Source organism: Allorhizobium ampelinum S4, from assembly GCF_000016285.1.
Taxonomy (GTDB): Bacteria; Pseudomonadota; Alphaproteobacteria; order Rhizobiales; family Rhizobiaceae; genus Allorhizobium; species Allorhizobium ampelinum.
On sequence record NC_011988.1, the window covers coordinates 56,760 to 114,430 of the forward strand.

At 55.7% G+C, this 57,671-nt stretch carries 50 protein-coding genes, 2 pseudogenes and 1 other annotated feature (1 of these 53 only partly in view); of the genes and pseudogenes, 37 read left to right on the forward strand and 15 right to left on the reverse strand.

Going from position 1 to position 57,671, the window contains the following annotated elements; translation table 11 throughout:
• Positions 1-121 precede the first annotated feature (121 nt).
• The 6 genes from AVI_RS17660 (at position 122) to AVI_RS17685 (ending at position 6,782) form a co-directional block, all read left to right on the forward strand.
• Positions 122-721: a nitroreductase family protein gene (locus AVI_RS17660; RefSeq protein ID WP_012653497.1), complete on the forward strand. Its 600-nt coding sequence runs from the start codon at positions 122-124 to the stop codon at positions 719-721.
• Positions 722-836: 115 nt separating this feature from the next.
• Positions 837-1,232, forward strand: coding sequence for a nuclear transport factor 2 family protein (locus AVI_RS17665; protein ID WP_012653498.1), 396 nt, complete (start codon positions 837-839; stop codon positions 1,230-1,232).
• Positions 1,233-1,497: 265 nt separating this feature from the next.
• Positions 1,498-1,550, forward strand: a sequence feature (sul1 is cis-regulatory element that is thought to sense ions involved in sulfur or methionine metabolism; They are found in Alphaproteobacteria).
• A gap of 215 nt (positions 1,551-1,765) precedes the next feature.
• Positions 1,766-3,022: an SAM-dependent methyltransferase gene (locus tag AVI_RS17670; RefSeq protein ID WP_041698414.1), complete on the forward strand. Its 1,257-nt coding sequence runs from the start codon at positions 1,766-1,768 to the stop codon at positions 3,020-3,022.
• Positions 3,023-3,116: 94 nt separating this feature from the next.
• Positions 3,117-4,607 (forward strand): SulP family inorganic anion transporter, encoded by a 1,491-nt coding sequence (locus AVI_RS17675; protein WP_012653500.1) that lies wholly within the window; start codon positions 3,117-3,119, stop codon positions 4,605-4,607.
• An 11-nt stretch (positions 4,608-4,618) separates the two neighbouring features.
• Entirely contained in the window at positions 4,619-5,473 is an 855-nt protein-coding gene (locus tag AVI_RS17680; RefSeq protein ID WP_012653501.1) for a universal stress protein, read from the forward strand.
• A 106-nt stretch (positions 5,474-5,579) separates the two neighbouring features.
• Positions 5,580-6,782 (forward strand): MFS transporter, encoded by a 1,203-nt coding sequence (locus AVI_RS17685; protein WP_012653502.1) that lies wholly within the window; start codon positions 5,580-5,582, stop codon positions 6,780-6,782.
• 161 nt (positions 6,783-6,943) lie between these two features.
• Here AVI_RS17685 and AVI_RS17690 read toward each other — a convergent pair whose 3' ends face one another.
• Together AVI_RS17690 and AVI_RS17695 are read right to left on the reverse strand one after the other, a co-directional pair.
• Entirely contained in the window at positions 6,944-8,068 is a 1,125-nt protein-coding gene (locus tag AVI_RS17690) for a tetratricopeptide repeat protein (RefSeq protein ID WP_187152396.1), read from the reverse strand.
• Between the two features lie 1,061 nt (positions 8,069-9,129).
• A complete protein-coding gene (locus AVI_RS17695; protein ID WP_139191577.1) occupies positions 9,130-9,765 on the reverse strand; it encodes a TetR/AcrR family transcriptional regulator in 636 nt (211 codons plus the stop codon).
• A gap of 438 nt (positions 9,766-10,203) precedes the next feature.
• On the opposite strand from AVI_RS17695, the gene AVI_RS17700 reads away from it, so the two are divergent.
• The 11 genes from AVI_RS17700 to AVI_RS17750 all read left to right on the forward strand — a co-directional run bounded on the left by AVI_RS17700 (position 10,204) and on the right by AVI_RS17750 (position 20,565).
• Entirely contained in the window at positions 10,204-11,448 is a 1,245-nt protein-coding gene (locus AVI_RS17700; protein WP_197522873.1) for an acyl-CoA dehydrogenase family protein, read from the forward strand.
• Positions 11,449-11,452: 4 nt separating this feature from the next.
• Positions 11,453-11,980: a nuclear transport factor 2 family protein gene (locus AVI_RS17705; protein ID WP_012653506.1), complete on the forward strand. Its 528-nt coding sequence runs from the start codon at positions 11,453-11,455 to the stop codon at positions 11,978-11,980.
• A gap of 494 nt (positions 11,981-12,474) precedes the next feature.
• Positions 12,475-13,845, forward strand: coding sequence for an MFS transporter (locus AVI_RS17710; RefSeq protein WP_041698415.1), 1,371 nt, complete (start codon positions 12,475-12,477; stop codon positions 13,843-13,845).
• A 114-nt stretch (positions 13,846-13,959) separates the two neighbouring features.
• Positions 13,960-14,478: a flavin reductase family protein gene (locus AVI_RS17715; protein ID WP_041698416.1), complete on the forward strand. Its 519-nt coding sequence runs from the start codon at positions 13,960-13,962 to the stop codon at positions 14,476-14,478.
• 42 nt (positions 14,479-14,520) lie between these two features.
• On the forward strand, positions 14,521-15,420 hold the full coding sequence (locus AVI_RS17720) for a VOC family protein (RefSeq protein WP_012653509.1): 900 nt from the start codon (positions 14,521-14,523) through the stop codon (positions 15,418-15,420).
• 328 nt (positions 15,421-15,748) lie between these two features.
• Positions 15,749-15,928 carry a hypothetical protein gene (locus AVI_RS30625; protein WP_139191576.1) on the forward strand — a complete coding sequence of 60 codons (180 nt, stop codon included), beginning with the start codon at positions 15,749-15,751 and terminating at the stop codon, positions 15,926-15,928.
• 309 nt (positions 15,929-16,237) lie between these two features.
• Entirely contained in the window at positions 16,238-17,587 is a 1,350-nt protein-coding gene (locus AVI_RS17730; RefSeq protein WP_012653510.1) for a carbohydrate porin, read from the forward strand.
• 246 nt (positions 17,588-17,833) lie between these two features.
• Positions 17,834-18,730: an acetoacetate decarboxylase family protein gene (locus AVI_RS17735; RefSeq protein ID WP_012653511.1), complete on the forward strand. Its 897-nt coding sequence runs from the start codon at positions 17,834-17,836 to the stop codon at positions 18,728-18,730.
• 10 nt (positions 18,731-18,740) lie between these two features.
• A complete protein-coding gene (locus AVI_RS17740) occupies positions 18,741-19,595 on the forward strand; it encodes a fumarylacetoacetate hydrolase family protein (protein ID WP_012653512.1) in 855 nt (284 codons plus the stop codon).
• 206 nt (positions 19,596-19,801) lie between these two features.
• The gene (locus tag AVI_RS17745) at positions 19,802-20,071 is read left to right on the forward strand and encodes a hypothetical protein (RefSeq protein WP_041698419.1); all 270 of its coding nucleotides are present in this window, start codon (positions 19,802-19,804) and stop codon (positions 20,069-20,071) included.
• A 2-nt stretch (positions 20,072-20,073) separates the two neighbouring features.
• A complete protein-coding gene (locus AVI_RS17750; RefSeq protein ID WP_012653513.1) occupies positions 20,074-20,565 on the forward strand; it encodes a nucleoside deaminase in 492 nt (163 codons plus the stop codon).
• Positions 20,566-20,586: 21 nt separating this feature from the next.
• On the opposite strand, the gene AVI_RS29705 is transcribed toward AVI_RS17750, so the two are convergent.
• Positions 20,587-21,327, reverse strand: a complete 741-nt coding sequence (locus AVI_RS29705; protein ID WP_012653514.1) for a GntR family transcriptional regulator — start codon at positions 21,325-21,327, stop codon at positions 20,587-20,589.
• 378 nt (positions 21,328-21,705) lie between these two features.
• Between AVI_RS29705 and AVI_RS17760 the strand changes: the two genes are divergently transcribed.
• From AVI_RS17760 to AVI_RS17785, 6 genes are read left to right on the forward strand one after another with little or no spacing between them, the layout of a single operon-like run.
• A complete protein-coding gene (locus AVI_RS17760; protein WP_417883887.1) occupies positions 21,706-23,229 on the forward strand; it encodes an ABC transporter substrate-binding protein in 1,524 nt (507 codons plus the stop codon).
• Between the two features lie 34 nt (positions 23,230-23,263).
• Positions 23,264-24,592, forward strand: coding sequence for a GH1 family beta-glucosidase (locus tag AVI_RS17765; RefSeq protein WP_041698424.1), 1,329 nt, complete (start codon positions 23,264-23,266; stop codon positions 24,590-24,592).
• 24 nt (positions 24,593-24,616) lie between these two features.
• Positions 24,617-25,558, forward strand: coding sequence for an ABC transporter permease (locus tag AVI_RS17770; RefSeq protein ID WP_012653517.1), 942 nt, complete (start codon positions 24,617-24,619; stop codon positions 25,556-25,558).
• Positions 25,558-26,439 (forward strand): ABC transporter permease, encoded by an 882-nt coding sequence (locus tag AVI_RS17775; protein ID WP_012653518.1) that lies wholly within the window; start codon positions 25,558-25,560, stop codon positions 26,437-26,439. Before AVI_RS17770 ends, AVI_RS17775 begins: the two co-directional genes overlap by 1 nt.
• A 2-nt stretch (positions 26,440-26,441) precedes the next feature.
• Complete coding sequence (locus tag AVI_RS17780; protein ID WP_012653519.1) at positions 26,442-27,653, forward strand: amidohydrolase/deacetylase family metallohydrolase; 1,212 nt, start codon at positions 26,442-26,444, stop codon at positions 27,651-27,653.
• Between the two features lie 39 nt (positions 27,654-27,692).
• On the forward strand, positions 27,693-28,184 hold the full coding sequence (locus AVI_RS17785; RefSeq protein ID WP_012653520.1) for a RidA family protein: 492 nt from the start codon (positions 27,693-27,695) through the stop codon (positions 28,182-28,184).
• 11 nt (positions 28,185-28,195) lie between these two features.
• Here AVI_RS17785 and AVI_RS17790 read toward each other — a convergent pair whose 3' ends face one another.
• Positions 28,196-29,020: an IclR family transcriptional regulator gene (locus AVI_RS17790; protein WP_187152401.1), complete on the reverse strand. Its 825-nt coding sequence runs from the start codon at positions 29,018-29,020 to the stop codon at positions 28,196-28,198.
• Positions 29,021-29,119: 99 nt separating this feature from the next.
• Here AVI_RS17790 and AVI_RS17795 point away from each other — a divergent pair, with 99 nt between their 5' ends.
• The 10 genes from AVI_RS17795 (at position 29,120) to AVI_RS17840 (ending at position 42,405) form a co-directional block, all read left to right on the forward strand.
• On the forward strand, positions 29,120-30,316 hold the full coding sequence (locus tag AVI_RS17795; RefSeq protein WP_012653522.1) for an aminotransferase class V-fold PLP-dependent enzyme: 1,197 nt from the start codon (positions 29,120-29,122) through the stop codon (positions 30,314-30,316).
• A gap of 424 nt (positions 30,317-30,740) precedes the next feature.
• A complete protein-coding gene (locus tag AVI_RS17800; protein WP_012653523.1) occupies positions 30,741-32,279 on the forward strand; it encodes a diguanylate cyclase in 1,539 nt (512 codons plus the stop codon).
• Positions 32,280-32,545: 266 nt separating this feature from the next.
• On the forward strand, positions 32,546-33,439 hold the full coding sequence (locus AVI_RS17805) for a transglutaminase family protein (RefSeq protein ID WP_012653524.1): 894 nt from the start codon (positions 32,546-32,548) through the stop codon (positions 33,437-33,439).
• 95 nt (positions 33,440-33,534) lie between these two features.
• Positions 33,535-34,338 (forward strand): transglutaminase-like domain-containing protein, encoded by an 804-nt coding sequence (locus tag AVI_RS17810; RefSeq protein WP_012653525.1) that lies wholly within the window; start codon positions 33,535-33,537, stop codon positions 34,336-34,338.
• Positions 34,339-34,636: 298 nt separating this feature from the next.
• Positions 34,637-35,317 (forward strand): hypothetical protein, encoded by a 681-nt coding sequence (locus AVI_RS17815; RefSeq protein WP_041698766.1) that lies wholly within the window; start codon positions 34,637-34,639, stop codon positions 35,315-35,317.
• Between the two features lie 284 nt (positions 35,318-35,601).
• Positions 35,602-36,240 carry an aldehyde dehydrogenase iron-sulfur subunit PaoA gene (gene paoA, locus AVI_RS17820; protein WP_012653527.1) on the forward strand — a complete coding sequence of 213 codons (639 nt, stop codon included), beginning with the start codon at positions 35,602-35,604 and terminating at the stop codon, positions 36,238-36,240.
• Positions 36,237-37,187 (forward strand): FAD binding domain-containing protein, encoded by a 951-nt coding sequence (locus AVI_RS17825; RefSeq protein ID WP_012653528.1) that lies wholly within the window; start codon positions 36,237-36,239, stop codon positions 37,185-37,187. The genes paoA and AVI_RS17825 overlap by 4 nt, the downstream gene beginning before the upstream one ends.
• 3 nt (positions 37,188-37,190) lie before the next feature.
• Positions 37,191-39,389, forward strand: a complete 2,199-nt coding sequence (paoC, locus tag AVI_RS17830) for an aldehyde oxidoreductase molybdenum-binding subunit PaoC (protein WP_012653529.1) — start codon at positions 37,191-37,193, stop codon at positions 39,387-39,389.
• A 321-nt stretch (positions 39,390-39,710) separates the two neighbouring features.
• Complete coding sequence (locus tag AVI_RS17835; RefSeq protein ID WP_012653530.1) at positions 39,711-41,405, forward strand: ATP-binding response regulator; 1,695 nt, start codon at positions 39,711-39,713, stop codon at positions 41,403-41,405.
• A 100-nt stretch (positions 41,406-41,505) separates the two neighbouring features.
• The gene (locus tag AVI_RS17840; protein ID WP_012653531.1) at positions 41,506-42,405 is read left to right on the forward strand and encodes a LysR family transcriptional regulator; all 900 of its coding nucleotides are present in this window, start codon (positions 41,506-41,508) and stop codon (positions 42,403-42,405) included.
• Between the two features lie 55 nt (positions 42,406-42,460).
• Here the strand turns inward: AVI_RS17840 and AVI_RS17845 are convergent, their stop codons facing one another.
• The 3 genes and pseudogenes from AVI_RS17845 to AVI_RS17855 form a co-directional block, all read right to left on the reverse strand.
• On the reverse strand, positions 42,461-43,147 hold the full coding sequence (locus tag AVI_RS17845; protein WP_012653532.1) for a gamma-glutamylcyclotransferase: 687 nt from the start codon (positions 43,145-43,147) through the stop codon (positions 42,461-42,463).
• Between the two features lie 134 nt (positions 43,148-43,281).
• A complete protein-coding gene (locus AVI_RS17850; protein ID WP_417883890.1) occupies positions 43,282-44,118 on the reverse strand; it encodes an alpha/beta fold hydrolase in 837 nt (278 codons plus the stop codon).
• Between the two features lie 412 nt (positions 44,119-44,530).
• Positions 44,531-45,031: pseudogene (locus tag AVI_RS17855) on the reverse strand (SDR family NAD(P)-dependent oxidoreductase); the annotation flags it as partial.
• Between AVI_RS17855 and AVI_RS29710 the strand changes: the two are divergent.
• Positions 45,023-45,232 (forward strand): annotated as a pseudogene (locus tag AVI_RS29710) (LysR family transcriptional regulator); the annotation flags it as partial. The pseudogenes AVI_RS17855 and AVI_RS29710 overlap by 9 nt on opposite strands.
• A gap of 256 nt (positions 45,233-45,488) precedes the next feature.
• Positions 45,489-45,974, forward strand: coding sequence for a transcription elongation factor GreA (greA, locus tag AVI_RS17860; protein ID WP_012653535.1), 486 nt, complete (start codon positions 45,489-45,491; stop codon positions 45,972-45,974).
• A gap of 145 nt (positions 45,975-46,119) precedes the next feature.
• Here greA and melA (AVI_RS17865) read toward each other — a convergent pair whose 3' ends face one another.
• The 6 genes from melA (AVI_RS17865) to melA (AVI_RS17890) form a co-directional block, all read right to left on the reverse strand.
• Positions 46,120-47,481 (reverse strand): alpha-glucosidase/alpha-galactosidase, encoded by a 1,362-nt coding sequence (gene melA, locus AVI_RS17865; protein ID WP_012653536.1) that lies wholly within the window; start codon positions 47,479-47,481, stop codon positions 46,120-46,122.
• A gap of 25 nt (positions 47,482-47,506) precedes the next feature.
• Positions 47,507-49,174 carry an ABC transporter ATP-binding protein gene (locus AVI_RS17870; RefSeq protein WP_012653537.1) on the reverse strand — a complete coding sequence of 556 codons (1,668 nt, stop codon included), beginning with the start codon at positions 49,172-49,174 and terminating at the stop codon, positions 47,507-47,509.
• Between the two features lie 12 nt (positions 49,175-49,186).
• Positions 49,187-50,308, reverse strand: coding sequence for an ABC transporter permease (locus AVI_RS17875; protein ID WP_012653538.1), 1,122 nt, complete (start codon positions 50,306-50,308; stop codon positions 49,187-49,189).
• Complete coding sequence (locus AVI_RS17880) at positions 50,305-51,318, reverse strand: ABC transporter permease (RefSeq protein WP_012653539.1); 1,014 nt, start codon at positions 51,316-51,318, stop codon at positions 50,305-50,307. The genes AVI_RS17875 and AVI_RS17880 overlap by 4 nt, the downstream gene beginning before the upstream one ends.
• 73 nt (positions 51,319-51,391) lie before the next feature.
• Complete coding sequence (locus AVI_RS17885) at positions 51,392-53,479, reverse strand: ABC transporter substrate-binding protein (RefSeq protein ID WP_012653540.1); 2,088 nt, start codon at positions 53,477-53,479, stop codon at positions 51,392-51,394.
• A 114-nt stretch (positions 53,480-53,593) separates the two neighbouring features.
• Positions 53,594-55,066, reverse strand: a complete 1,473-nt coding sequence (gene melA / locus AVI_RS17890; RefSeq protein WP_012653541.1) for an alpha-glucosidase/alpha-galactosidase — start codon at positions 55,064-55,066, stop codon at positions 53,594-53,596.
• Positions 55,067-55,256: 190 nt separating this feature from the next.
• Here melA (AVI_RS17890) and AVI_RS17895 point away from each other — a divergent pair, with 190 nt between their 5' ends.
• Entirely contained in the window at positions 55,257-56,201 is a 945-nt protein-coding gene (locus tag AVI_RS17895) for an AraC family transcriptional regulator (RefSeq protein WP_012653542.1), read from the forward strand.
• A gap of 105 nt (positions 56,202-56,306) precedes the next feature.
• Here the strand turns inward: AVI_RS17895 and AVI_RS17900 are convergent, their stop codons facing one another.
• The gene (locus AVI_RS17900) at positions 56,307-56,702 is read right to left on the reverse strand and encodes a hypothetical protein (RefSeq protein ID WP_012653543.1); all 396 of its coding nucleotides are present in this window, start codon (positions 56,700-56,702) and stop codon (positions 56,307-56,309) included.
• Positions 56,703-56,771: 69 nt separating this feature from the next.
• A complete protein-coding gene (locus AVI_RS17905; RefSeq protein ID WP_012653544.1) occupies positions 56,772-57,269 on the reverse strand; it encodes a hypothetical protein in 498 nt (165 codons plus the stop codon).
• A 245-nt stretch (positions 57,270-57,514) separates the two neighbouring features.
• Here AVI_RS17905 and AVI_RS17915 point away from each other — a divergent pair, with 245 nt between their 5' ends.
• Positions 57,515-57,671 carry the 5' portion of a response regulator transcription factor gene (locus AVI_RS17915; protein ID WP_012653545.1) on the forward strand. The gene runs 512 nt beyond the window's last position, so 157 of the gene's 669 nt are visible here — the first part of the coding sequence; it begins with the start codon at positions 57,515-57,517; its stop codon lies beyond the right edge, outside the window.

A 57,671-nucleotide genomic window follows, 5' to 3' on the forward strand; every position in this document is an offset into this window, starting at 1 on the left:
GTTGTTTTCATTTGTCTTTCGGGAAAACGGCTTTCCAATTTCCGAAGGCAAAATCTAGAAACGCTGCGCATCGGCTGATCGTGGCGCAGTGCTGTGTCAACAGTCCAAGGAGAATACTCAGTTGTCCATTTCTTCAAATAATCGCTCTTCGGATTACGATATCGATCCGATTTTCCTGGATCGCTGGTCTCCTCGGGCGCTTGATCCCCAGGCAATGTCAGAGGAAGATCTGATGACGATTTTGGAGGCGGCTCGTTGGGCGCCGTCTTCATTCAATGCCCAGCCCTGGAGATTCATTTACGCGCAGCGCGATACGCCGGAATGGCAGAATATTTTCGGTCTGCTCGCGCCGATGAACCAGGCGTGGGCATCGCGTGCTTCGGTATTGGTGGTGATTATTTCCGCAAATACAGCCATCATGCCGATGCAGACCGAGCCAGTTCCCTCTTACAGCCATTCCTTCGACGCCGGCGCTGCCTGGGCCTATCTTGCACTGCAAGCAACGCGCCTCGGCTGGTATGCGCATGGCATGGCTGGGTTCGACGTTCCACGCAGCTACGAAGTGCTTGGGGTCCCGGAGAGCTTTCGGGTTGAAGCCGTCATCGCGATCGGGAGGATCGGGGACAAGAGCTTGTTGCCGCCGCCCCTGCAGGAGCGCGAGCAGCCAAACGGGCGCCGTCCGCTCCAGGAGTCGGCTATGAAAGGACGTTTCATCGGCTGAAAGGTTTGCCTCTCTGTCGAGTGACATATGCGCAGCAGCACCAAGCATTGGTGAGCTGCTGCGCATTTAAATTTTTTACCAATCCACCCTCAAATGACATCGATTGGGGTATGCTATGAGCGAAGATCGCGCCGCTGCCAACAAACGCCTGGTGCTCGACTTCTTCCGCTGTGTCTTCGAGGCGCGTAACCCGGATGCCGCGCGCGATTTCGTTACCGAGGATTATATCCAGCACACCGACCAACTTCCGAGTGGCCTAGCCGCTCTGGAAGCGTTTGTTCGCACCATTTTTCCTGACGGCCCGGTACCGACGCCCCCACAACTCCAACATCCGCCGGAATTTATCGTCGCGGAAGGCGACATGGTGGTTCTTTCCGCCGTCATGCCTCAGCCCGATCCCGAGCACCCGGGTGAGATGTGTCTGCGGTATGTTTTCAACGCGTTCCGCATCTCCAATGGAAAGCTCGCCGAGCATTGGGGAAGCGCCGGTAAGGTGTATCGATCCGCGTAACGCCTCTATCCTATCGTTTCTACCAGTTGGTCACGATGCACTGGTTTCTCACTGGGGGCACGTTACATCGTCGTGCGTTTTGTAAAACGTACGGCGATGTAACACTTTAAATCTGCTACATAATTTTCTCCTTAAATCGATTCCGATCTAAGGAATTATGCAGTGGCATGTCTGCTCATGGCGTATAGATTTCCTATCTCGCGTATAAAAAACAACATATATGTGTCTTGCAATCGGCAGGATTTTATAGCAGTAATTTCCCTGCATCGGACTCGTTTTGACGAGTGGCTTCTCCGGGCGCCTATCCCCCGGCCACAGTTAACTCACGAACGTCATTTTTGGCGTGATGAGCTATCCGTTGATTAAACCCATGAAAATGAAAATTTCTTGATATCTGTTGGGATCGATAGCCGTCTCCACACAGCGGCTTGATCATGTCTAACGTTATCAGTCTGCACTGATCAGCCCGTATATGGGTTTTCAGTTCGATGACGCATGTTTTCAGGGTACGACGACGCATTTCAGGATATTGAATGTCTTCGTTTTTCACTCGTTTCATGTCCCACCACATCAAGGTGGGCAACCTCATTGTTATCTCCTGCGATGGTCAACATACGCGTATCGGAGACGAAAGCGGCAAGCCGATCGTTATCCGTTTCGCAGACCGTGCAACCCAGCGGTCCATTATGTTCAATCCCGAGCTTGCGCTTGGCGAAGCGTTTATGGATGGCAAGTTGGGCATTGAGCAAGGCACCATCTATGAACTGCTTGAACTGGTATTTCAGAACACGGGCGTGGATCGCCTGACGGGCATCGCTCGATTTATGCGGCGTTTCACACGCTTGAAACGGCGTATTCAGCAGTATAATCCGGTCGGGCGATCAAAGCGCAACGTGGCGCATCATTACGACCTTGATGGCTCGCTCTATCGGTTATTTCTCGATTCCGACAGTCAGTATTCCTGTGCTTATTTCGAGGGGCGGGGCAGTTCGCTGGAAGAAGCACAGCTTGCCAAAAAACGGCATCTGGCTGCCAAGCTGCTGATCGAGCCGGAGCATCGTGTTCTTGATATCGGATCAGGATGGGGTGGACTTGGGCTCTATCTGTCCGAGATGACCCAGGCGGACGTCACCGGCGTTACGTTGTCGCAACATCAGCATGCAATTTCGAATGGTCGTGCCAAGGACATTGCATCCTCGCGTCGGCCTCGATTTTTGCTGCAAGATTATCGGGATATCAAGCAACAATTCGACCGGATTGTTTCCGTCGGCATGTTCGAACATGTCGGGATTGGTCATTTCGATGAATTTTTTGCAAAAATACGGGCTTTGCTCAAGCCTGACGGGTTGATGCTGCTGCATTCCATCGGCGTGTTCGATGGGCCCTCTCATACCAATCCCTGGATACAGAAATACATCTTTCCAGGCGGCTACATTCCATCTCTTTCAGAAGTGCTGGCGGCAATCGAACGGCAGGGGCTGGTGGTCTGCGATATCGAGATATTGCGCCTTCACTATGCCGAGACCTTGAAAGCTTGGCGCGAGCGGTTCCTAGCCCGGCGGGACGAAGCGGTGGCTCTTTATGACGAGCGGTTCGCCCGCATGTGGGAATTCTATCTGGCGTCATCGGAGACCGCATTTCGGTATCAGGGGATGATGGTTTTTCAAATTCAGCTGGCGCGCGATCAGTCCGCGGCTCCTCTGCGGCGCGATTATATTCATGCCGCCGAAAGCCGCCTGCGGGAGCTGGAGATCTGCAAGCCCGTTCCCTTAAGCCGTGTCGCCGAATAGGCGCGGGCATTCATCCATTCATCGTTACACCTGCAGGGCATTCAGCGCTCTGCTCAAGATTGGCCGAAATATATGGCGGTCAGGAGAAATATCATTGTCTAGCAATAGTTTACATCAAGCTCGAACAGAGTGGTTCGGTAATATCAAAGGGGATGCGCTGGCCGGCGTCGTCGTGGCCCTGGCGCTTATTCCAGAAGCCATCGCCTTTTCCATCATCGCTGGCGTCGACCCCAAGGTTGGCCTTTATGCATCCTTCTCCATTTCGGTGCTGATCGCGTTCGTGGGTGGCAGGCCCGGGATGATTTCTGCCGCCACCGCCGCCACCGCCGTGTTGATGATCACGCTGGCCAAAACCCATGGCGTGGAATATCTGCTGGCCGCCACCATATTGGCCGGCATCATCCAGATTGTTGCCGGTCTGCTGAAACTCGGCCGCCTGATGCGTTTCGTGTCCAAGTCGGTCATGACGGGCTTTGTCAATGCATTGGCAATATTGATCTTTATGGCGCAGCTGCCGGAGCTGATCCATGTCCCCGCACCGACCTATGTGCTGGTGGCGGCGGGTTTGGCGATCATATATCTATTTCCTTATGTGACGAAGGCCATTCCGTCGCCTCTCGTCTGTATTGTCGTGTTGACGGCGATTTCGATCTATTTCGGATTGGACATCCGAACTGTCGGCGACATGGGTGAGTTGCCCTCGACATTGCCGGTCCTGCTCCTTCCCAATATCCCTCTCAATATTGAAACGTTTCTGATCATTCTGCCCTATTCTGCCGCCGTCGCCGTTGTTGGCCTGCTTGAAACGCTGATGACAGCTGCGATTGTCGATGAATTGACGGATACGCCGAGCAACAAGAACCGCGAATGTATCGGCCAGGGAATTGCCAATACGATAACCGGGTTTTTTGGGGGCATGGCAGGCTGCGCGATGATCGGCCAGTCGATGATCAATGTGAAATCCGGGGGGCGCGGCAGATTGTCGAGTTTGTGCGCCGGTGTTTTCCTGCTGTTCATGATTCTCGTGCTTGGGCAATGGGTGCGTCAAATTCCCATGGCCGCTCTTGTGGCGATCATGATCATGGTTTCCATCGGCACCTTTTCCTGGTCATCGATCCGCAATTTGAAGGATCACCCGCGCTCGTCCTCTTTCGTGATGATCGCCACGGTGATCGGCGTCGTCGCCACCCATAATCTGGCCGTCGGTGTCCTGGTCGGCGTGCTGTTGTCAGCCGTTTTCTTTGCCTGGAAAATCGCCCAGATATTCCAGATAACCTCGATCCTCTCACCGGATGGCAAAACGCGCACTTATAAGGTCGAAGGTCAAATCTTCTTCGCCTCCGTCGAGGATTTCAACCAGGCATTCGAATTCAAGGAAGCGCTGGAAAACGTCATCATCGATGTATCCCGCGCCCATATCTGGGACATATCCAGTGTCGCGGCATTGGATATGATCGTGCTGAAATTCCGCAGAGAGGGAGCCGAGGTTTCTATCCTCGGACTGAACCGGGCAAGCGAGACAATCGTTGACAAGCTCGCAATTCACGACAAGCCCGGCGCCATGGAACGCCTTATGGGCCATTGAGGGAGACAATCATGATCAAGATCATAGGACTGATAGACGGTTCGATATATGCCCAGAGCGTCTGCGATCATATCGCATGGATTGCCGGCCGATCCGAGGTGTCCGTGGACATTCTGCATGTGATTGGCCGTCGCGACCTTTCCACGGAGCCGGTCAATCTCAGCGGTAATATCGGCTTGGGCGCCCGAACGGCGCTTCTGGCGGAACTGGCGGAACTGGACGCGCAAAAAGCAAGAACGGCTCAACACCGTGGACGGCTTTTGCTGGAAGAGGCAAAGGCGCGTCTTCAAGCCGTGGGCATCAATAGCGTCAACACTATGCTGCGCAATGGCGATCTGGCTGAAACCCTGCAAGAGTTGGAGGAAAGCGCCGACCTGATCGTGATCGGCAAGCGTGGTGAAGGCGCCGATTTTGCGCAATTGCACCTTGGCTCAAACCTCGAACGGGTGGTTCGCTCCAGTCACAAGATGATCGCCATCGCATCACGTGCCTTCAAGCCGATCCGTAAAGTGCTGATCGCCTATGATGGCGGCGCGACGGCGATGAAAGCGGTTGACTATATATCAGGGAATCCGATGTTTGCCGGGCTCTCTATCAAACTGGTAACGGTGGGGGACGATACGCCGGAAGCCCGTCAAGCCCTTGTTGAAGGTAAGCGTAGGTTTACGGATGCGGATGTGCCGGTTGAGACCGCCATTGTTGCAGGGCAACCGGATAAGGCGATTTCTGACATTGTCGAGCGTGAGGAATGCGACCTGCTCATAATGGGCGCCTATAGCCATTCCAGGCTGCGCGCACTTTTCCTAGGGTCAACGACAACGGAAATGATCCGGGCCTGCAAAGTGCCTGTGTTGATTTTCCGCTGATCTCGAAGCGAACACTCTTTTCTGTGCGTTTTTTAAAACGCACAGCGCTGTAATGTAACATGCAGGAACTCTGGCTAGCGCCATTGTCCTTGTTTGAAAGTCCAGAATGATCAAAAACTATTGGGAATTTTCCAGCCGCAATTGGCAGCATCTGACATTTGGCGCAATGCTTCTGGCCATTTCGAGTTTCGGCCAAACCTATTTCATTTCGATCTCAGGGGCGCATTTTCGAGACGCTTTTCGTTTAAGTGACGGTGGCTTGGGGACTGTCTATGCAATAGGCACGTTTTTAAGCGCCTTGACACTCACCTGGGCCGGGCGCCTGATCGACTACACAACGGTAAGAGCGTTCAGTTGGGCGGTGGCCGTTCTGCTGGCTTGCGCATGTGGATTGGTGTCGTTCAGCCCCAATGTCTATGTGCTCCTACTTGCGTTCTACCTCCTGCGCCTGGGCGGCCAGGGCTTGATGGTTCATACGGCGCTGACTGCAACAGCCCGCACGTTTCCAGCAGATGCGGGTAAAGCGCTCGGCATTATCGCTCTGGGCATGTCTGTCGCGCAGGCTACTTTTCCACTGGCCGGAGTGACGATGAACGACACGTTCGGTTGGCGTGCATCCTGGGCTATCAACGCGCTCTTTGTCATCGCCGCTGTCGGCGTAGCACTCACGGTCTTGCCAAGGGCGGGCGATCGGCCTTTGCGTCAGCGCAGGCCTAAAGGACAGGCCTCAACCGAGCCCAGGCGGACATCCTTGTTGCTCGACCGACGGCTCCTCATGACCCTGCCAGCTGTTCTGGCAAGCCCCTTCATCGTTACAGGCTTCTTCTTCCATCAAGGCCGCCTGGCGGAGCAGAAGCACTGGGACATCACATGGCTCGCTGCCGGATTTGTGGTCTTTGCCATTGTACAGGCGGTCTCCGTCGTGGTGATTGGTCCGGTTATCGACCGTTTTGGAACGAAGCGAATTCTGCCTTATTTTCTCTTGCCACAAGCCATTGGAATGCTTGCATTGGGATTGCTTTCCTCGTCATGGGTTGCGCTGGTCTATATGGTTCTAATGGGCATATCCTCCGCCTTCGGGTCCACGCTTGCCACCGCGCTTTGGGTCGAACTTTTTGGAGCCAATGAGCTGGCACGCGTGCGCTCTGCGGTCGAAGCCGGATCTGTTATAGCAAGCGGTGCTTCACCTGTGATCATGGGATTGCTGATTGATGCCGGCTTTCCTTTGTCATGGCAGGCGCTGGCGTGCTGTGCATACACAGTGTTGGCCTCCATTATCGCAATCGGTGTGCAGCGTGTGAAAGTCTGATCGAACGGGTTTTTATATCGTCGACCACTGCGTCAGCGAAGACCTTGGTGGAGCGCGCCATGAGATCGGCATAGTTCAATTACCCCATTGGCAGCATGACTGCTTCCTGCGGTCGATGTGTTTTAGGGTGCTCACACGGCCCTGTTGCCGACATCCCGGGCCTAATGTGCCAGCTCCATCTGATGTTGAATTCTTGAAAAGCGGCTGTCATCCCGAATGGGATCGAAAACGGCATTTGCCAGAAACAGCCCTGGTGTGCCTCTTCGTGTCACCGCCAGCTCCAAAGCGCTAATGGCTTCATCGCGAGCGCCTAGTCCGAGATGGATCATCGCCTCCGCATGCACAGCTTGGCCTCGCAGATTTGGTGACTGCTTCACCCTGGAAAGAAGACGATCCGCCTCTGATCTTTCGCCTGAAAGCCCATAGGCTAGTCCTAGCAGCCCACAGGCCGTGGCATCTTCGGTCATGATGCGTGAGGCGGCAGTAAATTCTTCGATAGCGCTATCAATCTGACCCATGTTGAGCTTGGCTTCTCCATAGGTAAGCCGTAACTTAACAAATCCGGGTTCGGCATCAAGGGCGTCGCGTGCGACTTTCGCTGCCTCCCTGAAACGGCGGGCTGCATTCAGCGTTAGCGCATAAACATTGGCCACCATGGGGGAATAAGGATCGAGATTGATCGCTTCCTCCGCTATTTGCAGCGCAGAAACGATCTGTCCACTTTGCAGATAGGTCAACGCAAGCAATATGTAGGGCGAAGGGTCGAGCGGGGTGATGGCAATGGCCTGGCGGCATGCGCCTTCGGTCTGTGGCCAGTCATAGGCGTAGCTCGACGCCCAACCCAAGATCAGCCAGACGTCGCTGAGGTTGCCATTCAGCGACAAAGCGCTGTGGGCAGAGGCGGCCAGCTTGGGCATCACCCTGGATATCGAGCCCGGCGCAAGCGATAAAAACTGTCCTAAAGCGCCAATAAGCCTCCGGTGAGACAATTGATCCAAGGGGTCGTCGGAGATGATTTGTTCATAGCGCAAGACGGCGGCGCGCAGCTCGATCAACCGCTCACGCCGGTTGATGTGGGAACCGCGCAGAAGCTGGTCAAGAAACCGGTTCTCGTTCTCGTCAGAATGGCATGGTATGTTCACCGCCTGACCCAGGATGTTGCGTGACAGCGAATCTGAAACCATTTCGCCGATGGCATTGGCTATCAAGGTGGGAGAGGGTTTCGCGGTATTGCGTGAGAAAGAAAAGGTTTTACTTCCTTGAACCAAGCCATCCAGATCGACCATTGTCGTCACGATCCTGATCCATTGCTCATCGGAGCGAATGGCGCACCGTAACTCCAGCTCTGATCTACTCGCTCCGCCAGGAAGAACCGGGACTATCGAAGAAAGCTTGAAAAGGCTGCTGGCAATCTCTTCGGGTAGCCGTCGCGCCAAGTGCTGTTCGTTCCCGCCGGCATCGGGTTCGCAGTCCATATGAATGCCAATCCGGCGCGGAAAATCTTTTATATCCGCCGCGGGCAAGGATGGCTGCGAGGAGAAGATTGGCACGAGTGAGCGGGGCATGAACGCCACCCTCACGACATCGAAGCGTCCCTCATGTTCGTAATAGCTTTGCAATCTGTTGCGAAGACGCCAGGCTTCGGTCCGGACACATGTATCGATCCGCGGATCGAAATGCTCATCTTTGCCGAATACGTCCTGAGCGATCGCATGTTCGCCAATGGCATTCGCGCGACCCGCGAGCGCCTCCTCGACAAGATACTGTAGCAACTGTCGGGAGCGCTTTGCCGTTGCGAATGTATTGCCGTTGCAGAGTTGATCCAGCGCGTCGCGTATCTGTCCCGGTGTCGGGCTTGCCAATTCTGTGTCTGCCGTGCCCACACTTGGCGCAGCGTCATGAGATGATACGCAGATGATCGAAGTCGCACTCGTATTGTTTTCCACCCGGTCTCCTCCCCGTGCTTGTCTGCGAATATACTGCTCCCAATCATTCGATAGGCTGATTAAACCTCCCACGGCCTTTGATGTCGGATGCTACAGACTTTCTGCATTTGGTTGAAACGCAGAAATTCTCTAAATCTTTGTTTTTATAAATTTCTAGATGTAAAGCCGCGCGCCACTTTTCCTCGAAATGCTCCAGTGGTCCCACTTCAACATTTGATTCCGTTTGCGCGCACTCCAGATTGCCACATTTGGCCTAGCAAATGTCAAGTCCATTCGACGAGAACGACATGATCATCTTTTTGATAATACAGTTGTCGCCTTGTGGAAAGCCCGGTGGACAGCAAGCACGATTTGTGGATGCCGGTCGATTATTGATGCTGTTAGAAACCCAGGCCTGAATTTTATCGTCTGATTGGATAGAGATAGAGCGGGGGTAGGTTTACGACCTTGGTGTCGCTGTCTTTCGGTCCGATGCCATCGAAGAAGATGCTGACGATGAGGCCGATATGGGCTGCGAGGATTTCGTCCGAGGGCCGGAAGTTTGCGACGAGGATGTCGAACTGAGTTCCCGGTGCTGTCATGCGCACCAGCAATGTGGCATAGCGTTCAGGATCTTCAACGACATAGCCGCGGGTGGCGGCAACTTTCACGATGAGCGACGCAATGATGCGGATCACGTCAGGCATATCTGACTGGACCTGATCAGACATGGCTTGCAGTTCGCTGCGTCTGTCGATTTCTGCAATGAGAACCCGGAAATAGGCGGTCAGCTCGGGGGCGGATGCGGCTTTGACGACCTCAAGCAGCACGCTTGTCAGTTGCTCCAGGGGATCTGCGACGGATCGACTTTCCACAACGCTGCCGAGGTCCAGCGCGAAATCGGAAGCGGCATGTGTCATGACGGCATGAAATAATTCAAGCTTGTCGGAAAAATGCGCATAGACAGTCGTCTTTGAAACGCCGGCCTTGGCGGCCACCGCATCCATAGAGGTTCTCTCATATCCATTGGCCAAAAGTAGATCGACGGCAGCGGCCATGATCAACTCTCGTTTTGATCTAGAATTCTTGTTTCGTGGATGAGGCATACCTCAGCTCCTACATGAGCGCAGCAGTCCATTCAAGGCCCCAAGGGAGGCATGTCACAGGCACGGCGCGTGGTCTCTGTCCAAAAAGAGGGGCAATCAAGGGCTTAGTTTCTTAACCTTCCTTCACAAAAGCGCAATCTCCGAGGCTTTGAAAAAAATCAATTGACACAACTGTACTGTACCGTTTAGAACAGTAGCACGTCTTGGAAATATGGAGGTAATTCAAGGATGTCCGCTCTTTCTAGTGACTTGTCGCTTATGCCCGGCCTGCCGCCCGCGCCCAGTGGGCAGCCCGCTCCAGGCATGCCACCCATGCCCGGTTTGCCGCCTATGTCTGGCCTTCCCCCAATGCCGCCTGCAGTGCCTTCAGCGCCTGTCGAGTCGAAATGGTTGACCGATAAGGGTCGTGATATCCGCGATAAGGCCCGGGCGCTTATTCCCCTTATTCGGGAGCAGGCGCGCGAAGGCGAGAAGATTGGCGCCTTGACGCCGGATGTTCTCAAGGCGCTCAGCGATATCGGTATCTACAAGATGGCCATGCCTGCTGAATGGGGCGGATATGCCCTTGGTGCGCGGGATCTGGTCGAGATTATCGCCACGCTGGGTGAGGCGGATGGATCGGCTGGCTGGGCTGGTTTCGTCGCCGTTGGAGTGAAGAACCTGCTGGCCCTTGATGGCGAGGTTGTCGGAGAAGTTCTTGAAGATACCCGAGGTTGGGCTGGCCCTACCGTTGTCGGTGCGTCCGTTTTTGCGACAAAAGTCGGAGAAGGTCGCAAAGTCGAAGGTGGCTGGATGGTCAAGGGTCGCTGGGCTTTCGGTAGCGGATGCAAGCACGCCAAATGGGCGATGCTGGGCATAGAATATGATCCGAAGGTTGCTGGTGGTACCGGGCGCGGCGTTGTTGTCGTTGACCGTTCGAAATATGAGATTTTGGACGACTGGCACGTCATGGGCTTGTCTGGCAGTGCCAGCAACAGCCTTGCCATCAAGGAAGAAGTCTTTGTGCCCGATCGTCGGTTTCTCGATCTGAGCCAATACCCTCTGCGCTTCCAGCAATTGCATACGCGATACCAGGGCTTTGGATATCAGCAGCGCGGGCTTGCCAATCTGGCGACCGTATCCTTGTGTGATATGTCGATTGCGCTCGGTATGGCGCGTGGGGCACTTTCGTGTTTCGCGGAGCAGGCCAAGAAGCGTCCGCCTTTTTCACTCCCGTATCCGACAATCTCGGACATGGCGTCGGCGCAAGTTGCTGCCGGCAAGGCACTTGCCATGATCAAGGTCGCCCAGGCGACAATCGAGAGCTACGCAGATCAGGTCGATGCCAGGACAGCGGAGGGCCAAGACTTTACACATGACGAGGACTCAGAGATCAGTTTGACCCTCGCTTACGTTGCAAGCCTTTGCGAAGACGCCATTAACCTGTTGCAGAAGACGTTGGGTTCATCGACGATGTCGCTCAACAACCCTATCCAACGCTTTGTTCGCGACGTTCGTGTGCTGGCATCCCACGGCGCCGTACGGCTTGATCCGCAAGCGGAGGTGAATGGTCGGCGCCTCCTGGGCATCACACCTTTCCCAATGTTTGCCGGTGCCGTGCCAGAACGCGTTAATCTGGAAGGCAAGGGGTTGTAAGTTTATGAGCGATTTCACGATTATTGACGGTGTCGCCCATATCCACGAGCCTAAGCTTTACGAAACCTGGCTGGACAGGGAGGATTATATTGCGGCCGTGTCGGCATCGCCGTCACCGGAAGTTGCTGCAAAAAAGCGCCTTCTTGTCGATTTCCAGGTCGACCTCGCCAAGATGGTGCGTGCCAATGCGGTTGAAGAGAATGTCGTCGATGTCATGACGAAATATGTCGATAACGACTATATTCAACATGATCCGAATGCGAACGGTAATGGATTGGCCAATCTGATTGAATATTTCAAAAAAGTGCCAGTGGGTAGAGGTCCAGCGCCTCCGGTGGTCAGCGTCGTCGTCGAGGGGGAGTTGGGATGCGTGATGATGAAGCATCCGATGCCTGATCCCACCGCCCCAGGGCAAACCTACGACTGGTATATTCTCACCGTTTTTCGGGTACGGAATGGAAAGCTGCGTGAGCATTGGAGTGCCTTCCAGAAGATGGCAGCACCCATGATACCGCAAAAGCCGCCACACTAAAGTCTGTCAGGTTCATGCTGAGCCAGGCAGCCGTTTGAGCTCTTTGTTAGAGATTGTCTTTTAGAGAAGACGGTTGCCAGTTTCCCCTGGCAACCTCTGTTGAGTGTTGAGCGTAATAAGACGCGCAAACTCATTTCAGAATGCATAAGCCCTGCATAAATTTGCACCACGGTTTCGATTCCAGCAATTGTGCAGGGTGCGTTCTAGACTGATGAAATCAGCAGGCTCGCATACTCTCGTGAACACATGTCGCGAGTGTGTTTAATCGACCCCATTTGCGCTACGGCCAATGTCTGTTTGACCTTGAGCCATTCCCACGTCGGCCAATGCCGGCTCGGATGTGCTTGCCGGCTGAGCGGCCCGATGGGTGGGCGGATAATCTCTTACTGATAGGAAACAGACAGCCGCAATCGTTGACAATAAAACCAGCGCCGAGCCCCGTCTTTGGAGGAGGGATCGCCAGGCGTCTGCATTTAAAAAGGGGCATATGTTCCATGGAACAGGCGCAAATTTCTACTATTTCACCTTTCGAGGGAAATACGCTAAGAGCATATTTCAAAAGTTTGGTTGGTGCGCCCAGGAAAGCCAGGATGGCTTTGATTGGATGCCTGATCTTGATGGTTATTAGTCCTGCCGGTCTTTCGGCTATGACACCTTTTGTGATCGCAGCTTTCTCAGCGGAGACCCATCGTGCTCAGGCCGATGCGCTGCTGATTTTTGTGGCGCTGCCGTTGCTGCTCTCCCCCCTGATCCTGCCGCTCGCCGGCGCATGGGTAGATCGGTGGGGTGCAAGAGCCGTTGCTATTCCCGCAGTCATTTTATACGCCGTGACAACCGCGATGATCCCGCTGGTCAGCGGAACGATCTGGATCTTGACCCCCATGATCATCCTGGCCGCATTATTCGGCTTCATGTCCAGCCTTGCGGTGATTTTCAAAATCATCACATGCTGGTTTCCGGAGCATCGGGGGATCGGATTTGCACTGGTTGGGGTGCTTTCAAGCTTCGCCAATGCGCTCTTTTCTCCCTTGTTCCAGTGGTTGATTTATGGAGCGACGAACAGTGATGGGTCGGCTTCGGGCCTCCACCAACTGGGCGGCATCGGTTGGAGCGGCTCCTACTTCGTCGTCGCAGGAACCATCGCTATTCTTGGCATTCCCTCAGCGCTCTTTCTCATCTCGGAACCCGCCAAGCCGTCTGCTGCCAAGCGCCTTCCCATGCCTGGGCCCCACTTGAATATGGAGAATGCAGCCGGAATACCTCTCAAGATGGCGATCAGGACCAAGACCTGGATATTCATCACGCTTTTTCTGGCGATCACCGCTGCAGGCCCGATGACTGTCCGACAAAACTCCGTCGATTTCTTTCAGCAGCGTGGCTTTGATCTGAACGACATCGCATTTTCGCAATCTGTTTTGTTCGTGGCCTCGGTCGTCGGTCTTTTTCTCGGCGGCATGATCCTTGATCGCAGTCGACGCCCTTGGGTGATCGCGCCCCTGCTCGCGATGGTTCCGATTGGCCTAACCATAGCCTATTTCAACCACGGTTCGGTTTTCCTGCTCTATGTGGCAATGAGCTCTCTCGGATTTGCGACGGGTGCGGAGTCTGCGCTCGGCCCATTCCTCGTTGCCCGTTATTTCGGACCCAAAGCTTTTGCTCAAATTCAAGGTTTGACACTGGCAATCTGCTCACTGTCCTTCGGCTTGACGCCATTCCTTACCAGCGCAATGGCGACTGCAGCTGGAAGCTATTTCGTCCCGTTTGCCATCCTGACCGGGCTGACAATGGTTGCCGTCGCGCTGGGAGCCCTTTTACCCAATTACCCACCAGAATGGCCGACCGGGGCGGAAGTCTCTGGAAAGTAAACCAGGGTCAGGGGAAGGGGTGTGATGATCCGGTATCGCACACAAAAGCCGGATCAGGGCGCGCTCCCGAACAACCCTTCCCATGATTGGCGACACAATAACGAGAGGTATCCTATGTTGAACCAAGCACGAGCCTCCGCTGAGCATCTCAGCCCTCACGACCAGGCGGAATTTCGCCGCGCGCTGGGTCACTATCCTACCGGCGTGTGCATTGTGACTGCGCACCATGACAATAAGCCGATTGGCATGACAATTGGCTCATTCACGTCGGTGTCATTGGACCCACCGCTTGTTGGTTTCTTACCTGCGCATAGCTCGCAAACCTGGCCGTTGATCGCGAAAGCTGGCGCATTCTGCGTGAATATTCTGGCCGATGATCAATCCGATCTTCCAGGGCGGTTTGCGAAACGGGATGCCGATCGCTTTCAGGATATTGCGCACAGCCGTTCCAGCCTTGATCTGCCGGTATTCGACGGCGTTGTCGCCTGGATCGATTGCACCCTGCATAGCGCGCATGAGGCGGGAGATCACCTCTTCGTCATGGGCAATGTGCTCACACTGAGTGTGGTCCGGGATCGCCCGCCCTTGTTGTTCTGCCGTGGTGCTTTCGGTGGTTTTGTTGCCGGAACCTGATGTGAAAAGCCTGGCACTTGATGTGAAATAGAAGGAACGAAAATGACCTATTTAATTCGGCAGATGGGACATGTTGTGATCTCCTCGCCTGATCCGCTTGGTGCGGCCAAAGATATTTGTGATGTGGTTGGCCTTCGTATCACGGAGCAGGACGGCGATACGGTCTATCTCTCCAGCAACGACCGCCATCACGAACTCACCTACATCAAGGGCGATGGCAAGGCCGTGGCCTGCGGCCTGGAAGCCGTCAGCGCCGACGCCGTGGACGAGGTCAAGCGTCGCGCTCTGTCCGACGGGCTGACCGTTCTCGACGATAAGCCGCTTGGAAAGCACTACGACAAGGCCGTGCGGATCGTCGCTCCAGGGGGGGCGATTTTCGAGGTGCATACGCCAATCGCCCGTAACCAGCCACGTCGGTATAACTATTCGACGCCCGGCGCCAGACCCCGCCGGATCGAGCATATCAACGCATTCGCGCCCGATACTCATGCCTTCGGCGAGTTCTGCGCAAAGGTGCTGGGTATGAAGCTCTCGGACATGACGGGCGAAGACGGTTTGCGGTGGTACCGCGCCGAAGACGGTTTCCATCACACGATCGCGATGGGGCCGGGTGAAAGCGGGCTGCACCATTATGCCTTTGACCTTCACTCGCTTGAGGATCTCGCAGCCATTGCTGACAATCTCACCCTCAAGGACCGGGCGATGGTTTGGGGTCCGGGCCGTCACGGGGCCGGAGGCAATATCTTCACCTATTATGCCGACCCGCATGGTTGCCTGGTGGAAAATTCCATCGAGCTTGACCGCATCGACAATGACGCGACCTACGAGCCACGGACCTGGGATATCTCGGAGGGTCTGGCAGGACGCTGGCTCAATCTCTGGGGCACGCCTCCCACACCCGGCTTCCTGCGTCCCGGCATAGCCTTTGATCCTAAGGTCTGATCGGGCAGCGCGAGGGACGATTGATTGGCAGGCGTGGTCGGGAAAGAAGAGGCCTATACGTTTTGCGGTTACCCGGCTCGGCGATGGATTTTCTTGAGGCTTGTGTTGAGGAACACGGTATCCGAGAGACGACCTATCATCATGCTGTGACTTAATATTGCTGCTGACAATGCTGGTCCGGAAACCTCGGATAGCAGCTTTTGGGTAAACCCTTCCCCGCTATTCGGGGAGGGGTGGCGGATCGACCAGCTCAGCGGTCGATCCGACCGAGGAGAAGCGTGCGCTGGGAGGCCGCACGCCACATTTAAATGAAGAGGAGGAGGAAGCCTTGAAACAGGCAACGATGACGCATGCCGTCGCTAATCCTGGGACGAATAGTCACTTCGACAACAATCGCCATGCTGAAGAACTGGGCGGAACCTTGTGTTCGACCGTTATTCGCTACCGAGCTAAAGGCGCCGCGCTTTTGTCAGACGTTCACCGGATGAAACAGCCGAAGCCATGGTAACCCAGACCGCTGCGCTGGTGTTGGTCGAAAGGACGGCCAATCTTTCGGCATCCTCTGTCTCATCTTTCATACGCAGCGTTGCGATCATTGTTTCGATGATGTCGATCCCAGCACTTGCGGGCGATCGGCGTCGGATCAGCATAGCCGTCATCGCTTCATAAGGACCATACGGGAGGTGGTCCTGATCGACTTATCAGTCTGCGTCACCGCTTTGTCGGAGGCTTCACCGCAGCACAGTCGCAATGAGGAGCAGTCAATCAAACCAAATGCAACGGAGTGAGCAGGTTCGATTCTTAGGGGAGGATAATAATGCGAATTCTATACATGATCACTATACCGTTGCTGTTTGCGACGGCTGCTCCAGCTTTTGCCATCGATCCGGAGATCGGTACGCAAGAACCACCTTTTCTGGATGGCCCACCGCCAGTCTATTCCGGCCCGCTCGCAGAAGCCGGACGGTGGCTTCATGAGAATGGGGTCGATCTTCGAATTGACTATATCAACATCGCTCAGAGCGCTTCTGCCTATGGCTTCAGAAAAGTCGGCTATGGATCGTTCCTCGTCGATCTGACCGGTAATATTACGCCTGATCTAAGGATCAGGCTCACTGAAGCGATCAATTTGCCAAACAACAATGTCACCGGCAACCTGACTGCCTTTCTTCCGCCGGTCACCGGCAATACCGACACAGCTCTTGCCCGCTTTTCAGTGGAAGCAGACTTTTTAGATGACCGCTTGACCATAGAAGCGGGCCGCATTGGACTGGCTCGTGACTTCTCGATCAGGGGCTATTGCAGTGGCATCAGTTGTATCAACGCAACCCAGGGCAAGAGCCTGAACCTTCCGGACGATGTGCGTTCCGTTTGGGGTGCGCGGGCAGCCTATAAGCTCACGGCAAACACGACGTTAGGGTTCGGTTTGATCGAGGATAATCCGGACAACTGGCAGAATGGCGACGGCTGGACTTGGGGATCTGGAGACGCCGAAGGCTATATCGCCGCTGCCAACGTTCGTCATATCGAAACCTTTATGGACAGTGACAAGCCGTTTAAACTTGAAGCCGGAGCCTATTTCCGGTCCACGCCCTATGAGGACACGCTTTACAACAGTGGATGGGGGAACCCGACATACGGCGCGAATACCAAGATCGTCACGCATGACAGCGGAACGACCGCAATGTATGCGCATGCACGCAAGGTGGTTTGGAGCAGGTCTTCGGATAGTTTCAATCCGGAAAACATCGCGTTCTATGGCGGTATCCTACATTACTTCGGTGAAGGTCACGACTATCCATGGGAGGCCTATGTAGGCGTAGAATATTCGGGGTTCTGGCAAGCCAATCCGCTGGCGAGTATCGGTGCCTCTGCTCACTATATTCGCATCAGCGAGGAGCGAGCCGAGTACGAGCGCAATGCCCGGCGGTTCTTCTCCGGCGTCGATCAGAGGCAGTCACAAGACATGTTCATGTTTGACGTGCATGGAAGCACAGGCCTTTTTGGCAATGGCATTCTCGATTTTGGCGCGGCCTATATCGTTAATCCGAACTCTGCTTTCGCTGATTTTTCTACCTCAAGACAGAAGGATGGTGTCGTTATTTATGCGGCGCTCGCATTCGACTTGAGTACCGTCCTTGGGCTTTCTCCTCGGAGAGGACCCTAAGCAAAGTCAGGGAACAGTTTTAACCTTTTTGCTTGACGAGGCGATAAAAAATATATTTTTTAGAATAAAATATTTATAATGGGAAGGGAGGTTCCTATGACTTATATGATTTACCCCCAACTAGTGTAATGCCACCCGCATTTTGCCAGCGCGGATTGCGGAGACGTGTAGCCAGTTATCAGAGGCCAGTTGGATGGTTACGTCACCATTCAGAGGCATCTGTCATATGTGATGGGAGATCGATTTATGGGGTTCAAATTCAATCAGGAGTTCCGCTATCGGATGCCCACGGTATTCGGGCCGGCCGTAGGTCCCCGCCAAAAGCCGGGCGGCGGCATGTGGGCGCTGGAAGAAACCGGTACGATGAATGCCGAATGGATGGCTATTACCTATCGCACCAGTGCGGATAAGTTAGAGGCGCTTCTGCCTCCGGGGATGAGCTTGCGCGGTGAGCCGCTCATCAGTGTCTCCTGTGCCTGGTTCAAGAATCTTTATTGGCTGGCGGGGCGTGGCTACGGCATTTTGTCGATTGATTTCCCCGTAACCTATCAAGGCAAAACCGAGCGATTGGAAGGGTCTTTCTGCCCGGTTATCTGGGAGGGCGCTCCCGATGCGATCCTGACTGGGCGGGATGAAATGGGCTTTCCAAAACTGTTTTGCGACATGCCGGAAATCACCTGGGATAAGGAAAAAGCCACGGCATCCTGCGAAGCGTCCTGGTTCGGCTTTAAATTTTTCGACATTGCTCTTGGTGAAATGGAAGAGGATGACGCCCCGCCAAGCCTGCCTGGTTCCGGGGGTGGAGCGGCCATGTACTATAAATATGTCCCTCGGACGAACCCGTTTCAGGGTGGAGGAGCAGACGTCGCTTATATCACGACGCCAGCTCCACCGCCGGGGGCGGGCAAGCCGGATGCCATCAATTTCGACGGATACGAGTTCAAGCGCTGGCGGGCCAAGGGCAGCTTCAACTGGCACAAGGCAACGTTTGAACAGCTCCCGACAACCTTTCATATCGTCAACGCCGTGGCAGATATGCCGTGTTTTGAAATCGTCAAAACCGAAATGGTGGCCTTCTCAGGTCCGGGAATTGGCGTTTCGGTCAATAGCATTCGTCCCGTAGAGCCGGGTGATCAGGAATAAGGATAATAGAATGAAACTGGCAAGATTTATTGTCGAGGGAAAGCCTCGGCTCGGTAAAGTCGTGGGCTCTGAAATCATTGATCTGAGTTCCGTGGCTCGTGAATGCGGAAGCTCAATGAAGGCGCTGATTGAGCGGTTGGATGAATTGAGACCGGCTTTGGAAGCGCTTGATAGCCCTTCTTTTGTGCTGGCTGATGTTCAGCTTGCTGCACCAATCACGGATCCCAGGAAGTTTCTCGCCATCGGAATGAATTACAGGGCCCATGCCGAGGAAGCGGCGGCTGCAGGAATACCGACGCCAAAGTCACAATTGTGGTTCAACAAACAGGTCACTTGCATCAATGGACCCTATGACGACGTGGTGCTGCCCAGCGTGTCCGAAAAGGTCGATTACGAAGCTGAACTGGGTTTCATCATTGGCAAGCGGTGCCGTCATGTGAAGCGCGAAGACGCGCAATCGGTGATCGCCGGGTATTTCGTTGCCAATGATGTCACCGCCAGAGACTGGCAGTTCCGTTCACCGACCTATACGCTCGGCAAGAGCTTTGATACCCACGGCCCCATCGGCCCCTGGATCACGACGGCGGATGAAGTTCCGGATCCGCACAATTTGACGCTATCCCTCTCTCTGAATGGCGAGGAAAGACAGCGCACGTCTACGGGCGATATGATCTACGATATCTGGGATCAGATTTCCTATCTCTCAACCGTTATGACTCTCGAGCCGGGTGACATCATCATAACCGGAACACCGTCCAATGTCGGGATTGCAACCGATACCTTCATGAAGCCGGGCGACGTCGTTCGCGTCGAAGTAAACGGGCTGGGTTCAATCGAAAACCGGTTCGTTGCCGAAGAGCGATAATCCATCAACGTTGATCGGCAGATAGCCGATTGAGTTCCTCCTGCTTTTAGGGTCTGTCTGGTTCAACCTGAACCGGCCAGACCCTTGCAACCGCACGACCCTATGTTAGCTGAGAAAGCAGGCCCTCTCTCCTCAAGCCCTGAATTCCTCCTGCGAAAACTACATACCGCCAGCCGACGCTCCCCCGTTGCTGTGGGCAGCACACCATGCGGCAATCTTTCCAGCAAGGGCAGTCCTGTGTCGTGCTCCAGACTGATGATCTGCCAGTTGATCACCGAGGCGGACATATTCAGTTTTTAAGCGGCTTCCCGGAAAGAACCAGCGAGGGCGAAGGCATCCAGCAGGATTACGGAAGAGGAGATGAGTTGCATTTGGCGGCCCACCGTTTCATTTTCTCGAACGATAAAGCCGGAAAACTATGCTTGTCATTCGACTTTTCATCGCGCACCTTCAAGCCGATTTTGCAAGGAGTATGACAATGACATTCTCGCCCGTGACCGGTCTCGATCACGAATACTTCCTTCGTCTCAGCTTCAAGGTCGCGCTGAGGGCCCAGGAAACGGGCAACCATCCCTTCGGTGCTATTCTGGTCGGGCCGGATGGCGAAGTGCTGATGGAACAGGAAAACGCCTATAACCCGACGCGCGACATGACGGGGCATGCAGAACGAGTTCTGATGACCCGCGCCTCGCAAGCCTACACGCCCGAACGTCTGAATCAATGCACCATGTACACGTCAGCCGAGCCTTGTGCCATGTGTGCCGGTGCGGCCTATTGGGCTGGGATTGGGCGGGTGGTTTTTGGCTTGAGCGAGAGCCAATTGAAGGCGATGACAGGCAATCATCCTGAAAATCCGACACTCGACCTGCCATGCCGTGTGGTTTTCGAGGCGGGCCAACGCAGCGTTGAGGTTATCGGCCCTTTGCTGAGCGAGGAAGCCGCCAAATTGCATGACAATGCCTGGCGTTGATGGTGGGGATCTGTCTGGGGTTTACGTTGATGTGGGAACTGGCGATCCGGCTTGTGAAAGTGAATGACTGACGTTGCTTCCCGGTTTTGAAAAGAGGCCTTCAAAGGGGCCGTCTAGACGCAAAAGGAGATCACTCGTCTTGCGGAGATGCGCTTCAAGCCGGGAACATGCGAGTTCTGTGTCGCGCGCCAGGACGGCTTCAGCGATTTCAGCATGCTCAATGTCAACGTGACGGGGCTCTTTCATGAATGGGACCGCCATGCGTCTATATCGCTCGACCTGCCAGAACATGGAGTCGCGAAGCTTCAGCCACCAGCGACTATCGCATGCGAGAACCAAGGCATCATGGAATGCCGCATGAAGTTCAGTCCAGGCAGGACTAACGGTATTGCTGCCATCAGGATCAGACATCGAGGTATGGTGCAGTTGATGGCTGATGTCTTTGATATGACCTTCCCAGGCCAAAGACCCCTTGGCTATCGATCGGCGAAGGCAGCGAAGTTCGATTTCTATCCGTACCTCGGTCAAATCCTGTAAATCTTCGATCGAGATCGGGGTAACATGAAATCCGCGCTGAGCCTCTGCGACAACCAGACCATCTGATGTCAGACGCGCCAAAGCCTCTCGCACCGCCCCTGGGCTGACGCCAAGTTGCCGGCACAAAGTATCGATCTTGAGCTTCGACCCAGGGATAAAGCGGCCGTTGAGCAAGTCGTGGCGCAGAACCTCATAGGTTTCGAGGGTGCGGGATCGTACTGTCATCGCAACACTTCTATCTTATTTCGGTGAAAATATATTTTTCGAGGTTCTGTATATACAGAGCTAAAAGCACGCACAATCCGGAGGCCTTCATTGGTTTTTCTGATTCAGACATCTTTTTGTTTGTCACGAATTTGGTTGACCGCACGTTTCTGACCGAAACGACACTCAGCCAAACACGCTGAAGCTCCTCGCTAGACCGGTTCCGCCTTTTTGCCGGTTTGCTCGGTCCGTTGGGGCAATGCGGCTTTTTGTTTTGAGTTCGTGCATCACTGCTAACAGGCATTGACAGACTGCGATGTTCCGATAGTCTTTAATTATGATCTGTATTGCGTAATTATAGAATAATAAATGGGGAACGTCATGAAATCTAAATTGGGATTGCTGGCAAAGCTGGCATTTGCACTTTTACCAGGGCTCGCACTTCTGCCGGGGCATGGTCTCGCGCAGGACAAGGGCGGGGTCATCAACGTCGCAACCATCGGTGAGCCGCCAACACTGGACCCGATGGCGTCAACTGCTGATCTGGTCGGTATGACCACACAGCATATTTTCGAGACCTTGTTTACGTTCGACGACAAATGGAATGTCATTCCGCTGTTGGCTGAGGCCATGCCCACGATTACCGATGAGGGCAAAACCTACGACATCACCTTGCGCTCGGGCGTGAAGTTTCATGATGGCTCGGTGATGACATCCGCTGACGTGGTGGCCTCGATTGAGCGTTGGCTTGCAACCGCATCACGCGGCAAACAGGTTGTGGCCTATATCGACAAGGTAACAGCTGAGGGCGACAATGCCATTCGCATCACGCTGAAAAAGCCCTATGCGCCGCTGTTGTCGCTGCTGGCGTTCAACAATTCCGCAGCCGTGATTATTCCAAAATCCACCATTGCCGATACTTTGACGAAATTCATCGGCACCGGCCCCTATATGCTGAAAGAGCGCAAGCCAGACCAATATATTCAGCTGGTGCGGTTTGATGGTTATACACCCAGAACCGATGCCGCAAACGGCTTTGGCGGTGCGCGCAAAGCCATTCTGGATGAAATCCGCTTTATTCCCGTGCCGGATGCCAACACGCGGCTTGAGGGCGCTGTCTCCGGTCAGTTTGACTACACGGATTCTCTCGCACCCGAGAGCTATGACCGCCTGAAAGGCTCAAAAGCCTCTGATCCCGTGGTGCTGAAACCCTACGGTGCGCCAGTGTTTGTGATGAACACCAAACAGGGCATCATGACCAGCAAGACCTTGCGTCATGCCGTGCAGGTGGCATTGAACCCGCAGGACATGCTGCTGGCCGCCTTTGGCAACCCGGAATTCTTTGCCGTTGATGGAGCACTTTATCCTGAAGGCTATGCCTGGCACACTAAGGAAGGCATTGCCCGTTACGGCAGTGGCGACCCTGAAGCCGCCGCCAAGTTGATGAAAGAGGCGGGCTATGACGGCAAGCCGGTGCGCATTCTCACCAGCCGACAGTATGAGTTTCATTACAAAATGGCGCAGGTGGCAGCGGAATATCTGAAAGCCGCTGGCTTCAAGGTTGATCTGCAAATCTATGACTGGGCAACCCTGACAACGCGCCGTGCTGATCCGGCCCTTTGGGATATTTTCATCACCCACGGCCCCTTCCCGCCAGAGCCTGTGCTGAACGGCTGGATGTCGGACAGTTATCCCGGTTGGTGGTCAACGCCAGAAAAGACCAAGGCGATTGAGCCATTCATTGCAGAATCTGATCCCGCCAAGCGCCAGAAGCTTTTCACGGAGATTCAGAAGACCTTCTATGAGGATGCGCCTGTGTTCAAGGTGGGTGATTTCAATGCGCTCTCGGCCAAGGCCAAGACGCTTGAGGGCTTTCATCCATCGCCATGGCCTTACTTCTGGAATGTCAGCTCCAAAAAGTAAGCTGGTTCTTACCTTCAAAGTGAAGAAACATATCATGTCGAGATCTTTTCCTCCTGATTTTCTCTGGGGCGTGGCGGCCTCTGCCTTTCAAACGGAAGGTGCTGTCCATGCCGATGGGCGCGGACCCAGCGTGTGGGATGTTTACAGCCACACACCGGGCCGCACCACCAATGGCGATACGGCCGATATCGCCTGTGACCACTACCACCGCTACCCGGAAGACATCGCGCTGATGCGCGGGCTTGGGGTGAAGGCCTATCGGCTTTCCACCGCATGGCCACGCATTTTCCCAAGCGGCAGCGGGCAGGTGAATCAACGGGGATTGGATTTCTACGACCGGGTGATCGATCTGGCCTTGCATGAGGGGATTGAGCCGTGGATTTGCCTGCATCATTGGGACATGCCCGTCGCCGTTGAAGACAACGGCGGCTGGCGCAATCGTGATACGGCCAAGATTTTCGCCGATTACGCCGCCGTTATCACCAGGCATTTTGGTGATCGGGTCAAACGCTTTGCGCCGATCAATGAGCCAAATGTGATTCCGTGGGTGGCCTATAATGTCGGGCGTCACGCGCCCGGCAAGCAGGATTATCCTTCCAGCCTTCAGGCCATTCATACGCTTAATCTCGCCCATGGTTACACCGTGTCTGCGGTGCGGGCAGAAGCACCACAAGCCGAGGTGGGCAACATCGTCTCCCTTGGCCCCGTGCGCCCACATTATGACGATGCCGCCCACGAAGAAGCACGGATTCTCGGCGATTGCCTCTGGCGCAGGGTCACGGTTGATCCGCTCTGGCTCGGCACCTACCCGGAGCCGATTGCGGATGCCATGCAGCCCTTCATTCAACCGGGGGACATGGAGGCCATCTCGCAAAAAATGGATTTCTTCGGCCTCAATCATTACAATCCGGTGTTTGTTGGCCCGAATGAAAACACCACTTTTGGCGTATCGGAAACCGCACCCCCGACAGGCATGGGACCACTCACCGATGTCAATTGGGTGGTTGATCCGGCAGCCTTTCTGGAACAGATCCGCGATACCAGCGCCCGCTATGGCAAGCCAACCATTTACATCACCGAAAACGGCGCCTCCTACCCGGATGCGCTTGGCCCAGACCGGAAGGTGATCGACAACGACCGCATCGCCTATTTCAATGGCTATCTGAATGCGCTGTTGGATGCGCTGGATGAGGGCCATGACATCAGAGGCTATTTCGCCTGGTCGCTGATGGATAATTTCGAATGGGGCCGTGGCTATTCCAAGCGGTTCGGCTTGGTTTACGTCGATTATCCCACCCTGCAACGCATTCCCAAACAGTCCTATCATTGGCTCAGCGGTGTGATTGCCGCCAATGCCCTATAAATCCAAGCGACGAGAGGGCAGATCATGATCAGCTATATCGTCAAGCGCCTGCTTGGCATGATTGTGGTGATGTTTCTGGTGGTGACCATTGTGTTCATCATCGTGCGCGTCACCCCCGGTGATCCCGCAGCCGTCATGCTGGGGCCGGATGCGTCAGCGCAAGATGTTGCCGATCTGCGCTCCAAGCTGGGGCTGGATCAATCGCTGATCTCGCAATACGTATTTTATATCGGGGCCTTGTTGACGGGTGATCTGGGCCGTTCGATCTTTCTCGATATGCCGGTGGGTGCTGCCCTGTTGCAACGGGCCGAGCCAACCTTTTTCCTCACGCTATTTGCACTGCTGATTGCCTGCCTGCTGGCGCTTCCCATTGGTATTTATGCCGCCTATCGGCGCGGCTCATGGCTCGATCAAGCGGTGACGGCCATTGCCATGCTGGCGGCCAGCATTCCCAGCTTCTGGCTTGGCTTGATCCTCATGCAGTTCTTTGCCGTCAAGCTGCAACTGTTTCCCGTCTCCGGTTATGGCGGACCGGGAACAAGTTTTCTGGAACGGATGTACCATCTGGCTTTGCCCGCCATCGCGCTGGGTCTGGTCTCATCATCCCTGATCCTGCGCTTTACCCGCGCCTCTATGCTGGATGTGCTGGGCGATGATTTTGTGCGCACCGCCCGCGCCAAAGGCCTGCAAGAGCGGCATGTGGTGCTGCGCCATGCGCTGAAGAATGCTTTGATCCCGATCCTCACCGTGGTGGGGCTGACGGCAGCGGTGCTGATTTCGGGAGCCGTTGTCACCGAGACAGTGTTTGGCCTGCCCGGCATTGGCAGCCTCGTGGTCTCTGCTGTTTTGCGCCGGGATTATCCGGTTATTCAAGGGGCCTTGCTGGTGATTGCCGGTCTCTATGTGCTGGTGAATTTCGCCATCGATATGCTCTATCTGCTGATTGATCCGAGGGTGCGTTACTGATGACCCAACCCATATCCTTAGAGATCACGCCCCCGCCGCAATCAGAAACCCTGCGCTTTCTGCGCCGCCTTTTGCGCCGCAAGACGGTGGCGATTGGCCTGTGCATTCTCACCATCTTCGTGCTGCTGGCGGTGTTGGCACCGTGGATTGCCCCTTATTCGCCCTACAAACTTTCGATCATGAACCGGATAAAACCGCCGAGCGGAACCTATTGGTTTGGCACGGATGAGTTTGGACGCGATGTGTTTTCGCGCACGATTTATGCGGGACGGCTGTCTTTGCTGGTTGGCGCCTCAGTCGTGGCGCTGTCATCGCTGATTGGCGTCACGCTTGGACTTCTCGCAGGCTTTTTTCATCGGCTGGATACGCCGATTGCCCGGTTGATCGACGCGATGATGGCCTTTCCCGATATTCTTCTGGCCATCGCATTGGTAGCGGCCCTTGGGCCATCGCTCACCACCGTGATCATCGCGCTTTCAGTGGTTTATGCGCCCCGATTGGCCCGCATTGTGCGAGCCTCAACGCTGGTGATCCGCGAGCTACCCTATATCGAAGCGGCCCGTGCGCTTGGTATTTCCACCACACACATCATGGTGCGGCATGTGCTGCGCAATCTGATGTCGCCCATTCTGGTGCAGGCTACGTTTTTGTTCGCCAGCGCCATGCTGGCCGAAGCGGGCCTGTCGTTTCTGGGCGTTGGCGTCAGCCCGGAAATTCCCACCTGGGGCACCATGATTGCGGCTGGTCGGCAATATGTCGATCAGGCCGATTGGATGACGCTGTTTCCCGGCTTTGCCATCATTCTCTCTGTGATGTCGCTTCAGATCGTCGGAGACGGTTTGCGTGACATGCTCGACCCAAGACTGCAAAAGGATATTTGACCATGCTGTCTCCGCACCAAGCCCAGACACCATTGCTTTTGAAAAACCTCCGCCCTCTGGCCTTTGGCGAGGCAACACCGCCGCAGGCCATCGATATTTTGATTGGCGCGGATGGCAAGATCATCAAGGTCGGACAAAACATCGCCCTGACAGAAGAGGCCGAAGTCATTGATGGCAAAGGGGCCTGGATTTCGCCCGGCTGGGTCGATCTGCATGTGCATATCTGGCATGGCGGCACGGATATTTCCATTCGCCCATCGGAATGCGGGGCCGAACGCGGCGTGACCACGCTGGTCGATGCAGGCTCCGCCGGAGAGGCCAATTTCCACGGTTTTCGCGAGTATATCATTGAGCCATCGCGGGAGCGGATCAAGGCATTTTTGAACCTTGGCTCCATTGGTCTGGTGGCCTGCAACCGCGTGCCGGAACTGCGCGACATCAAGGATATCGATCTCGACCGCATTCTGGAATGCTACGCGGACAACAGCGAGCATATCGTGGGCCTGAAAGTGCGGGCCAGCCACGTCATCACCGGATCATGGGGCGTAACCCCGGTCAAACTCGGCAAGAAAATCGCCAAAATCCTGAAAATTCCGATGATGGTGCATGTTGGCGAACCGCCAGCGCTCTATGACGAAGTGCTGGAAATCCTCGGCCCCGGCGATGTCGTGACCCACTGCTTCAACGGCAAGGCCGGGTCCAGCATCATGGAAGACGAAGACCTTTATAACCTCGCCGAGCGCTGCGCTGGCGAAGGAATCCGGCTGGATATCGGCCATGGCGGTGCCTCCTTCTCGTTCAAAGTGGCAGAAGCGGCCATCAAACGGGGGCTTTTGCCCTTTTCGATCTCCACCGATCTGCATGGCCATTCGATGAATTTTCCGGTCTGGGATCTGGCCACCACCATGTCCAAACTGCTCTCCGTGGGCATGCCGTTTGAGAAGGTGGTGGAGGCCGTGACCCATGCACCAGCCTCCGTTATCCGCCTGTCGATACAGGATCGGCTGGTGCCGGGAGCGCGGGCCGATTTCACCATTTTCGATCTGGTCGATTCCGATCTCGAAGCCACGGATTCCAACGGCGATGTTGCCCGCCTGACCCAGCTGTTTGAGCCGCGCCATGCCGTGATTGGCCGCGAGGCCATTGCCGCCAGCCGCTACATCCCTCGCGCCCGCAAGCTGGTGCGCCACAGCCATGGGTACTCGTGGCGCTGAAATGCATTCAAAAATTCTAGAACTGGAAACTGCGTGAGCATGACTTCACCCTCCACCGATGCCGGATTGCCAACACCCTATGAGCGGCTTGCCGCTCTGGGCATTGCGCTGCCGCCATCCCCACCGCCAATCGCCAATTTCGTCACCCATGTGCGCGAGGGCAATCTGCTGTTTTTATCCGGTCAGGGACCGCGTGAGGCCGATGGCTTTCTCTATTCCGGCAAGGTCGGCGATGATGTGACGCCGCAAGATGCCTATCGCCACGCCCGCCTCACTGGCATCAACCTGATTGCCGTGATGCATGATGCCTTGGGCGATCTCGCCCGCGTGCGCAAAATTGTCAAAATGCTCGGCATGGTCAATGCAACGCCGGATTTTCGCGATCATCCGCAGGTGATCAATGGCTGTTCAGACCTGTTCATGGAGGTGTTTGGCCAGGCGGGTCAGCACGCCCGCTCAGCGGTTGGTTTTGGTTCGCTTCCCGGAAATATCACCGTGGAAATCGAAGTGATTGTGGCGTTGCACGAATGAGAAAAACTCTCTCAGTGACCGCGCCAGCCCATGCGCTTTTCAATGCGCTCCGCCGAGGCCTTCACATGGCCCACATAGGGATTGCCGTCAGAAAACGCCTTTTGCTCCGGCAAGACGATGGAGATGGTGGCAACACACACACCATCCCGATCACAAATAGGCGAGGCAATACAGGCCACCGCATAATCGGATTCGCCAGCCTGAATCGACAGGCGCTGCTGAAAGGCCCTTGCTGCCGCATCCGACAGGGTCCGCGCATCCACCTCTGCACGCCCGGTTGGCGACGAGCGGGCGCAGTGGGCAAACAAGTCCATGCGCTCCTTTTCCGGCAAATGTCCAACGAGAAGGCGGCCGGACGCCGTCCAGTTCAGCGGCACGCGGGTGCCAACCCGCGAGGCGACCTGAAAATGGCTTGGCCCCTCGGCCATGGCCAGCACCAGCATATGGTCATTGTCGCGCCCGCACACTTGCACGGTCTCGCCCGCTTCGCGGCACAGATCATGCATTTCCTGCGTGGCAATGCCGATGAAATCCAGCGAACGGGAATAGGCAAGGCCGTAATGGTAGAGCCGTGGGCCGAGCCAAATCGCGCCATCACCACTGCGGGTCAGCATGTTCTTCTCCACCAGATCATCAATGATGGTGTAAATGGTGGACAGCGGTGCACCAACCGCCTTGGCAATGGCGTAAGGGCCAACGGGCGCGCCCGTTTCATACAGATGATCCAGCACCTGCAAGGCGCGATCCATGCCGCTGACGCGCGAGCGCCGCTCTGCCGTGGCCTCAACGGGCTGGCTGTCTGCGGCAACCGATACCCTGCGTGCCTTGCTATCCATCATGCGATCCTTACCTGAATGATCGGCTATTACATTATAACGGCATAGCTGTCGATTGTAGAAATGACGGGCCTTTGCCCACAACAAGTGGAAAAGCTTATGACCAACGATATTCGCACCCAGCTCGGCCTTCGCCCGGTGATCAATGTTTCGGGCACCATGACCAGCCTCGGCGCATCCATTGTGGTGCCAGAGGCCATTGCCGCCATGACAGCGATTCTGCCGCAATTTGTGGAAATCAGTGATCTTCAGCGCAAAGCCAGCGCCATTATTGCGCGGCTAACCGGGGCTGAAGCAGGCTTTATCACCGCGTCTTGCTCGGCGGGTATCAGCCTTGCCGTGGCAGGTACCATTACCGGGCCAGATCTGCTGGCCATTGAAAAACTGCCGGATGTCAGCACGACGAAGAATGAAGTCCTCGTGCAAATGGGCCACCTCGTTAGCTACGGTGCGCCGGTGGATCAATCCATCCGTCTGGGCGGTGGCAAGGTGGTGTTGGTGGGGCAGGCAACATCTGCGCATCGCTACCATATGGAAAATGCCATTACCGAAAACACCGCCGCTGCCGTCTATGTCGTTTCTCACCATGTGGTGCATTACGGCCTTCTGCACCTGAAAGAGTTTGTCGAGATCGCCCATGCGCGCGGCGTGCCCGTGATTGTCGATGCCGCATCGGAATATGACCTGCGGACCTTCCTCGATCAGGGCGCGGATATTGCTCTCTATTCCGGCCATAAATTCCTCGGCGGCCCCACATCGGGCATTGTTGCCGGGCGCAAGGAACTGGTGCGCAATGCCTATTTGCAAAACATGGGCATTGGCCGTGGCATGAAAGTCGGCAAGGAAAGCGTCTTTGGCGTCATGGCAGCGCTGGAAGCCTGGGAAAAGCGCGACCACGCGAGCGTGCGCGCCACTGAAATCGGCTATCTGCATCTGTGGAAAGACGCACTCGATGGCCGCCCCGGTGTAACGGCGCTGATTGAGCCAGACCCAACCCACAATCCGCTGGATCGCCTGCGGGTGATCCTCTCACCGCAAGAAGCGCATATCAGCGCCTATGATCTGGCAGGCGCGCTGGCCCGTGGCAATCCGCCGATCATCGTTCGCGACCATGAGGCAGAACATCATTATTTCTATCTCGATCCTTGCAATCTTCATCCGGGCCAAGAGGTCATCGTGCGTGACCGTCTGGTGGAAGAACTCGACAAGGCGAGAGCCTCCAATGAAGTGATCAACACACCCCATGAAGAATGGGGCCGCCATCGCTTCGATTCCATGCTGCGTTGGCCGGATTGATCACCGCCATCCTTTGTTCGAATGTGAGTTGCTGAAGGCGGCATCGGAGGATTGGATTACTGTACCATTCAGGGGTTTTATGCGATCACTCTTTCGAGTCTGTCAGGTTAAGGTTGAACCAGACAGACTCGAGGCTCTCTTGTTTTCGTTTGTCGTTTCGGGAAAACCGGGTTCCACTTTTCCCGGACAAACTCTAATGACCGGCAAAATTACCGGTCATACTTCCATTTGAATTTGATAGGATGGAAACAGCCTTCTTGAGGTCGATATTTTCGCCGTCCTCAGTAACGATGTCACCCAGAAAACGTTCGATTTCAGGACCCCTCGCCAACGCTATCCCTGGTCGAGAGCTTCTTAACCATTCACGCTATCGCTTTGTTTAGGGTAGTCCGATATAAATATCGCATCACCGTGCGAGCACTGAATGTATCCCTGGTCTGAACTCCTTGCGAATCTGGCAATTGTTGCCATCACAACGTCGACCTGGACATTCGTCCGGCCACACCTCGCTGGGCAAGGAGCACGCGCTTTTTCGTTGGCTTTTGGCTGCCTTATGGCGGTTGGGTTGCTCGCGACCATGGCCTTGCCGTTTCGCTTCACCGACGGTGTTTTCCTGGACACCCGGTATACATTTCTCGCTATATCGGGTTTCTTCGGCGGCCCCATTGCGGCCTTTCCACCGCTTATCGTGGGAATTATCAGGCGATTGATGATCGGAGGTATGGGGATAACGGTTGGCATCCCGCAAATCATCGCGGCTGCATGCATCGGTGTCGTCGCAAGCCGATTGCTTCGTGGCAAGATCCCGACTTTCCCGCAGATCGCAGCACTTGCTCTGCTCGTCGCAGTCAGCGGCGTAGCCGGCTTCTTTGTCGTGCGTCCCTTTGAGGTCTGGGGCAACCTGATCGTCGTGACGGTCGGTCCATTCATGGTGGTCTTGTTTGGGGCCACCCTGTTGTCCGCTGTTGCCATGGCGCAGGAGATGAAGCGGACAAGGCTTGAAAGTGATTTGGCCGCGGCACAGATCCGTCTCGCCGATGCGCTCGCGACAATGGCGGATGGCTTGGCACTTTTCGACCGCGATGGGGTGTTGGTTTTCACCAATCAAAGATACCTCGATATCTTCAAGGAAACGGCGGATGTCAGGGTGCCCGGGAAAAACATCCGGGAAATCTTGCGGACATCCTTTGAACGTAACGAAGAAGCGCGCGTGGAATCGGATGTCGATCCTATCATCGATCGGGTTGTGGAAGGCCTGTTCCGGCCCAGCGATCGCCTGATCCAACTGGCCGACGGGCGTTCAATCGAGGCAAGAACGCGTGTCACGGGCGAGGGGGAGGCGATGATCGTTTACGCGGATATCACTCTTCATTGTCAACGTGAGGCACGGTTGCACGAGTTGAACGATCGCTTGTCGGCCTTGGCGGATACGGACGAATTGACTGGTTTGATGAACCGCCGTGGTTTGGAAGCGTCCATGGATCAAGCTTTTGATCGAGCCAAGGGTGAGGGCGCCAATATTGGCCTTCTCCTTATCGATGTCGATTGGTTCAAGGCTTATAACGACACCTATGGCCATCCCGCCGGGGATAAATGTCTACAGCTTGTCGCCAACACGGTTCATGCGACGTCCAGGTCATTTGCGGGAAGCATTGTGGCGCGATATGGTGGTGAGGAATTGACCGTCGTGTTGCCGAACGCATCAATATCCGAAACCGAGGCAGTCGCTCGGCTTGTTTGTACAGCCGTGCGTACTCTGGCCATCGAGCATGTTGGAAGCGAAAAGCGCATCGTCACAGTGAGCGTCGGTGCCGCCAATCTGAAATCGATGCCGGGCCTGCGCAAGACGGATCTCCTTCTACAGGCTGACGCGGCGCTTTATGCAGCCAAGGCGGCGGGGCGGGACTGTATCCAGACAGCTCCTGATCTCCTTCCGGTCGCCAAGCGCGCCGACAGCCGTTGATCAATTATTCCTGTGACATCACGTTCCGGGCTTTTGCCAATAGCCAAAGCCTTGCCCGACCTAGGTGATTTTAAGGGATGGTCAGCCGCTCACCTGCTGTTTGCATCACACATCAAAGATGCGCAAACACTCCGAATTTCAGGAATATCCGTTGCGGCAAAGCCGTCAGTGGAGTCTAATGCCTGGATAAGGCGATGGGCGTGTTACAGCAGTCGTGCTGCTTTCCACGATATTCTGTGCCACCGCTACTCCAGTTTGGCGATTGAATGACGATATTTTCTGTCCGGCATATTACCTCATATCGGTATAAGAGACCGGTCGAATTCGGTGAGCACAGATTGATGTTCCGGCCGCGGGATAGTTTTGACCAGACACTTCTGAGTTCTCATCTGGATGTTGATCCAAAGCCCGATTACATCAGGTGGATCCATGATGTGTTTGGCAATTGCGTTGCGCTGGTGGGGTTTACCGGCAAGGCGCGGGAACTCTGCTTTGGGACAAATATCCGCCTGGACCATACCCAGCAGGTTGAAATGGATCTGCAGATCGATGCAGAAGCTCTCCACTACCCTTTCGCATACGACCCGGAGGAAGTGGTCGACCTGGAACGGACAATCAAACGGCATTTTGCGGATCCAGACGATGAGGTTGGCAGATGGACACGGCAGTTCGTGCGGATCGGTCAGCCGACCGAAACTGGTCGCCTGTTGATGACCCTTTGTTATGCGATCCACGAGAGTTTCATCTACGCCCGGCGCCTGGAGCATGGAACGCAGACGCCGCTTGAGACGCTCCGGCTTCGCCGTGGCACGTGCCGCGATTTTGCGCTGCTGATGATGGAAGCGGCCCGGTCGCTCGGGCTCGCTGCCCGTTTCGTTACGGGCTATATCTATGTACCCGACCGCGACGGCTCAACCAAGCTTGGCGGTGGCTCCACCCATGCCTGGTGCCAGGTCTATCTTCCCGGTGCCGGATGGGTGGAATTCGATCCCACCAACGGGATTGTCGGAAACCGCGATCTTATCCGTGTCGGTGTGGCGCGTGACCCAAAACAAGCCGTGCCGCTTTCCGGAAGCTATGACGGCGACGCGTCGGATTTCGACACGATGTCCGTCCAGGTCAACGTTACAACCGATAAGCTGAGCGATACTGCTGCATAGATGGAACTGCTCGGTCACCTGAGCGTTTTGCCGCTTGAACGAACATTCATAGCCCGCATTTCGGAAGTTTTTTTATCAAAGGATGCCTATTCATCATGAAGATACGCGCGGGATTTCGCATAGGTTACGAATGCCAGCAAGAGACGGCTATGCTGCTGGTGCTCAATATCCATCCATCCCGTCGCACCGATCTTCTGCAGGATCAGGTCCTGAGTTTTGACCGGCCGATTGAGGCCTGGGGTTATTTCGATGGCTTCGGCAATGCTTGTAGCCGCATCGTCGCACCGCCGGGCGTGACGACGATTTCTACGGAATTCGAGATCTACGATAGCGGTCTTCCAGATCCGGTGCCTGAGAATGCGTGGCAGCACGACATCAAGGATCTTCCGGATGACGTGCTCGTCTTTCTGCTCGGCAGCCGTTATTGCGATACGGACCGCCTTTCAGATTTCGCCTGGAAGACGTTTTCTTTTACCCCCTTGGGTTGGCCGCGGGTGAAGGCGATCCTGGATTTCGTCCACAATCACATCACCTTCAACTATCAGAAGGCTGATCTTCTCCGCACGGCTTTCGGAGGTTTTACCGATCAAACGGGCGTTTGCCGCGATTTTGCGCATCTTGCGATCACCCTATGCCGTTGCATGAATATTCCGGCGCGTTATTGCACCGGGTATCTGGGGGATATCGGCGTGCCTGATGATCCGAACCCAATGGATTTCAGTGCATGGTTTGAAGTCTATCTCGGCGGTCGCTGGCATACAGTTGATGCCCGACACAACAAGCCCCGGATAGGCCGCATCCTCATGGCCATCGGACGGGATGCCACGGACGTGGCGCTTTCAACTGCCTTCGGCCCCGCCATCTTGACGCAATTCGACGTGACAACCATCGAGTTATAGACTGTGGTATCGAACGCCAGGCGAGCTGTTTGATCTCGTGTCTTACCTTGACGTCTTCAGCGCCCTGCCATGTCACGCTTGCCGCAGGCCGATCATTGATGCCTACAGTTTTCGGCGAGGTTTTCTGTAATCGGTGGACTTTAGAACCGGATCGATTGACCACTGATGCCATCCATCAAAAGCTGCCTCTTTGAGAATTCGCAATCGTCTCGTGACGGGATTGCTCGGCGCTGTTAAGCAAAGAGTATCGGACATGCAGCGCGGTGAAATGGGCAACGCGGCGAAATGGGAGGCTGCCTTGGATTTCATGAAATTGCTCAAGTCGCTTGAGGAATTGCTCTATGAGTTGGTGTCCTGGCTGCTGTTTTATCCTCTTACCATGTGGCGCTCGGTGACGAGACCTCTCAGCATGATGCGATACGCCGATCTCGAACTTGCTGACAGACCGGAGGATCAATACGACGATACCCTGAGCCCTCCCTTGTTCCTGCTTATAACGCTGCTTCTGTCCCAAGGGCTGTCGACGGCCTTTCCGTCCAGTTACGATACCACGGTTGCCGCCAAGGAACTGGGATCGGTGTCCAACCTGCTCATTGCGCGTGGTGTGTTATTCGGGATCTATCCCCTTTGCATGGCAGTCACCCTTTTACGGCGCAAGTCGGTAAGGATCACCAGAAGCTCGCTACGCCCTCCCTTTTTCAGCCAGTGTTATGTCGCGGCGCCGTTCGCATTCATCATCGGGCTGGCGTTCGACTTGATGTTCATGCCCGACGGACACGGTGTCCTGATCGGTCTCCTGACCCTGACTGCTGCCACACTCTGGTACGCGCAAGCCGAGGTTCGATGGTTTAAGCGGGATTTGGCTATTGGAGGATTGAAGGCGATTGGCGCCTTCACCCTGGCTTTCCTGGCCGCGACAGTCGTGGCGTTCCTTCTGGCCATTACCATCGGCCTTGAAGCTAAGACCCTGACACCCTGATCGACAGCTGACCTCTGCCTTCGGTACGCGACACCATCGAGCCCTTCCGTTCACCTTTGCGAAAGGTTTAACCGACCTGACCACATTCGTGGCATGCGCCTTTGCGTTGCATTCCTATCGCCATCGCGGGAACTATCCTGCCGGACCTCCATTTAGGGAACGGAGCGACAAGTTCATTTAGTGAACAGCACCTCATCGTGAAAGTCCGCAACCCTACGTTAGAAAATGACGCAAGAGTTCTGTGGTCTTGACCTCATCCCACGTCACCGAAAAGGGGAGCGGACATGTCGAACAGCAACCAAATGGATCTTTCCCGCCGGGATCTTCTTATCTCATCGGCTGTAGCGGCCGTGGTCACAGGAGCCGGCGAAAGGAGCGTGGCAGCACAGCCTGCAGGAGACAAGATGAAATTAACGACACCTGTGACGCTAAACGTCAATGGAGCGCGCCGTGAGATTGAGGTCGATAACCGCACGACCCTTCTCGACGCTCTACGGGAGCACCTGGATCTTACGGGCACAAAAAAGGGTTGTGACCATGGCCAATGTGGAGCCTGCACCGTCATGGTCGATGGTCGGCGGATCAATGCCTGTCTGACGCTGGCCGTCATGCATGAGGGCGACGAGATTACCACGATCGAAGGCCTCGGTCAGCCTGGCCACCTTCATCCGATGCAGGCAGCCTTCGTCAAGCATGATGGTTTTCAGTGTGGCTACTGTACGCCCGGCCAAATCTGTTCCTCCATAGCGGTGCTTGAGGAAATCAAGGCGAATATCCCGAGTCACGTGACGTCCGACCTCAACAGGTCTGCACAATTGACAGCCATCGAAATCCGCGAGCGGATGAGCGGCAATATCTGTCGATGCGGCGCCTATTCCAACATTGTCGACGCCATTTCCGAAGTTGGAGGGATCAAGGCATGAAAGCTTTCACCTTTGAGCGCGCGCCCTCGATCGAGGCCGCAGTGAAAACGGCTGCTGCCAACCCAGACGCCAGGTTTATCGCCGGTGGCACCAACCTGCTCGATCTGATGAAACTCGAGATCGAAACGCCAACTCATATCATCGATGTGAATGGACTTGGTCTCGATGAAATCGAATCCACCGATGACGGTGGTCTGCGCATCGGTGCTCTCGTGCGAAATACCGATCTTGCCGCACACATGACTGTTCGCCGCGACTACGGTCTGTTGTCGCGAGCCCTGGTTGCCGGTGCCTCCGGCCAGCTTCGCAATAAGGCGACCACGGCCGGTAACCTGTTGCAGCGCACCCGCTGTCCGTATTTCTATGATCCGAACCAGCCGTGCAACAAGCGTCAGCCGGGCAGCGGCTGCTCGGCCATTGGTGGGTTCAGCCGTCAACATGCGGTTGTCGGGGTAAGTGATGCCTGCATCGCCACCCATCCCAGCGATATGGCAATCGCCATGCGGGCGCTCGATGCGACCATCGAAACAGTAAAAGCAGATGGCAGCCGCCGGTCTATTCCGATTGCCGATTTCCATCGTCTTCCGGGAGAGACCCCACATATCGAAAGCGTATTGGAGCGCGGCGAATTCGTGACCGCTGTTCTGCTTCCACCACCGATCGGCGGAAAGCATATCTATCGAAAGGTCCGGGACCGGGCGTCCTATGCGTTTGCGCTGATTTCAGTCGGCGCTGTCATTCAAGCGGATGGTACGGGGCGTGTTGCCGTCGGCGGTGTCGCTCATAAGCCCTGGCGGATCGAAGCCGCAGAAGCGGAACTGCCAAGAGGCGCTCGCGATGCGGCGAAAGCCATTCTCGCCGATGCCCGTCCGACTGAACAGAACCGGTTCAAGGTCGATCTTGTCGAGCGTACGCTTGGCGCCGTCCTTTCCGAAGCAAGGGGGTGACCCATGAAGTTCGATACACCTGCAACAACCAATCCAATCGACCGCCTCAAGGTCGTCGGTCAGCCGATTCACCGCATCGATGGTCAATTGAAGACAACCGGCCGGGCGATGTATGCCTATGAGTGGCGTGATCCGAACACGCGTTATGCCTATGGCTACCCGGTTGGGGCAGCGATTGCCAAAGGCCGGATCAAAGCCATGGATGTGACTGCAGCCAGGAAAGCTGATGGCGTGATTTCTGTGGTGACAACTCTGGATGTCGGTAAGCGCGAGAAGGGCAAGTTCAATACTGCAAACCTGTTCGGTGGCGATGACGTTCAGCATTATCATCAGGCAATTGCCGTCGTGGTCGCGGAGACTTTCGAGCAGGCGCGGGCTGCTGCGGCCCTGGTCAAAGTGGACTATGACGAGGAGAAAGGGACATTTGATCTCAGTGCGGCGCGAGAGACGGCGAAAAAGCCGGATGATTCCCAGAAGCCCGACACGGCAGTCGGCGATTTTGAAACAGCTTTCCGAACTGCTCCAGTCACCATCGAGCAATCCTATACGACGCCTGACCAATCTCATGCGATGATGGAACCGCATGCTTCGATCGCCGCTTGGGATGGTGACGAGGTGACCGTGTGGACATCCAGCCAGATGATCGATTGGTGGCGCTCCGATCTCGCCACAACCCTCGGCGTTGACAAGGAGAAGATCCACTTGATGTCGCCGTTTATCGGCGGCGGATTCGGCGGCAAGCTGTTTCTCCGGGCCGACGCTGTCTTGGCCGCCTTCGCGGCAAGGGCGGCGAAACGACCTGTCAAAGTCGCCCTGCCGCGTCCATTGGTGATCAATAACACCACCCACCGTCCGGCAACGATCCAGCGTATCCGCATCGGCGCTGAGCGGGACGGAAAGATCACCGCCATCGCGCATGAGAGCTGGTCAGGCGATCTTGCCGGAGGCGGTCCTGAGGTGGCGGTCAATCAAACGCGGCTTCTTTATGCCGGCGCAAACCGGATGACGGCCATGCGTCTTGCGACCCTCGATCTTCCAGAGGGCAACGCCATGCGCGCTCCGGGCGAGGCGCCCGGCTTGATGGCGCTGGAAATTGCCATGGATGAAATGGCCGAAAAGGTTGGCATGGACCCGATCGCGTTTCGCATCGCCAATGACACTCAGGTCGACCCGGAAAATCCCGAGCGCCCATTCTCGCATCGTGACCTGATCGGCTGTCTGAAGCGGGGTGCCGATCGCTTTGGTTGGGATAATCGACCGAAGGCCGGATCCCGCAGGCAGGGCAATTGGCTGATCGGCATGGGCGTCGCCGCCGCGTTCCGCGACAACATGGTCCTTCCTTCCGGCGCTCGGGTCAAACTCGATAACCAGGGCGTTGTTACAGTTGAGACCGACATGACCGATATCGGAACCGGCAGTTACACGATCATCGCCCAGACCGCCGCGGAAATGATGGGCATTGGTGTCGATAAAGTCGCCGTGCATCTCGGAGACTCTCGGTTCCCGATTTCGGCGGGTTCTGGTGGCCAGTTCGGGGCCAATTCGGCGACATCGGGCGTCTATGCGGCTTGCGTCAAGCTTCGTGAGGCGATCACCCAAAAACTTGGGTTCAATTCCGATGATATTGTCTTCGAGGATGGTGTCGTCAAAGCTGGAAACCGGTCGGTTTTCCTTGCCGAGGCCGCTGGCCCTGACGGTTTGGTCGGCGAAGATACGATGGAGTGGGGCGATCTCACCAAGACGCATCAGCAATCCACCTTCGGTGCGCATTTTGTCGAGGTTGGCGTCGATGTCGCCACTGGCGAAACACGCATTCGGCGCATGTTGGCGGTGTGCGCGGCTGGTCGTATCCTCAATCCGATTACGGCGCGCAGTCAGGTGATCGGCGCAATGACCATGGGAGCCGGAGGCGCCCTGTCGGAAGAACTGGTGGTCGATGCAAAGCGAGGCTTTTTCGTCAATCACGACCTTGCCGGATACGAGGTTCCGGTTCATGCGGACATTCCGCATCAGGAGGTTATCTTCATGGACGAGACTGATCCGATGTCATCGCCGATGAAGGCAAAGGGTATCGGGGAACTCGGGCTCTGTGGTGTCTCTGCGGCAATCGCCAATGCCATCTACAACGCGACGGGCGTTCGGGTGCGGCACTATCCGATCACGCTCGATAAACTGATAGGTGGCTTGCCTGACATTGCCTGACGTCGAGTTGAGCTTGTCCGACATTGTTTGTGAGCGTTTTGGCGCTGGTGTTTGGCTTGGCGAGGGTCTCACGACAGGCATGATTGTCGCTCGATGTCAGTCTGGATTTTCGCCTGCTGAATAGCTCGCTCACCGCAACTTGTTATGAGAAGGGTCATTGAAAAATGGCTCTTCTCATCCCTTTACTTTAGAGCCTGACGGACTCGTGCGCAGCATTTGGAGCAACGCTTGTTCCGATCCACAGTCCATATGTGCTAGTAGCCAGATGATCGTTTCCGTGCGAACCGGGGTAAGGCCTTGTCGATGAACGGGTAACGGCACATGATCGACTTTCGCAACGTGATGAAGACTGCCTTTCGTATCAAGGCGCCGGTGCGTAGTGGTCGTGCGGATGAAGAGTTTGATACGGAGAAGGCGCAGGCGCTGGTTCGTATTATTATTGTCACCGGGGCAATCAGTTACGTTCTGCCAGCGATAATAATCGGAGCGACACCGGTCGAGGCATGGAGCGTAGTGCCTCTTCTCAGCTATTATTTTCTGTTTTCTCTTGCTGCATACTGGTGGATAGCACGTTGGCCCGGCGAAAACAGAGTGCGCCGTGCCATTACCATTACCCATGACCTTGGTGCTCTGACCTTTACCATTGCCGTTGGAGGTCAAACGTTTCTGCCGCTGTTTGCAATCATGTTGTGGGTGACAGTCGGCAACGGTCTGCGCTTTGGACCAGCATATCTCAAAATTTCAACGGCAGCCACGCTCGCCGGGATTGCCATTATCACCTACTTCAATGCCTATTGGCGCGAAAATCCCTTCATGGTCCTGACATTGGTGGCCACGACCGTCCTCGTACCCGCCTATATCTATGCTTTGCTTGGACGATTGCGCAAAGCCTATGAAATTGCCCAGGAGGCCAGCTTGTCGAAATCGCGGTTCCTGGCGCAAGCGAGCCATGACCTTCGGCAACCGATCCATGCCATCAGTTTGTTCACTGCTTGTCTGCGCGATGCCAACCTGCAGCCGAAAGAACTGCAAATGGTTGAAAATATCGACCGATCGCTCCAGAGCGTATCGCGCCTGTTCAAGTCGCTGCTGGATATTTCGACCCTGGATAGTGGTAGGGTTACTCCGAAATATGAGAGGATTGCAATTGCCGAAGTGATCGATGACGTGTTGCGTCAGAACCGGGAAGCGGCGCAGCAGAGCGGCATTACATTGCGGACGGTCAGTTGCAGCGCGGTTGTGGAGATAGACAGGGCTCTTTTGACCACCATGGTGCAAAACATCGTCAACAATGCCATCAAATATGCGGCGGGACGCGATGTCGTCATTGGCTGCCGGCATCGTGGTGGCCGGCTGGCCGTCCAGATCTGCGATCAAGGACCCGGTATTCCCCGGGACCATCAAGTGAGGGTGTTTGAGGAATTCTATCAGGTGCGTGAGCGTGGCGACAAGGACATTGATGGGGTTGGCCTTGGTCTTCCGATCGTGCGGCGTCTCGGTCGCCTGCTCGACATTGATGTGGATTTGAAGTCGGATCCAGGCAAGGGAACCAGCGTCACGCTCGGCAACTTGCATGTTACGCACAAACAAGAATGGTCGCAGTCGCCCCTGGCGGCGGGACACTATCCGGCGGCCATTGACGGGCTGCGCATATTGCTCGTTGAAGACGACGAGGCCGTATTGATCGCCACGGCAAGCCTGCTGCGAAAATGGGGATGCCACGTCCAGGCCGAGGCGACAATACCCAGGCATGTGGGGGATTTTGACCTGTTGATCACCGATTTTGATCTCGGTGGTGGCGTCACCGGCACGGAATGCATCCAGATCGTCCAGGACCTGATTGGCCGGCAGATGCCCGCAGTGGTGATGAGTGGCCATGACGAGGGGCGGGTCAGAGAGGACCTGGGATCGGCTGATATTCCAATCCTGTCAAAGCCCGTGCGACCGGCAGAGCTTCGTTCGGTGGTCATGGTCGCGGCGCTGGAGACACGCAGGACGAGAGAGACGAATTCCTAGCCGGTTCGGTCACTAAGGACTCTTCGTGGCGAGTGGATTGATTGATGCGCATAAGTACAATATTTACTTGGAATAAGATGTCTATTTTGAAATAATCAAGATGAATGACTATAAAGCGCTGAAAGTGTTTCTGCTGGCTGCCGAGAAGCGGAATTTTGCGCAGGTCGCGCGCGAACTCGACATGACACCAGCCGCCGTGAGCCGGGCAATAGCTGCCTTGGAACGTGATCTTGGCGTCCAGCTCTTCGTTCGAACGACCCGTCAGGTTGCCCTGACGACAGATGGCGCTATTTTTGCCGCTCAGGTCCAGCCAGCGGTGACCGCCCTGGATAGTGCGCGGCGCGATATCAGGAACGCAAACAAGAGTGATGAGGGACGGCTGCGGATCAGCGTTCCAACCTGGTTCGGCAAGGCCATGCTGCCGCCGATCCTCTCTGGATTCAGGACGCTCTATCCAAAAATGAGCTTTGAGATTTCCTTGTCGGATGGCCTGGTGAACATTGTTGACGACGATTATGACCTTGCGATCCGCATCTCCTCGCAGCCATCGGATAAGTTCACCATCTGGCGCAAGATCCACATCGTGCGGCGTATTCTTGTGGCAGCACCGGCAAGCAAATTCGTCGATATGCGGCATCCTGGCGAACTGACACCCGACGATTGCCTTGCCTATAGCGGCGAGAGTCGGCGGGAAAACTGGGTTCTGTCGGACGGCGGATCAAGCATGACGATTTCAGCCGGAGGGGCGTTCAGCGCCAACAGTGGAGAAGTTCTGGCTGATATGGCGGCAGATGGCGCCGGGGTGGCGATGCTGCCAGGATTTCATGTCTCGGAACATTTGAAAACAGGGCGCCTGGTTCACGTCTTGCGAGGATGGTCGCCGCCCGATCTATGGTTGACGCTTTATTATCCGCCCTATCAGGCTCTACCGCCTCGGATCGCATCTTTCTCTAAATTTTTCGAAGAACAGGTGGCCGCTCAAATGGTTACGCTCAATTGAGGGATCCCCTGTCGAAGATCTGAGGACGTATCTCCTGCTCTCGCTGTGACAGGCCTTACTGTGTGATGGCCCTGTGCCGCGCCGTTATTTCCGCAGCGACCAGCGCTTGCAAACGCCAGAGATTGCGGTCACGGATCCCTTCGGCCTGAAGGTCGACTATGGTCTTGTGGAGATACTCGGCGCATGAGCCACCCTGGCCGCAGGCGCTGGCTATCAAGGACGCTGACTGCTCGTCCGGCAAGGGTTTGGTTAGTCCAAGCCGGCTGGTGCTTGCCCAGAATGTCAGGGCGCGTTGAACACCGTTTGCCGTCTTCACGTAAACCCAACGGACCATGCTCCTCACCTCCCGATACTTGATCTCCCGAGCGACGAGGGCGCGCAGATCCAGGCGGCATCGTTCAGCCGAAAGCTCGAAGACAATACCATCGCACTGTCCACCACGCTCCAGGGCCAGCATCAATCCGGGCTGTGTGCTGGTGGCACGCCAGCGTTCGATTTTGAGGGAAAACGACCTGTGCCATCCGTAAGCGGTGGCGCGTTGGCGACTGGCTGGTTCGAATTCGGGATTCCAGATCAGCGAGCCGTAAGCAAAAACCAGCAGAGGATCGCCGCCTGCCTCACTTTCAATCCTGTCGACGAGTTCATCAAGTTCAGCTTCCGTAAGGGGTGTCCAGCCAGGCTCCGGGCCGTCGTCGCGGACGCCTCTGATCGTCAGGGCAACAAGCTCGGGCGTTAACTGCATCATCGTATCAATCCGCGTTCCGACGAGGGATGAGAGTTTGCCTTGGGAAACGTGGAACCCGGTTTTCCCGAAAGACAATCGACAACAAGAGAAGCGAGGCCGCGGCGGCTTTTCACCGCGGCCATGCCTTTGGATCAGGACTTCACGAAAGCCAGCAGGTCGGCGTTGAGCACATCGGCATTGACGGTCAGCATACCGTGCGAGAAGCCGGGATAGGTCTTGAGCGTACCATTCTTCAGCAGCTTGATAGCTTTCAGTGCTGCATCGGCGATGGGCACGATCTGGTCGTCTTCGCCATGCAGGACGAGAGTTGGGACGGTTATCGTCTTCAGATCCTCGGTCTGGTCGGTTTCAGAGAAAGCCTTGATGCCGTCGTAATGCGCCTTCGCGCCGCCCATCATACCCTGACGCCACCAATTCTGGATCACGCCCTCCTGGACTTTGGCGTCGTCACGGTTGAAGCCATAGAATGGACCGGCGGGAACGTCGCGGAAGAACTGCGCGCGGTTGGCAGCCAGCGCTGAGCGGAAACCGTCGAAAACTTCCATCGGCAGGCCTTCGGGATTGGCGTCAGTCTTCAGCATCAGCGGCGGGACGGCAGACACCAGAACCGCCTTGGCGACGCGACCGGCTGGCTGGCCATGCATGGCCACATACCGGGCGACTTCTCCTCCGCCGGTGGAGTGACCGATATGGACGGCGTTCTTGAGGTCGAGGGCTTCAACGACCGCGAAGGCATCAGCTGCATAATGGTCCATGTCGTGGCCATCAGAAACCTGCGCCGAACGGCCGTGGCCGCGCCGGTCATGGGCAATCACGCGGTAACCGTTGGCGAGGAAGAACAGCATCTGCGCGTCCCAGTCATCCGATGACAGCGGCCAGCCATGATGAAATACAATCGGCTGAGCATCCTTCGAGCCCCAATCCTTGTAGAAGATTTCAACGCCGTCCTTGGTGGTGATGGTACCCATGGTCTTGTTTCCTTCGGTTGATGTGTTGGTGGACGCAGCGAGCTTGGCTGCAAAGCTGAATGATGCGGTGAGCGCGGTTGCGGCGACGGCCGATCCGGAAAGCAGGACGCCACGACGTGTCAGGGAAAGAAGAGTGGTGTCGGTCATGTTCGCGTCCTGCGGTCTTGTTTGTTTCTGTGTCGTCAGACCACTCGGTTTGTCTGATGAGGGCATATTGCCGCCAAACACCCTTGCCAACAATTGCATTATTAATTGAGATTTAATTGCGATTATTGAAATAATGGAGAGGGTCTCGGCGACAACCGCGTCGCGATGATTAACGCGAACGCGGCGACTTTTCCGGTTGTGCATACTCGCCTACCGTTGGGATTAATGCCCAATGAGATTGGCAAGCTGCGAATTTTCCATCGTATTACACGATCGTCGGGGTGATGCCGCCATCGACGCGCAGGGCAGCGCCATTCGTTGCAGCGGACAATGGGCTTGCCACATAGGCAACGAGATTGGCAATTTCCTCTGGCTCGATCATTCGCTGGATCAACGACCTCGGACGCTCCTTGGCGAAATATTCGCTTTCCATCGCGTCGGCTGACAGGTTTGGATCGCTCGCGATGGCGAGCTGCGCCGTCTTTGTCATGCCGTAATGGATCATGTTGGGCGGAACCAGCACGCCGCTTTCGCTGGAGATGAAGATTATTCTTCCCCAATTTCGCGCCAGCATATCCGGCATGTAATGCCGCGAGAGCCTGACACCGCTCAGCACATTGATCTCGAAAAACCGGCGCCAATCGTCATCGGTGATATCGCTGAAATCCTTGGATTCGTAGATGCCGAGATTGTTGATGAGAATGTCGATCTTCGGGACTGCCGCAGTCAGCACGTTTGCCCCTGCTTCGGTCGCCGGATCGGCGAGATTCAGGTTTTCACGAGGGTGCTGGAAGCGGGTAGTTTCTCCGAGGCGGCACGCCTGCTGCAGATGACGCCGTCAACGGTCAGCAAACTCCTCAATCGGATCGAACAGCGATTGGGCGTCCGATTGCTGGAGCGGTCGACACGCCGATTGTCACTGACCGATGAGGGGCTGATCTATTACGAACGGTGTCTGGCCCTGCTTGCTCGGTGGACGCCGTCTGGCGCATCGCGTCCGTGTCTTTCTCGATTTCATGGCACCGCGCCTTCAAGGTTTCCTGCAACAGCGATAGTTTTCTCCTCAAGGCGCTACGAGCACACTGTGTGTCGTGCTACACTATCCCGCACGATGATTGCCGTTCGCTCAAAGCGCCGGTGTCCGTGGCGTTCGCACTGGCTGTCAATGCCTTGAAGGGCGTCATTAAACTGTAGGCGTCGAAAAGTCTGAATAGAGATCGAATATGAGTGTTGCATTTACCAAGGAAGACAGTGCGGAAACGGCAGCTGAAACGCTACTGCCCGAGCGTCCGATTTCGCCACATCCGAATCTCGTGACGGAATCGGGATTAAAAGCGCTGGAGCGGCAACGTGTGCAAGCACGTGACGCCTATGATGCCGCGCGCGCAATTGAAGACGTCAATGAACGGCGTCGGCAGATGGCCGGCCCTTTTCGGGATTTGAACTACCTTGAAGAGAGGCTTCACACGGCTCAGGTCATGCCCGATCCGATCACCGCTGATAGCGTCTCTTTTGGGACGACCGTGACGTTCACCCGTGATGATGGACGCGTCCAAACCTATCGTATCGTCGGCGAAGACGAAGCAGATCCGAAGGCAGGATCGATCTCCTACGTCTCCCCGGTGGCAAGGGCGCTTATCGGCAAGGCTGTCGGTGATGTCGTCAGTCTTGGTGATCAAGAGCTTGAGATCACGGCTATCTCGCCGTGATCTGACGCGAGCGCAAAACGATGTGTCATCGTTTGCCCGTATCAGCGCCGATGAGACAGAATTGAACGATCGCACCAGCGAAAAGTGGACACTGGTTTTCCCTCGAGTCTGTCAGGTTCAATCTGAACCTGACAGGTTGTCGTCATTACGCCACCCCTCCGATGCGGGCCCATTGCGGAATCCACTGATCGTGAGCCTTCAACAGGTCCGTCGTCAATGACCAGATCTGGTCGAGGTCGAGTTCGGCTGCTGTATGCGGGTCCATCATCGCGGCGTGATAGAGGTGTTCGGGGTTTTCGTTGATCAAGGCAGCCACCGTCAGTTCCTGCACGTTGATGTTGGTGCGCATCAGGGCTGTGAGCTGCGGTGGCAGGGCGCCGATGGTGGTGGGCTGAATGCCGTTGTCATCGACAAGGCAGGGCACTTCCACGGCGCAATTGTCCGGTAGCGAGGTGATGCAGCCATTGTTGCGCAGGTTGCCGTAAATCACCGAGGGCTCACCCGTCCAGACCGAATTGATGATCGACGAGGCATATTCCTTCGATGGCTTGACTTCGATCTTGTCTGCGGAGCGGTAGGCAGCGGCCTGATCCTTCCATCGCTCAACCTGTTCGATGCAGCGCTTGGGATATTCATCCAGCGGAATACCGAATTTCTCAATCAGGTCTTCGCGGCCGTCCTTGATGAAATACGGCGTGTATTCGGCAAAATGCTCCGAGCTTTCGGTGACGAAATAGCCAAGGCGCGTCAGCATTTCATAGCGCACCTTGTTGGGGCAGCGCGGGTTCCAGGTTGGCTTCGGCGCGCGGCCCTCACGATAGCCGCGCAGCAGATCGGGATAGAGGTCACGATAGGAGCCATCCGGCTGGCGGTGCTCGAAATTGAGGTAGAACGCCATGTGATTGATGCCTGCAGAGCGGTAGCGGATGTCCTCATAGGGAATGGACAGATCCTCTGCCAGTTCCATGGCCGTACCCTGAACGGAGTGGCACAGGCCAACCTGTTTGATGGCCGGATATTTCTCGGCAATCGCCCAGGTATTGATGGCCATCGGGTTGACATATTGCAGCATGATCGCTTGCGGGCAGACCTGCATCATATCCTCGCAAATGCTCCACAGATGCGGCACGGTGCGCAAACCGCGCATGATGCCGCCAACGCCCAATGTGTCGGCAATGGTCTGGCGCAGGCCGTATTTCTTTGGCACCTCGAAATCGGTGACGGTGCAAGGCTCATAACCGCCGATTTGGAAGGCGACGACCACGAAGTTGGCCCCCTCCAGCGCTTTGCGCTGATCGGCAAAGGTCTCAACCGTTGCGGATGCGCCAAAGGTGGAAATCAGCTTCCTGGCAACAACTTCGCTTTCTTCCAGACGCTGCGGATTGATATCCATCAGTGCGATACGCGCACCTGATAGTGCCGGACGTTGCAGAACGTCGCCGATGATATTCTTCATGAACACGGTGGAACCGGCACCAATGAAGGTGATTTTGGGCTGTTTTGTCATGATGGGGATCTCGCTGTCTTAGGGATTATGTGGCGACGTTGAAAGCAGCTCTGACGAGCCGCTGGGTGTAGGCGGTTTTGGGATGGCTGAGGATGTCCTCAACAGGTCCTTGCTCAACGATCTGCCCGTGCTGCATCACCGCAACCCGGTGGCAAAGCGCGCGGACAACCTTGAGATCATGGGAAATGAAGAGATAGCTCAGGCCCTTTTCATCCTGAAGCTTGCGCAACAGGTCGATGATCTGGGCTTGAACGGATAAATCGAGCGCCGATGTCGGCTCATCCAGCAGGATGAATTCCGGCTCCAGCGCCACCGCCCGCGCAATGGCAATCCGCTGGCGTTGGCCACCGGAAAATTCATGCGGAAACCGCGACAGGATGTTGCCGGGCATTCCGGCGCTGATCAGCGCCTCGCGCACGCGGTCCAGCCGCTCACTGCGGCTTGTGCCGATATTGTTGACGATCAAGCCTTCCTCAATGATCTGGCCTACCGACATGCGCGGGTTGAGTGAAGAAAACGGGTCTTGAAACACCACCTGGATACGCGAGCGCAAAGGTCGCATTTGTTCGCGGCTGTTGTTCTCTATGGCTTGGCCGTCGAACAGGATCTTGCCGCTATCAACACTCATCAGTTTGACAAGGGCTTGGCCAAAGGTGGTTTTGCCGGAACCACTCTCGCCCACCAAACCCAGCGTTTCATGGCGATGCAGGGTGATGGAAAGGCTGTTGACGGCGACCAGCTCTTTCAACTGTGGTTTGAAAAAGCCACCATGCTTTAGCATGAAAGACACACGCACATCGCGCCCTTCCAGAATGGTGGTAGAGTCGACCGGCATGGGATTGGCCGTGCCCTTTGGTTCCGATGCCAGCAGATGGCGGGTGTAGGGATGTTGTGGATGTTCAAACAGCGCCGTTGTGGTGTTGTGTTCCTTCACCTCGCCGTTTTGCATCACATAGACATAGTCTGAAAATTGCCGAACGACGGTGAGATCATGGGTGATCAGGATCACCGCCATGCCTAGGCTTTTTTGCAAATCGCGGATCAGGTTGAGAATCTGCGCCTGCACGGTCACGTCCAGCGCCGTGGTGGGTTCATCGGCAATCAGCACATCCGGGTTGTTGGCCAGTGCCATGGCAATCATGATGCGCTGACGCTGACCGCCGGACAATTGATGCGGATATTGGTTGAGGCGGGCCTCCGGCTCCGGGATTTGCACCTGACGCAACAGCTCCAATGTGCGCGCAAAAGCTTGCTTGCTGCTCATTTTCTGGTGCACGCGGATGGCTTCTGCGATCTGTGTGCCGATGGTGTAGACCGGATTGAGCGAGCTCATCGGCTCTTGAAAAATCATCGAGATGCGATTGCCGCGAAGTGCTCGCCGTTGCCGATCCGAAAACTTCAGGATGTTTTGCCCATCGTAGGCAATGCTGGAACGAGCCGACAAGGTGGCGCGCTTGGTCAACAGCCCCATGATGCTGCGGGCCGTGACCGACTTTCCAGAACCGGATTCGCCAACAACGGCAATGGTTTCGCCTCTGTAGAGCTGGAAAGAGACATTCTTGACCGCCTCGACTGTGCCGCCTTCCACCTTGAAGGAGACGGCCAGTTGGCGGGCATCGATAATCGGCGTGCCGAGAAGGCTGGTGTGATCGTGCCTCTGATCAGGTGCCAATGCATTGGTGGTGTTTGCCATGACTTGGCCTCCTCAATAGGGGTCAACGGCATCGCGCAACCCATCACCCAGCGCATTGAACGCAAAGACGGTGATCAGCACGAAAGCCACGGGAGACAGGATCCACGGATAGGACCCAATGACCGAATAGGTCGAGGTATCCTGCAACATCAGGCCCCAGGAAATCAGCGGCGGCTTGACCGCAAAACCCAGAAAACCAAGGAAGGATTCCAGCAGAACTACGCTTGGAATGGCCAGTGTGACGGACACAATGACATGGCTCATCACATTGGGAAAAATATGCTGAAGGATGATGCGCCGATCCGTGGCCCCGATGGCCATGGCGGCCCGCACATAGTCAATGCGGGCCAGCGCCAGTGTTTTGCCGCGCACTTCGCGCGACATCTGCGCCCAACCCAGCGCCGACATGACAACGATGACAAAGCCCAGAAACACATTGGTGGGAGCTGTGACCGGGATCAGCGAAGTCAGCGCCAGATAGAGGGGCAATTGCGGGAAGGCCAGAACCAGCTCTACAAAGCGCTGCATCCATGTATCGAATTGGCCGCCATAATAACCGGAAACCAAGCCGACCGTTGTACCCACCACGGTAACGATAAACACAACCGTCAAGGCAATCATCAAGGATACGCGGGAGCCGTAAAAGATACGTGACAGCACATCGCGGCCAAATTTATCGGTGCCAAGAAAATTCACCGGTGTGCCATTCGTTGCACCGAAGAAATGGCGATCACTGGGCAAAAGACCGAACAGGTTATAGCTGAAACCCTTGACGAAAAAGCCAAGGTTGACGGGGTTTTCAAAGTCTGGCCCAGAAATAGGTTGGAAGGTAATAGGGTCAAGCGCCGTGCTTTCCCCCAGTGGATAGGTGCGGGGCCATACGAGATTGCCTTCTTGGTCGGTGATGCTGATGGTCTGCGGTGGCGCAAAGGCTGTGCCGGTCAGCTTCGGATCAACGGGAGCGAAAAACTCGGCAAACACCACCATCAGCATCAGCAGGCAGACCAGCACAAGGCCCATCATTCCGGTCCATGACCGCCGAAGACGCCGCCAGACCAGCGCCAGATAGGTTTCGTTGCTGTGTAAATTATTGGCGGGAGAGGACATGGCTATGGTTTGAACATCGGCTTTCATGCGTGTGCTCCTCCGCCCAATCTTACCCGTGGATCAAGAAGTGCGAGCAGCATGTCGGCAATGATATTGCCCACAATCAACGTGGCCGACAAAACCAGCATGAAGGTTGCCGTGACATAGACATCGCCCACCCACATGGAGCCAACAATGGCTGGACCAACGGTTGGCAGGGCAAAAATAATGGCCGTTTCAATCTCGCCGGTGAGCATATAGGGCAGTACCACGCCCTGATACATGATCAGCGGATGCAGCGCATTTGGCACCGCATGGCGCAAGATCACCTGTCGCTCGCTGAGGCCCTTGGCGCGGGCGGTTTCGACATATTGCGCGTTCAGCGTATCCAGCAGATTGCCGCGCATGACCCGCATATTATAGGCCAGCCCGCCAAAGGTGGCGATGGCAATCACCGGCCATACATGCTGCAAGAGGTCGAGGAATTTGGCAAAGGACCATGGCGCTCCACCATATTTGGCGGAATTGAAACTGTTGATTTCCGTAGCATTGAAATGGAACACCATGATGTAGACGATGATCAGCGCCATCAAAAAGCGTGGCACGGTCATGCCGAGAAACGAGATGCCCGAGAGCAGGCTATCCACCCAGGTATATTGCCGGGTCGCGGCCAGAATTCCGAAGGTGATGCCGATGATGGAGGCAAGGATATGGCAAACCAGCGCCAGCGCCAATGTCCGGGGCAAGCGCTCGCCCACCACTTCCGACACAGGTTTGTTGTAGAACAGGCTGTGGCCAAAATCACCACGGGTGACAATGCCTGTGATCCAGTTGATGTATTGGATGGGGATCGGTTTATCCAACCCATTGGCAATTTTATAGGCCTGCGCCTGCGCATCGGCGGCTTCAAACGATGCGCCGCCTTGATTGATCATCTGGGAACGGATGTAGTCGCTGTAATCCCCCGGAGGGGCCTTGATGATGGCAAAGGTGACAACGCTGAGAACGAACAGCACAGGAATGGCAGAGGCTATGCGCACAAGCAGAAATCTAAACATGGGAATGTGCTCTCTTGTGTTTCAGGGAGTTGCCTTCAGCCTGCGCAAAATTCACAGGCTGAAGCGCTGCTGATCAGTTGAGAGGTTTGTTTTCGCCCGGCTTGCCGGGAAGCTGGTTTTTGAACAGCTCAAAATCACCCTGCTTGTCTGCGGCCACAAACATGCGTTCGCGGATGATGGTGTCTTCCGCCCAGTTGAACATGAAGATCGGAGCGCCGACTGGAACATTGGAGAACCGCTTGTTGATGATCAGCGCACCCGGATATTCCGTCAGTCCGATGGTATCGACATTTTCAGTGGCGATTTTCTGATACTGTTTCATTAAATCCCGTCGCTCGACATTGTCCTGAGACGCAATGAACCTGTTGACGATGGCAACCAGCTGCTTCTCATAGGGCATCAGATCAACCGTGCCGTCCTTCCCCGCGCGGTGATGCCCGCTGGTGCGTGGTCCGGTCGGCGCCAATTGGGCGGTGTTTTGCACCACGGATGTCATGTCGGGATCATTGCGGCGGATCATCCAATCGAACCGGCCGCCAAAATTGGCTTGATCGCGTTTGACACCATCCAGTGAGTTCAGCACCACTTTCAGGCCGAGCTTTTCCATCTGGCCAATCACACCTTCGGCAAGGTTTCGATCGGTTCCATAGTCTGAAGTGGACAGCAGAACGATCTGCACATCCTGACCACCCGCCACGCCCGCCGGGAAATTGACGAAGCCGTCGCCATCGGTATCCTTCAGCCCGGCCTTGGCCAGAAGTGCCTTGGCACCGGCCAGATCGAAGGGATAATAGATCGTTGACTGGCGATCATAAAAGCTCGTTCCTGACGACAATCCGCCCGGATAAATGGCGGTGAACGGTCCCTTAACCAGCGATTCCCCGATCTTCTTACGATCCAGTGCCATGGTAATGGCTTTGCGGAAATCGGGATTGCGGTTCAGCTCGCGCACCGCCTGACCGCGCGCATCGGGATCACCCCAGCCATTGGCCGAATAGTTGAGCCGCAGATTATAGCCGATCAGACGCGCGCCAAAGGCAAGGCGGGAAGGGGCAGATGGCTGCGCTGCCCGCTTCAGGCTTTCGACAAAATTCTCCGGCTGCTCAAGATTGGACAGGTCCCCGGAGCCTGCAATCGCCTGCACATCGCGGTCAGCCCATGTGGAGAGTTTGTAGTGAAGCTCATTGATATAAGGCAGTTGATGCCCCTGCTCATCCACCTTCCAGTAATAGGGATTGCGGCGCAGCACGATCATATCGTCAGGACGATAGGACACGGGCACCCAGGCACCCATCACCGGAATGTTCATATATTCAGGCGGAAAGCCGTTTTTATACTGATCATAGGTGAAGTCCCTGGCATATTTCGGGTGTTTGGTTTTGAGGATATGGGCCGGGCCGGGGCAGAATGTTCCGTAAGCCATGGCGAACAGATATTGCCGTGGAAATGCCTCTTTGAAGGTCCATTCGACGGTATAATCATCAATGGCCTTCAGTGTCGTGCCTTCACCAAAGGTTTCCGGCGTTGCGCCGTTCAAGGGCGTGACATTTCTGTCCAGAACATTGTCATTCCAGTAGAACATCACATCATCGGAGGTGAACGGCACGCCATCCGACCATTTTGCGCCCTCAATCAGATGCATGGTCAACTTGTGTCCATCCGCAGACCAATCCCAGCTCTTGGCCAGATTGGGCAAAGGTTCGACATCATCGGCCTTCACCTGAAACAGCGGGGCTGTACGGGTGAGGCATTCCGACATGGCAATGTCGATACCGCCCCAGCCTTGGGTCTGGCCCGCCGAATAGTTCCAGCCCTCGGGCCTGCCACCAATCACGTGGCGCAAGGTATCGCCATAGACACCGATGCCATCGGGCATATTGCCGGTCTTGAACACCAGTGGCTCTTTCGGTAGGCGCTCCTTCACCGACGGCAGTTTACCAGTTTTGACGAATTTCTCCGTCACCCAATCCGGCTCGCTGTAACTCGGAAGAGCCTTGAACTCTTCAATGGAATCCCGTGGCACATAGGTGATCTTGCCTTGTCCCGGAAAGGGAGGAGCTTCGGGCACGACGGTGGGCTCAGACGCAAAGGCTGCAACAGCAAAAACCGACACGCCCAGCAACAGGGCAGCAGTCTTTGCGGTATGGGTGACGCTTTTCATGATGGTTGTTCCCTCCTCACTTCTTATAGCTGTGCCGCAAAATGCGCGGCGCTCCCTCGCGGGTCATGTCATCCGGCCCCTCCTCAGAAACCGGATGACATGTCTATGTCTGGATCAGCTTGCGGCCTTCAGCTTTGTCGCTTCCTTTTCGGCCCTCAATTCATCAATGGAACGCACATCGCGCCGGGCAACGCCCTTCCAATCGCGGGTCTTGACGGTACCTCGGCTCAGCCGTTCTTTGGCTTCAGGAATGGCATGGGCATATTGCGGTAGCCATTCAGCCTGGGCCACCACCATCTCATCCACCATCTGCCAGACTTCTTCCGGCGTGCAGATCGCCCCCACCAGCGGATCATGCAGCACTGCGAGTTTCAGAAGATCGATATCCCCCGAAATAGCCGCATGCACTGACATCCGCTGGACATTGATGGAGGAAATGCAGGTGGCCGCACAGGCTTCCGGCAGGGTGATACCCGCTACCATGTTGATACCGAACCGATCGACAAATCCGGGCGATTCAATAATGGCATCCAACGGCAGATTGGTGATGATGCCATTGTTTTTCACATTGAAATGGCCGCGATAGACCCGTCCGGTTTCCAGTGCTTCCAGAATATGGCTGGCATGTTCATTGGAGCGCTTGGCCGGATCATGCGGCTTGCCCGCACTTTCCAGAAACTGCGGAAACTCGGTTTCAAACCAGTTGCGGGTCTCAGTGGAATAGCGCAGATAACCACCGGTTTCGCCGTGAATCCAGTCGGACATATCAATCCAACGGGTAATCTCTTCAGGCCGCTTGCGGTACCAAGGCAGATATTCCGACAGATGGCCGTTGCTCTCGGTTGAATAGACCCCGAAGCGTTTCAAAACATCGATACGCAGCTTCTCCTGCTGCGAGAACACCGGATGGGCCTCAAAGGCATCGATCAGCTCCTGCTTGCCAATCTTGCGGCCCTTGACGCGCACATCGACAAACCATGTCTGGTGATTAATGCCGGAGCAAATGTAATCCAGCTCAACCGGATCGGCACCCAAAATCTCGGCAATCTGCTCTGCACCGTGCTGCACGCCATGGCAAAGCCCAATCGTATCGACCTTGCCATATTCAATCGCCGCCCAGGTATTCATCGCCATGGGGTTGGCATAGTTGAGAAATTTCGCGCCCGGCTCGGCCAGTTCACGGATATCCTTGCAGAAATCCAGAATGACCGGAATATTGCGCTGGCCATAGAGAATGCCGCCTGCGCAAATCGTATCGCCCACGCATTGATCGACACCATATTTCAGCGGAATACTGATATCATCGGCATAGGCCCCAAGACCGCCGACGCGCACGCAGCTGATAATATAGCGCGCACCCGAAATGGCGTCGCGGCGATCCGTAGATGCCGTCACCTTGGCAGGAAGCCTGTTTGCCTCGACAATTCGATCCAGAATTGTCTTGATCATATCAAGATTGTGCTGGCTGATATCGGTGAGCGCAAATTCCACATCGTGAAACTCCGGCACACTCAAAAGGTCGGCGAAAAGTTTCTTGGTAAAGCCGACGCTGCCAGCCCCGATGATGGCGATCTTGAAGCTGCTCATACAATGCTCCTCCACATGTGTTAGACCGTTTTGTCTCGATAGGGTAAAAATGATTCGCACAGGCGGAATGAAGCGTCCGTCAAGTGCCGGTCGCATTCCCTACGAATATTGCCAGGATCAATGTATATTTTCCTCTTGAGCGGCATTATCTGTAAAATCGTTCAGACCGCCAGAGAGGTATTATGCTTTTATGGGTAATTCTGTGCTAAAGATGATGATTGACGCTGGGCCGATCATGCGCACCGTTTCGCTGCCTCGGGGCCGCCATAGCCTGCATACCATGCCGACAAGCACAGGCTATGAAGTGCGCAGCGATGCCACCTATGACTGGGATGGCAGGAAGCGCGGGCAAACACCGTTTACCGTTCTTCAGCACACGATCTCGGGTGCTGGAAACCTGCGCTATGAAAACAGCACCTATCGGGTCACGCCGGGCCAGACATTGCTGGTCCTGGTGCCGCATAATCACCGTTATTGGCTGGAGCCCGGAGGACGCTGGGAGTTCTTCTGGATTTCGATGAATGGCGAGGAAGCGCTGCGAATCCATAATGCGATCCTCACGGCCATGGGACCTATTTTCAATCTGAACCAGCAGACCGTCGAGCATCTTGCCGATTGCAGCCAACGCCTCATTGCCGGGGGCGCGGAGACGCCGGGACGGGCCTCTGCAATCGCCTATGAGGCCGCCATGGCGCTTTATGACGATGTGTTTGGCTCACATCCGACCTTGAGCGCGGAATATCGCACAATGCAGCATGTCATCGATCATATTTCGGCCAATCTGGATCAGTCTCTCTCCGTTGAGCAACTGGCGGCAGTGTCTGGTCTCAGCCGAGCCCATTTTTCACGGGTCTTTGCTGCGAGCGAAGGCATGCCGCCAGCGGAATTCGTGCTGCATAAACGGCTGAAACGAGCAGTCAAACTGCTGACAAAGGGCTCGCATCTCTCCGTAAAGGAGATATCGACGATGTGCGGCTTCGAAGAGCCGAACTATTTCTCCAAGGTTTTCAGGCGGCATTTCGGAGCCAGTCCGACCGAGTTCAGAACGACCGGAATGTACTCAAGCATATTGCAGGGGGGCGTTGAGGCCGAGACAAAACCGGCTCGATTTCATAGGCCCGACGTGAACGAGTGATGAGGTGCAGGCGTTTTACACCATTGCCGTCGGGGCTTGTGGCTGTCCGCTTTGGGTGATGCTGTCGCACGGTTACCATCCGTGCGACAGCGAGGATTATAATGCTTAGGGATGTGCAGGTCCATTCAACCGATCAATAACCTGAAGCAGGATATCGGCGCAGGCCTTCATTGGCTCATCGTCAGCGCATTTGATGTCAATTCTGGTGTCGCCATCTTCAACCCGGAAATGGGCCGCCTTGGAAGGCGCCGGTGGTGGTGGTGGGCGATGGCCACGGGGACCCATCGGGCCTTCTGGGCCACGCGGAGGAGGTCCTGCACGCTCTTCCGGACCGCCTGGCATGCCTGGTGGCGGTGGTGGCGGGGTTCCGGCATCGGCGTCGGGAGCCATGGCGCCCGCAACCGGTGGTGCTGGTGGCTGTGGCGGTGCTGGCGGCTGCTGGGCAAATGCGGTCCCGGCCAATGCAGCAAGGGCGACGGCGGAAAGAATGTATCGTTTCATAGGTTTTTCCTTTGGTGGGGATGGAAAGCGCATCACTTAACGTGGCAGCCTGCTTTTGGTTCAGGTTGCTCAAGGAGCAGGTTTATTGGCGAAGTCACCGAACGGTCTATGCGGCGGCGGACCTGGCGGACCAAGAGCCGCTGTCTTCCCGCTGCTATCGACAAGGTAGCTCGCATGCACGACGCCATCGTCAAACCGACCCTGGATGGTCACGACGTCATCCTTCTTGACAAGGCCTCCACCGTCTCCAGCCGGTCCGGTTTCGACCAGAGTCTTGCCGCTGTCGTCCTGCAGGATGAACTTGTTGCCGTAAATCTCGCTGACTTTTCCCTTGATGGTGACCAGACTTGATGTTGGCATCGTTGAAATCGCAACAGGAGACATTGGAGCCATTTCGGGAGCGGGGCGCACCAGCTTCATGGCACCGGCACCCCCAACCGCGCCGATGGCGAGCGCCACGGCGATTGCGGGAAGAGCCATCCAGTATCGTTTTCGTCGCCCGTGCGGAGGAGCAGGCCTGCCAGCCTTTTCCGGATGCTCGTCGCTAGGATGTTCGACCGTCATCATTCATTCTCCTTGGTGATTGACCAGAGCATTTCCGACTGCAAAACCGCTGCATGCTGTGTTGGAAATGGTCTAGGGTCTGTCATGTTCGTTTGTCTTTTCAGGAAAACCGGTTTCCACTTCCCCTGACAAACTCCAGGGATATCTACACTTCCTCTGCCGTTACCCCGCTGAACCTTCTGGTTCAGATTCAGTTCAGCCATTTTCGATAAGTCTGGCTCTTCTCCTACAAATGAAAGTTAGTTCTCATGCGCGTACTGCTCGTCGAAGACGATGAAGACCTGAGTGGCCGGATCGCCACTGCGCTCAGGTCGGAGAACTTCGTGGTCGACATCGCCCGCAATGGCGAGGACGCGCTCCATGCCGGACTGACCGAGTTGTTCGACATTGCCGTGCTTGATCTCG

Coding starts and splice junctions, on each gene's coding strand:
- AVI_RS17885 (WP_012653540.1), bottom strand. CDS start 53,479: ATGAAAAGCGTCACCCATACCGCAAAGACTGCTGCCCTGTTGCTGGGC.
- paoC (WP_012653529.1), top strand. CDS start 37,191: ATGAAGTTCGATACACCTGCAACAACCAATCCAATCGACCGCCTCAAG.
- AVI_RS17750 (WP_012653513.1), top strand. CDS start 20,074: ATGACATTCTCGCCCGTGACCGGTCTCGATCACGAATACTTCCTTCGT.
- AVI_RS17785 (WP_012653520.1), top strand. CDS start 27,693: ATGACTTCACCCTCCACCGATGCCGGATTGCCAACACCCTATGAGCGG.
- AVI_RS17810 (WP_012653525.1), top strand. CDS start 33,535: ATGAAGATACGCGCGGGATTTCGCATAGGTTACGAATGCCAGCAAGAG.
- AVI_RS17840 (WP_012653531.1), top strand. CDS start 41,506: ATGAATGACTATAAAGCGCTGAAAGTGTTTCTGCTGGCTGCCGAGAAG.
- melA (WP_012653541.1), bottom strand. CDS start 55,066: ATGAGCAGCTTCAAGATCGCCATCATCGGGGCTGGCAGCGTCGGCTTT.
- AVI_RS17790 (WP_187152401.1), bottom strand. CDS start 29,020: ATGGATAGCAAGGCACGCAGGGTATCGGTTGCCGCAGACAGCCAGCCC.
- AVI_RS17795 (WP_012653522.1), top strand. CDS start 29,120: ATGACCAACGATATTCGCACCCAGCTCGGCCTTCGCCCGGTGATCAAT.
- AVI_RS17875 (WP_012653538.1), bottom strand. CDS start 50,308: ATGAAAGCCGATGTTCAAACCATAGCCATGTCCTCTCCCGCCAATAAT.
- paoA (WP_012653527.1), top strand. CDS start 35,602: ATGTCGAACAGCAACCAAATGGATCTTTCCCGCCGGGATCTTCTTATC.
- AVI_RS17680 (WP_012653501.1), top strand. CDS start 4,619: ATGATCAAGATCATAGGACTGATAGACGGTTCGATATATGCCCAGAGC.
- greA (WP_012653535.1), top strand. CDS start 45,489: ATGAGTGTTGCATTTACCAAGGAAGACAGTGCGGAAACGGCAGCTGAA.
- AVI_RS17715 (WP_041698416.1), top strand. CDS start 13,960: ATGTTGAACCAAGCACGAGCCTCCGCTGAGCATCTCAGCCCTCACGAC.
- AVI_RS17685 (WP_012653502.1), top strand. CDS start 5,580: ATGATCAAAAACTATTGGGAATTTTCCAGCCGCAATTGGCAGCATCTG.
- melA (WP_012653536.1), bottom strand. CDS start 47,481: ATGACAAAACAGCCCAAAATCACCTTCATTGGTGCCGGTTCCACCGTG.
- AVI_RS17705 (WP_012653506.1), top strand. CDS start 11,453: ATGAGCGATTTCACGATTATTGACGGTGTCGCCCATATCCACGAGCCT.
- AVI_RS17665 (WP_012653498.1), top strand. CDS start 837: ATGAGCGAAGATCGCGCCGCTGCCAACAAACGCCTGGTGCTCGACTTC.
- AVI_RS17730 (WP_012653510.1), top strand. CDS start 16,238: ATGCGAATTCTATACATGATCACTATACCGTTGCTGTTTGCGACGGCT.
- AVI_RS17870 (WP_012653537.1), bottom strand. CDS start 49,174: ATGGCAAACACCACCAATGCATTGGCACCTGATCAGAGGCACGATCAC.
- AVI_RS17845 (WP_012653532.1), bottom strand. CDS start 43,147: ATGCAGTTAACGCCCGAGCTTGTTGCCCTGACGATCAGAGGCGTCCGC.
- AVI_RS29705 (WP_012653514.1), bottom strand. CDS start 21,327: ATGACAGTACGATCCCGCACCCTCGAAACCTATGAGGTTCTGCGCCAC.
- AVI_RS17880 (WP_012653539.1), bottom strand. CDS start 51,318: ATGTTTAGATTTCTGCTTGTGCGCATAGCCTCTGCCATTCCTGTGCTG.
- AVI_RS17825 (WP_012653528.1), top strand. CDS start 36,237: ATGAAAGCTTTCACCTTTGAGCGCGCGCCCTCGATCGAGGCCGCAGTG.
- AVI_RS17895 (WP_012653542.1), top strand. CDS start 55,257: ATGGGTAATTCTGTGCTAAAGATGATGATTGACGCTGGGCCGATCATG.
- AVI_RS17835 (WP_012653530.1), top strand. CDS start 39,711: ATGATCGACTTTCGCAACGTGATGAAGACTGCCTTTCGTATCAAGGCG.
- AVI_RS17745 (WP_041698419.1), top strand. CDS start 19,802: ATGCGGCAATCTTTCCAGCAAGGGCAGTCCTGTGTCGTGCTCCAGACT.
- AVI_RS17780 (WP_012653519.1), top strand. CDS start 26,442: ATGCTGTCTCCGCACCAAGCCCAGACACCATTGCTTTTGAAAAACCTC.
- AVI_RS17720 (WP_012653509.1), top strand. CDS start 14,521: ATGACCTATTTAATTCGGCAGATGGGACATGTTGTGATCTCCTCGCCT.
- AVI_RS17710 (WP_041698415.1), top strand. CDS start 12,475: ATGGAACAGGCGCAAATTTCTACTATTTCACCTTTCGAGGGAAATACG.
- AVI_RS17900 (WP_012653543.1), bottom strand. CDS start 56,702: ATGAAACGATACATTCTTTCCGCCGTCGCCCTTGCTGCATTGGCCGGG.
- AVI_RS17770 (WP_012653517.1), top strand. CDS start 24,617: ATGATCAGCTATATCGTCAAGCGCCTGCTTGGCATGATTGTGGTGATG.
- AVI_RS17765 (WP_041698424.1), top strand. CDS start 23,264: ATGTCGAGATCTTTTCCTCCTGATTTTCTCTGGGGCGTGGCGGCCTCT.
- AVI_RS17670 (WP_041698414.1), top strand. CDS start 1,766: ATGTCTTCGTTTTTCACTCGTTTCATGTCCCACCACATCAAGGTGGGC.
- AVI_RS17695 (WP_139191577.1), bottom strand. CDS start 9,765: ATGGCCGCTGCCGTCGATCTACTTTTGGCCAATGGATATGAGAGAACC.
- AVI_RS17690 (WP_187152396.1), bottom strand. CDS start 8,068: ATGGTCGATCTGGATGGCTTGGTTCAAGGAAGTAAAACCTTTTCTTTC.
- AVI_RS17735 (WP_012653511.1), top strand. CDS start 17,834: ATGGGGTTCAAATTCAATCAGGAGTTCCGCTATCGGATGCCCACGGTA.
- AVI_RS17905 (WP_012653544.1), bottom strand. CDS start 57,269: ATGATGACGGTCGAACATCCTAGCGACGAGCATCCGGAAAAGGCTGGC.
- AVI_RS17800 (WP_012653523.1), top strand. CDS start 30,741: ATGTATCCCTGGTCTGAACTCCTTGCGAATCTGGCAATTGTTGCCATC.
- AVI_RS17805 (WP_012653524.1), top strand. CDS start 32,546: ATGACGATATTTTCTGTCCGGCATATTACCTCATATCGGTATAAGAGA.
- AVI_RS17850 (WP_417883890.1), bottom strand. CDS start 44,118: ATGGGTACCATCACCACCAAGGACGGCGTTGAAATCTTCTACAAGGAT.
- AVI_RS17775 (WP_012653518.1), top strand. CDS start 25,558: ATGACCCAACCCATATCCTTAGAGATCACGCCCCCGCCGCAATCAGAA.
- AVI_RS17740 (WP_012653512.1), top strand. CDS start 18,741: ATGAAACTGGCAAGATTTATTGTCGAGGGAAAGCCTCGGCTCGGTAAA.